This window comes from Citrobacter sp. wls714, from assembly GCF_005281025.1.
Lineage (GTDB): Bacteria > Pseudomonadota > Gammaproteobacteria > Enterobacterales > Enterobacteriaceae > Citrobacter > Citrobacter werkmanii.
This window is the reverse complement of the sequence record NZ_SZWZ01000065.1, coordinates 1-57,282: the sequence shown is the minus strand read 5'-3', so window position 1 is coordinate 57,282 and position 57,282 is coordinate 1. Positions and strand designations below refer to the sequence as shown.

General features: G+C 51.0%; 57 protein-coding genes and 1 pseudogene (1 of these 58 only partly in view). 27 read left to right on the top strand and 31 right to left on the bottom strand.

Annotated features, from left to right (window positions below; all coding sequences use genetic code 11):
* Together FDX11_RS14480 and FDX11_RS14475 are read right to left on the bottom strand one after the other, a co-directional pair.
* Positions 1 to 668: the 5' portion of a hypothetical protein gene (locus tag FDX11_RS14480; protein ID WP_137398118.1), read on the bottom strand. Its footprint begins 409 nt before the window's first position; the window shows 668 of its 1,077 coding nt (coding positions 1-668); it begins with the start codon at positions 666 to 668; the stop codon falls past the left edge of the window.
* Between the two features lie 228 nt (positions 669 to 896).
* Complete coding sequence (locus FDX11_RS14475) at positions 897 to 1,457, bottom strand: GNAT family N-acetyltransferase (protein WP_137370606.1); 561 nt, start codon at positions 1,455 to 1,457, stop codon at positions 897 to 899.
* Between the two features lie 109 nt (positions 1,458 to 1,566).
* Between FDX11_RS14475 and tam the strand changes: the two genes are divergently transcribed.
* A complete protein-coding gene (tam, locus tag FDX11_RS14470; protein WP_061381340.1) occupies positions 1,567 to 2,325 on the top strand; it encodes a trans-aconitate 2-methyltransferase in 759 nt (252 codons plus the stop codon).
* Positions 2,326 to 2,455: 130 nt separating this feature from the next.
* Complete coding sequence (locus tag FDX11_RS14465) at positions 2,456 to 2,836, top strand: GFA family protein (RefSeq protein WP_061381341.1); 381 nt, start codon at positions 2,456 to 2,458, stop codon at positions 2,834 to 2,836.
* On the opposite strand, the gene FDX11_RS14460 is transcribed toward FDX11_RS14465, so the two are convergent.
* The 6 genes from FDX11_RS14460 to sad form a co-directional block, all read right to left on the bottom strand.
* Positions 2,829 to 3,743, bottom strand: coding sequence for a bestrophin family protein (locus tag FDX11_RS14460; protein ID WP_079224232.1), 915 nt, complete (start codon positions 3,741 to 3,743; stop codon positions 2,829 to 2,831). The genes FDX11_RS14465 and FDX11_RS14460 overlap by 8 nt on opposite strands.
* A 210-nt stretch (positions 3,744 to 3,953) precedes the next feature.
* On the bottom strand, positions 3,954 to 5,405 hold the full coding sequence (locus FDX11_RS14455) for a tagaturonate reductase (protein ID WP_137398117.1): 1,452 nt from the start codon (positions 5,403 to 5,405) through the stop codon (positions 3,954 to 3,956).
* A gap of 106 nt (positions 5,406 to 5,511) precedes the next feature.
* Positions 5,512 to 6,039 (bottom strand): GNAT family N-acetyltransferase, encoded by a 528-nt coding sequence (locus FDX11_RS14450; protein WP_137398116.1) that lies wholly within the window; start codon positions 6,037 to 6,039, stop codon positions 5,512 to 5,514.
* Between the two features lie 80 nt (positions 6,040 to 6,119).
* Entirely contained in the window at positions 6,120 to 6,479 is a 360-nt protein-coding gene (locus tag FDX11_RS14445; RefSeq protein WP_038640562.1) for a DUF4186 domain-containing protein, read from the bottom strand.
* Positions 6,479 to 7,405, bottom strand: a complete 927-nt coding sequence (glsB, locus tag FDX11_RS14440; RefSeq protein ID WP_042308422.1) for a glutaminase B — start codon at positions 7,403 to 7,405, stop codon at positions 6,479 to 6,481. The genes FDX11_RS14445 and glsB overlap by 1 nt, the downstream gene beginning before the upstream one ends.
* Positions 7,406 to 7,556: 151 nt before the next feature.
* On the bottom strand, positions 7,557 to 8,945 hold the full coding sequence (gene sad, locus FDX11_RS14435) for a succinate-semialdehyde dehydrogenase (protein ID WP_137398115.1): 1,389 nt from the start codon (positions 8,943 to 8,945) through the stop codon (positions 7,557 to 7,559).
* A gap of 103 nt (positions 8,946 to 9,048) precedes the next feature.
* On the opposite strand from sad, the gene FDX11_RS14430 reads away from it, so the two are divergent.
* Positions 9,049 to 9,924, top strand: coding sequence for a LysR family transcriptional regulator (locus FDX11_RS14430; protein WP_137398114.1), 876 nt, complete (start codon positions 9,049 to 9,051; stop codon positions 9,922 to 9,924).
* On the opposite strand, the gene FDX11_RS14425 is transcribed toward FDX11_RS14430, so the two are convergent.
* Genes FDX11_RS14425 through FDX11_RS14415 form a run of 3 tightly spaced genes read right to left on the bottom strand, consistent with a single transcriptional unit; the run spans position 9,921 to position 12,907 of the window.
* Positions 9,921 to 10,682 carry a DeoR/GlpR family DNA-binding transcription regulator gene (locus FDX11_RS14425; RefSeq protein ID WP_042308428.1) on the bottom strand — a complete coding sequence of 254 codons (762 nt, stop codon included), beginning with the start codon at positions 10,680 to 10,682 and terminating at the stop codon, positions 9,921 to 9,923. The two genes, FDX11_RS14430 and FDX11_RS14425, sit on opposite strands and share 4 nt — an antisense overlap.
* Position 10,683: 1 nt before the next feature.
* The gene (locus tag FDX11_RS14420; RefSeq protein WP_137398113.1) at positions 10,684 to 11,670 is read right to left on the bottom strand and encodes a D-threonate 4-phosphate dehydrogenase; all 987 of its coding nucleotides are present in this window, start codon (positions 11,668 to 11,670) and stop codon (positions 10,684 to 10,686) included.
* Complete coding sequence (locus tag FDX11_RS14415; protein WP_137398112.1) at positions 11,663 to 12,907, bottom strand: four-carbon acid sugar kinase family protein; 1,245 nt, start codon at positions 12,905 to 12,907, stop codon at positions 11,663 to 11,665. Before FDX11_RS14415 ends, FDX11_RS14420 begins: the two co-directional genes overlap by 8 nt.
* 168 nt (positions 12,908 to 13,075) lie before the next feature.
* Here FDX11_RS14415 and FDX11_RS14410 point away from each other — a divergent pair, with 168 nt between their 5' ends.
* The 5 genes from FDX11_RS14410 to FDX11_RS14390 all read left to right on the top strand — a co-directional run bounded on the left by FDX11_RS14410 (position 13,076) and on the right by FDX11_RS14390 (position 18,883).
* Positions 13,076 to 14,233 carry an iron-containing alcohol dehydrogenase gene (locus FDX11_RS14410; RefSeq protein WP_042308435.1) on the top strand — a complete coding sequence of 386 codons (1,158 nt, stop codon included), beginning with the start codon at positions 13,076 to 13,078 and terminating at the stop codon, positions 14,231 to 14,233.
* 3 nt (positions 14,234 to 14,236) lie between these two features.
* On the top strand, positions 14,237 to 15,121 hold the full coding sequence (locus tag FDX11_RS14405; RefSeq protein ID WP_042308437.1) for a dihydrodipicolinate synthase family protein: 885 nt from the start codon (positions 14,237 to 14,239) through the stop codon (positions 15,119 to 15,121).
* Between the two features lie 47 nt (positions 15,122 to 15,168).
* Positions 15,169 to 16,119 (top strand): phosphoglycerate dehydrogenase, encoded by a 951-nt coding sequence (locus tag FDX11_RS14400; protein WP_042308438.1) that lies wholly within the window; start codon positions 15,169 to 15,171, stop codon positions 16,117 to 16,119.
* A gap of 65 nt (positions 16,120 to 16,184) precedes the next feature.
* Positions 16,185 to 17,504 (top strand): MFS transporter, encoded by a 1,320-nt coding sequence (locus FDX11_RS14395; protein ID WP_042308440.1) that lies wholly within the window; start codon positions 16,185 to 16,187, stop codon positions 17,502 to 17,504.
* Between the two features lie 182 nt (positions 17,505 to 17,686).
* Positions 17,687 to 18,883, top strand: coding sequence for a sugar transporter (locus FDX11_RS14390; RefSeq protein WP_042308442.1), 1,197 nt, complete (start codon positions 17,687 to 17,689; stop codon positions 18,881 to 18,883).
* Positions 18,884 to 18,922: 39 nt separating this feature from the next.
* Here the strand turns inward: FDX11_RS14390 and FDX11_RS14385 are convergent, their stop codons facing one another.
* A complete protein-coding gene (locus FDX11_RS14385; protein ID WP_061381352.1) occupies positions 18,923 to 19,588 on the bottom strand; it encodes a MarC family NAAT transporter in 666 nt (221 codons plus the stop codon).
* Positions 19,589 to 19,845: 257 nt separating this feature from the next.
* On the opposite strand from FDX11_RS14385, the gene marR reads away from it, so the two are divergent.
* Genes marR through marB form a run of 3 tightly spaced genes read left to right on the top strand, consistent with a single transcriptional unit; the run spans position 19,846 to position 20,932 of the window.
* Positions 19,846 to 20,280: a multiple antibiotic resistance transcriptional regulator MarR gene (marR, locus tag FDX11_RS14380; protein ID WP_042308445.1), complete on the top strand. Its 435-nt coding sequence runs from the start codon at positions 19,846 to 19,848 to the stop codon at positions 20,278 to 20,280.
* 19 nt (positions 20,281 to 20,299) lie between these two features.
* On the top strand, positions 20,300 to 20,683 hold the full coding sequence (gene marA, locus FDX11_RS14375) for an MDR efflux pump AcrAB transcriptional activator MarA (RefSeq protein ID WP_003032424.1): 384 nt from the start codon (positions 20,300 to 20,302) through the stop codon (positions 20,681 to 20,683).
* A 30-nt stretch (positions 20,684 to 20,713) separates the two neighbouring features.
* Positions 20,714 to 20,932 (top strand): multiple antibiotic resistance protein MarB, encoded by a 219-nt coding sequence (gene marB / locus FDX11_RS14370; RefSeq protein ID WP_042308447.1) that lies wholly within the window; start codon positions 20,714 to 20,716, stop codon positions 20,930 to 20,932.
* A gap of 33 nt (positions 20,933 to 20,965) precedes the next feature.
* Here the strand turns inward: marB and eamA are convergent, their stop codons facing one another.
* Entirely contained in the window at positions 20,966 to 21,865 is a 900-nt protein-coding gene (eamA, locus tag FDX11_RS14365) for an O-acetylserine/cysteine exporter (protein WP_042308449.1), read from the bottom strand.
* A 198-nt stretch (positions 21,866 to 22,063) separates the two neighbouring features.
* Between eamA and ydeE the strand changes: the two genes are divergently transcribed.
* Entirely contained in the window at positions 22,064 to 23,251 is a 1,188-nt protein-coding gene (gene ydeE / locus FDX11_RS14360) for an efflux MFS transporter YdeE (RefSeq protein WP_042308451.1), read from the top strand.
* A 40-nt stretch (positions 23,252 to 23,291) separates the two neighbouring features.
* Here ydeE and urtE read toward each other — a convergent pair whose 3' ends face one another.
* From urtE to urtA, 5 genes are read right to left on the bottom strand one after another with little or no spacing between them, the layout of a single operon-like run.
* A complete protein-coding gene (gene urtE / locus FDX11_RS14355; RefSeq protein ID WP_079224247.1) occupies positions 23,292 to 23,990 on the bottom strand; it encodes an urea ABC transporter ATP-binding subunit UrtE in 699 nt (232 codons plus the stop codon).
* Between the two features lie 9 nt (positions 23,991 to 23,999).
* Positions 24,000 to 24,797: an urea ABC transporter ATP-binding protein UrtD gene (gene urtD / locus FDX11_RS14350; RefSeq protein WP_137398111.1), complete on the bottom strand. Its 798-nt coding sequence runs from the start codon at positions 24,795 to 24,797 to the stop codon at positions 24,000 to 24,002.
* Positions 24,797 to 25,870, bottom strand: coding sequence for an urea ABC transporter permease subunit UrtC (gene urtC, locus FDX11_RS14345; protein WP_061381356.1), 1,074 nt, complete (start codon positions 25,868 to 25,870; stop codon positions 24,797 to 24,799). Before urtC ends, urtD begins: the two co-directional genes overlap by 1 nt.
* Complete coding sequence (gene urtB / locus FDX11_RS14340) at positions 25,870 to 27,444, bottom strand: urea ABC transporter permease subunit UrtB (protein WP_137398110.1); 1,575 nt, start codon at positions 27,442 to 27,444, stop codon at positions 25,870 to 25,872. Before urtB ends, urtC begins: the two co-directional genes overlap by 1 nt.
* Before the next feature lie 43 nt (positions 27,445 to 27,487).
* Positions 27,488 to 28,759, bottom strand: coding sequence for an urea ABC transporter substrate-binding protein (urtA, locus tag FDX11_RS14335; RefSeq protein WP_061381358.1), 1,272 nt, complete (start codon positions 28,757 to 28,759; stop codon positions 27,488 to 27,490).
* A 487-nt stretch (positions 28,760 to 29,246) separates the two neighbouring features.
* On the opposite strand from urtA, the gene mgtS reads away from it, so the two are divergent.
* The gene (gene mgtS / locus FDX11_RS14330; protein ID WP_003032406.1) at positions 29,247 to 29,342 is read left to right on the top strand and encodes a protein MgtS; all 96 of its coding nucleotides are present in this window, start codon (positions 29,247 to 29,249) and stop codon (positions 29,340 to 29,342) included.
* A gap of 283 nt (positions 29,343 to 29,625) precedes the next feature.
* Here the strand turns inward: mgtS and FDX11_RS14325 are convergent, their stop codons facing one another.
* Together FDX11_RS14325 and dcp are read right to left on the bottom strand one after the other, a co-directional pair.
* Complete coding sequence (locus FDX11_RS14325) at positions 29,626 to 30,552, bottom strand: diguanylate cyclase (protein ID WP_061381359.1); 927 nt, start codon at positions 30,550 to 30,552, stop codon at positions 29,626 to 29,628.
* A gap of 165 nt (positions 30,553 to 30,717) precedes the next feature.
* Positions 30,718 to 32,763 (bottom strand): peptidyl-dipeptidase Dcp, encoded by a 2,046-nt coding sequence (dcp, locus tag FDX11_RS14320; protein WP_137398109.1) that lies wholly within the window; start codon positions 32,761 to 32,763, stop codon positions 30,718 to 30,720.
* Positions 32,764 to 32,900: 137 nt separating this feature from the next.
* Here dcp and ydfG point away from each other — a divergent pair, with 137 nt between their 5' ends.
* From ydfG to ydfZ, 3 genes are all read left to right on the top strand, one after another.
* A complete protein-coding gene (gene ydfG / locus FDX11_RS14315) occupies positions 32,901 to 33,647 on the top strand; it encodes a bifunctional NADP-dependent 3-hydroxy acid dehydrogenase/3-hydroxypropionate dehydrogenase YdfG (protein ID WP_137398108.1) in 747 nt (248 codons plus the stop codon).
* 86 nt (positions 33,648 to 33,733) lie between these two features.
* On the top strand, positions 33,734 to 34,420 hold the full coding sequence (locus FDX11_RS14310; protein ID WP_042308471.1) for a GntR family transcriptional regulator: 687 nt from the start codon (positions 33,734 to 33,736) through the stop codon (positions 34,418 to 34,420).
* Positions 34,421 to 34,609: 189 nt separating this feature from the next.
* Positions 34,610 to 34,813 carry a putative selenium delivery protein YdfZ gene (gene ydfZ, locus FDX11_RS14305; protein WP_042308473.1) on the top strand — a complete coding sequence of 68 codons (204 nt, stop codon included), beginning with the start codon at positions 34,610 to 34,612 and terminating at the stop codon, positions 34,811 to 34,813.
* A gap of 75 nt (positions 34,814 to 34,888) precedes the next feature.
* Here the strand turns inward: ydfZ and FDX11_RS14300 are convergent, their stop codons facing one another.
* From FDX11_RS14300 to FDX11_RS14285, 4 genes and pseudogenes are all read right to left on the bottom strand, one after another.
* Entirely contained in the window at positions 34,889 to 36,355 is a 1,467-nt protein-coding gene (locus FDX11_RS14300) for a mannitol dehydrogenase family protein (RefSeq protein WP_137398107.1), read from the bottom strand.
* A gap of 161 nt (positions 36,356 to 36,516) precedes the next feature.
* Positions 36,517 to 37,852, bottom strand: a pseudogene (locus FDX11_RS14295) (MFS transporter).
* A gap of 60 nt (positions 37,853 to 37,912) precedes the next feature.
* Entirely contained in the window at positions 37,913 to 39,127 is a 1,215-nt protein-coding gene (rspA, locus tag FDX11_RS14290) for a starvation-sensing protein RspA (RefSeq protein ID WP_042308480.1), read from the bottom strand.
* 107 nt (positions 39,128 to 39,234) lie between these two features.
* Entirely contained in the window at positions 39,235 to 39,561 is a 327-nt protein-coding gene (locus FDX11_RS14285; RefSeq protein ID WP_038640517.1) for a YnfA family protein, read from the bottom strand.
* Positions 39,562 to 39,713: 152 nt separating this feature from the next.
* On the opposite strand from FDX11_RS14285, the gene FDX11_RS14280 reads away from it, so the two are divergent.
* Both FDX11_RS14280 and speG read left to right on the top strand, forming a co-directional pair.
* Positions 39,714 to 40,055: a DUF1283 family protein gene (locus FDX11_RS14280; protein ID WP_038640515.1), complete on the top strand. Its 342-nt coding sequence runs from the start codon at positions 39,714 to 39,716 to the stop codon at positions 40,053 to 40,055.
* Between the two features lie 36 nt (positions 40,056 to 40,091).
* Entirely contained in the window at positions 40,092 to 40,652 is a 561-nt protein-coding gene (speG, locus tag FDX11_RS14275; RefSeq protein ID WP_038640513.1) for a spermidine N1-acetyltransferase, read from the top strand.
* A 6-nt stretch (positions 40,653 to 40,658) separates the two neighbouring features.
* Here speG and FDX11_RS14270 read toward each other — a convergent pair whose 3' ends face one another.
* Complete coding sequence (locus FDX11_RS14270; protein WP_137398106.1) at positions 40,659 to 41,369, bottom strand: YnfC family lipoprotein; 711 nt, start codon at positions 41,367 to 41,369, stop codon at positions 40,659 to 40,661.
* A gap of 103 nt (positions 41,370 to 41,472) precedes the next feature.
* Here FDX11_RS14270 and FDX11_RS14265 point away from each other — a divergent pair, with 103 nt between their 5' ends.
* The 6 genes from FDX11_RS14265 (at position 41,473) to clcB (ending at position 47,900) form a co-directional block, all read left to right on the top strand.
* Positions 41,473 to 41,781, top strand: coding sequence for a DUF1161 domain-containing protein (locus FDX11_RS14265; protein WP_094301129.1), 309 nt, complete (start codon positions 41,473 to 41,475; stop codon positions 41,779 to 41,781).
* 136 nt (positions 41,782 to 41,917) lie between these two features.
* The gene (gene ynfF / locus FDX11_RS14260) at positions 41,918 to 44,350 is read left to right on the top strand and encodes a selenate/tellurate reductase subunit YnfF (protein WP_137398105.1); all 2,433 of its coding nucleotides are present in this window, start codon (positions 41,918 to 41,920) and stop codon (positions 44,348 to 44,350) included.
* A 10-nt stretch (positions 44,351 to 44,360) separates the two neighbouring features.
* A complete protein-coding gene (locus tag FDX11_RS14255) occupies positions 44,361 to 44,978 on the top strand; it encodes a DMSO/selenate family reductase complex B subunit (RefSeq protein WP_137398104.1) in 618 nt (205 codons plus the stop codon).
* Position 44,979: 1 nt separating this feature from the next.
* Positions 44,980 to 45,834, top strand: a complete 855-nt coding sequence (locus tag FDX11_RS14250; RefSeq protein WP_137398103.1) for a dimethyl sulfoxide reductase anchor subunit family protein — start codon at positions 44,980 to 44,982, stop codon at positions 45,832 to 45,834.
* 42 nt (positions 45,835 to 45,876) lie between these two features.
* Complete coding sequence (dmsD, locus tag FDX11_RS14245) at positions 45,877 to 46,491, top strand: Tat proofreading chaperone DmsD (protein ID WP_061381369.1); 615 nt, start codon at positions 45,877 to 45,879, stop codon at positions 46,489 to 46,491.
* A gap of 119 nt (positions 46,492 to 46,610) precedes the next feature.
* The gene (gene clcB / locus FDX11_RS14240) at positions 46,611 to 47,900 is read left to right on the top strand and encodes a voltage-gated ClC-type chloride channel ClcB (protein WP_137398102.1); all 1,290 of its coding nucleotides are present in this window, start codon (positions 46,611 to 46,613) and stop codon (positions 47,898 to 47,900) included.
* Here the strand turns inward: clcB and bioD are convergent.
* The 3 genes from bioD to FDX11_RS14225 form a co-directional block, all read right to left on the bottom strand.
* On the bottom strand, positions 47,856 to 48,551 hold the full coding sequence (gene bioD, locus FDX11_RS14235) for a dethiobiotin synthase (protein WP_137398101.1): 696 nt from the start codon (positions 48,549 to 48,551) through the stop codon (positions 47,856 to 47,858). The two genes, clcB and bioD, sit on opposite strands and share 45 nt — an antisense overlap.
* A 125-nt stretch (positions 48,552 to 48,676) precedes the next feature.
* Positions 48,677 to 49,897: a sugar metabolism global transcriptional regulator Mlc gene (gene mlc / locus FDX11_RS14230; RefSeq protein WP_042308501.1), complete on the bottom strand. Its 1,221-nt coding sequence runs from the start codon at positions 49,895 to 49,897 to the stop codon at positions 48,677 to 48,679.
* Between the two features lie 118 nt (positions 49,898 to 50,015).
* Complete coding sequence (locus FDX11_RS14225) at positions 50,016 to 50,924, bottom strand: LysR family transcriptional regulator (RefSeq protein WP_137398100.1); 909 nt, start codon at positions 50,922 to 50,924, stop codon at positions 50,016 to 50,018.
* A 107-nt stretch (positions 50,925 to 51,031) separates the two neighbouring features.
* On the opposite strand from FDX11_RS14225, the gene FDX11_RS14220 reads away from it, so the two are divergent.
* A complete protein-coding gene (locus tag FDX11_RS14220) occupies positions 51,032 to 52,282 on the top strand; it encodes an MFS transporter (protein ID WP_137398099.1) in 1,251 nt (416 codons plus the stop codon).
* A gap of 30 nt (positions 52,283 to 52,312) precedes the next feature.
* Here FDX11_RS14220 and FDX11_RS14215 read toward each other — a convergent pair whose 3' ends face one another.
* The 3 genes from FDX11_RS14215 to FDX11_RS14205 all read right to left on the bottom strand — a co-directional run bounded on the left by FDX11_RS14215 (position 52,313) and on the right by FDX11_RS14205 (position 55,271).
* The gene (locus tag FDX11_RS14215) at positions 52,313 to 52,987 is read right to left on the bottom strand and encodes a CPBP family intramembrane glutamic endopeptidase (protein ID WP_079224283.1); all 675 of its coding nucleotides are present in this window, start codon (positions 52,985 to 52,987) and stop codon (positions 52,313 to 52,315) included.
* Positions 52,988 to 53,079: 92 nt separating this feature from the next.
* On the bottom strand, positions 53,080 to 54,552 hold the full coding sequence (locus tag FDX11_RS14210) for a HAMP domain-containing sensor histidine kinase (protein ID WP_137398098.1): 1,473 nt from the start codon (positions 54,550 to 54,552) through the stop codon (positions 53,080 to 53,082).
* A complete protein-coding gene (locus FDX11_RS14205) occupies positions 54,549 to 55,271 on the bottom strand; it encodes a response regulator transcription factor (protein ID WP_137398097.1) in 723 nt (240 codons plus the stop codon). Before FDX11_RS14205 ends, FDX11_RS14210 begins: the two co-directional genes overlap by 4 nt.
* Positions 55,272 to 55,459: 188 nt before the next feature.
* Between FDX11_RS14205 and msrP the strand changes: the two genes are divergently transcribed.
* Both msrP and msrQ read left to right on the top strand, forming a co-directional pair.
* Positions 55,460 to 56,464 carry a protein-methionine-sulfoxide reductase catalytic subunit MsrP gene (gene msrP / locus FDX11_RS14200; RefSeq protein WP_137398096.1) on the top strand — a complete coding sequence of 335 codons (1,005 nt, stop codon included), beginning with the start codon at positions 55,460 to 55,462 and terminating at the stop codon, positions 56,462 to 56,464.
* Complete coding sequence (gene msrQ / locus FDX11_RS14195) at positions 56,465 to 57,091, top strand: protein-methionine-sulfoxide reductase heme-binding subunit MsrQ (RefSeq protein WP_137398095.1); 627 nt, start codon at positions 56,465 to 56,467, stop codon at positions 57,089 to 57,091.
* The last annotated feature ends 191 nt before the right edge of the window (positions 57,092 to 57,282 follow it).

Sequence of the window (57,282 nt, the reverse complement as noted above, 5' to 3'; positions counted from 1 at the left end):
TAGTATGTTCCATCACTAACTTCAACTATTGTGTTGAAATTACTATCTCTATATTTTTTTCTATCAATACTATTTGGTTCTGGGGATATAGAAATGACCGAATTGATTCTATTTTTATCTAAAGCATGAGGCCACTCAGCATGTATTATTTCAATGAGATCAGTATTAATCCATAAGTCATTTCCATGGTCAAAAACACCTAAGCAATAAATATCATCATCTCTGACTAATGCGACAAGCAGAGCGCCAGTTCTATCAATAAAATCATTTTTCGACGTGGTCTTTTGTTTCTTTTTTAATTCTATTTTTTCACCTAAATGAAAATGATGAAGGCCAAAATCTAATAACATTCCATCATTTTTATTTGTATTAAAAATTAATTTACTAAGATGTGAGTTTATATCCTCTCCATTTTCCATTTTTTGGATTAGCTTACGAAAACCTCTCTCATTACTTATTGGGAAACTTATTTTTGTGGATATATGAACATGTCTTTTTTTGGGTTTTATCAGTCTTTCGTGTATATTTATCAGGTTGAAATAAGGACATTCATCTTTTTTGCTCACAATTCCGAACTTGATTTTTAACGTTTTTTTGCTGATTTGATTTCTATCATTCCAAGGGGCAAACTTGACGTTAAAAATAGCAAAGGGAAAGTTATCACTCATAAGTGCTCCTGCGATAATTTAAAGAAAAAGGCTAAGCATGATATCACACTCATAGTTATAAAGTAATTTTGACCAATAATTAGATGGTCATTTCTAATGAGCCAGCGCCTAGACATTTCTACTGAGCTTTGACAAACGTCAGGTAGCGAGAATTGTAGCCAGATTGGTGCAGTAGTTTAGTTAGTTCGCATAACATATGATGAATTTGGGATATTACTTTACCAAGAGTCATCTGAGACATCGCTTACTTTCCGAAAAACGGTAATCAAATTGCCCCCTCCGATACAGGATGTGTTGTGCTAACCGGTGATCAGAGGGCAACGCGGGATGCACGAACTCTTCAGTTTTATTCATGCCCAACCGTATCATCAGACGCTCTGACGGTTTATTCAGCACCGACGTAAATGAAACCACCTCACTTAACGCCAGCTCCTCGAAAGCAAACGTCAGGCACGCCTCGGCGGCCTCCAATGCAAACCCTTGATGCCAGTAGGATTTAGCAAGACGCCAGCCTATTTCGGTACAGGGTGAAAAGTGAAATTTATCAGGTTGTGGATGTAAACCTACACACCCCACAAACTGGTGTGTTTCTTTAAGTTCAACGGCCCAGAATCCCCAGCCGCGCTCTGTAATGCCTTCCTGGAATCTGGCAGCCAGGTTGTCGCTTTCCGTTCGTTGCAGCGGAGCCGGAAAAAAACGCATCACGTCCGGATCGGCATTTAGCGCGGCAAACGGGGCTTTGTCTTTGGCTTCCCACGGGCGTAAAATCAGTCTTGATGTTTCCAGCATATTTCTGCCCTTCTCCTGTATTTTCATATAATCTTCTAAAAGAAATGGCTCATCGGCAAGGACTTATGTAACCCTTTCCGCCTTTTTCTCTCATACTGGAGATTCATTCATGGCCGACTGGAATCCTTCGCTTTATCTGCAATATGAAACTGAACGTTCAAGACCCGCTGCGGATTTACTCAGCAGAGTGGCGTTAGAGAATGTCCATTCAGTCGTCGATCTTGGCTGTGGTCCGGGAAATAGTACGGCATTACTGCATCAGCGCTGGCCCTCGGCTGTAATAACCGGGATTGATACCTCGCCCGCCATGCTTAATGAGGCGCGCAAGGCATTACCAACATGCCGCTTTATTGAAGCGGATATCTGTAAATTCCAGACAGAGCAGCCTCTCGAACTGCTATATGCAAATGCTTCGTTGCAGTGGGTTCCCGATCACTATGATTTGTTCCCGCATCTGGTATCGCTACTGGCTCACAATGGCGTGCTGGCTGTACAAATGCCGGATAACTGGCTGGAGCCAACGCATGTTTTGATGCGTGAAGTGGCTTATGAACAAGGTTACCCTGACCGGGGCCGCTCGCCGCTTCCTGGTGTACACGCCTATTATGACATTTTGGCTGAAGCGGGCTGTGAGGTGGATATCTGGCGCACAACGTATTATCACGTTATGGATTCACATCAGTCGATTATCGACTGGGTAAGTTCAACGGGCCTGCGGCCTTGGTTACAGGACTTGAGCGAAAATGAGCAACATCTTTACCTGGCACGTTATCATGAACTGCTTCAGGAACAATATCCTCTGCAGGAAAACGGTAAAATTTTGCTGGCCTTTCCGCGGTTATTTATCGTAGCCAGACGCAATGATTAAGCGTTTATTATAAGTGCATCACAGGAGATAACTATCTGCCATGCGCGCCCTCGCCTTTTTATCATGAGGATCTAGTGGCAAAGCCCGTCATCTGCTAGTGTCTGGCAACGTGTTTCTGACGGGAGTTGTCATGTCTAAAGTCTACATTGGTGGCTGTCTGTGTGGTTCGATTCGTTTCGTGGCCAGCAGTCCAAATAATTCCCATACCTGCTCCTGCGATATATGTCGGAAACATACGGGTGCACCGACCGTCGTCTGGATTGAGTTTAATGCAGAAAATGTAACGTGGACGGGTCAAGGCGGAAAACCGACAACCTGGCGCTCTTCTGAGGCGTCAAGTCGGGCATTTTGTCCACAGTGCGGCAGTTCTGTAGGCGCCATTGATGACGCCCCGGTTATTGCACTGTTAGCAGGCGCTTTTGACGATCCTGACGATGAAGACCTGGCGCCGGAATTTCATTCTTTTTCAGATATGCAACCTACATGGTGGCAAAAGAATGTAACTAAGTGAGTTGGTAATGCTTATCTGGAATGTGTTTTGCTGGCACGTTTGTTTCATCGTTCATCTGCAGCAAGTCGATTTCAATCGCATTGCAAATCGCATCCAGCGGCAGATCATTGTTTTCTGTGCCAAACGGGTCTTCCAGCTCTTCTGCCAGCGTATCGAGCGAAATAAAAGTATAGGAAATCAGCACTGAGATAAACGGCGTCATATAGTGCAGATCTACCACCAACGCGAAAGGTAACATAATACAAAACAGGTATACCGTTCGATGAAGTATCAGAGTGTAAGCAAATGGCACTGGGGTATTCGCGATCCGCTCGCACCCTGCAAGTACCGCCGACATATCATTTAACCTATTGTTTAAACTATGGAATAATATATCTGACAGCTGACCATTGCGCCGACGTACAGCCAACCATTCCCCCATCAGCAACAGAATGCGGTTTGCAGGCGACTGTGAGGCGAACACGGTCTGTAAATCTGCCTCACTCAGATATTTCGCTAACGGCTCAGCCTGGGGCTGACGGCGTAACGTCATGCGTAAACAGTGGGCAAAGGCGATTTGCAGACGAACAAATTGACCCAGTTCGACGTCATCCGGCAAGGTGGTTTTTACTTCACGTAGCAGCGATCGGGAAGCAATCATCAACTGCCCCCACAAGTGTCGAGCCTCAACATAACGTGAATAACAGGCGTTATTGCGAAAACCTAAAAAAATTGCAATCGCCACGCCGAGAATGCTGAATGGCGCCAGGGTAAATTTGATGCCCAGCATCGTATACCATGGCAGCATGATAATAACGGCGATGGAGAGCAGGAAGTTCAGCAGCAGACGTGAAAAAATTTTAGATAGTACCGACCCATGCCAGACGAATATCAGGCGTAGCCAGTGTTGTTGGGGGCGAACGATCATGGTTATCTTCGAAAAAATGTGAAACTCGTCACATTAAACGCGAACGTGATCAATGTTGCAAGCTCATCGTAACACTATTTAAACATCTTTCCCTCCTGCTGAACGGACGATGCGTTGAAGCGACAGACTGTCACCCTAAAAGTAGAAATCCATAGTATGTTGTAACTAAGCCATGCCTGTAAAAAACCCGGCCTGAGCCGGGTCAGCGTATTAGCACAGAGGTTTAACAGCTTCTCGCATGCCGTTTAGCAGAATGCTATCCAGATCGGCAGTCACCTGTTCCACCAATCCAGAAACTTCCGTCAGATCCTGTTCCCAGTGTTCTGTAACGGCCAGCACAGTTTTAACCAAATCTTCAGTGCTTATCTGGCAGTCATGATGCTGGGACCAAAGCTGTTGAAAACGCGTCATCCAGTGCGCATCATCCTGAACCGGGTAAGACTCTCCGTTACGCTCTCCACGGTAGAACGCAATCAACGCGGCAAGCGCAAATGTCAGACGCGCAGGCAGTTTACCGCTGGCCTGTTGCCCCGCCAGTAGTTGCGGCAATATGCGAGTGCGGAATTTAGTCATGCCGTTCAGGGCAATCGACAACAGCTGATGTTTGATATACGGGTTGCAGAATCGACCTGTCACCGCGCTGGCAAAAGACGCCAGCTCATCGCGTGGTAAATCCAGCACTGGAATAATTTCTTCATAGATCGCTTTTTCCACGAAGGCGCGAATCTCCGCGTCATTCATGGCCTCCCCCACGGTATCCAATCCAGCCTGCCAGGCAACGGGAACCAATGCGGTATGTGCGCCGTTGAGAATAGCCACTTTCCGTTCTTTATACGGTTTGATGTCATCAACAATCAGAACATTCAGCGGATATTTATCCAGACGCAGCTCAGCGGCTAATGATTTCGGACCCTGAATAACAAACAGATAGAAGTGTTCAGCGGTGTCCAGAAACGCATCGTGATAACCCAATTCCGCTTCAAGCTTCGCGACTTCGTCACGTGGATAGCCGGTAACAATACGATCCACCAGCGTGGAGCAAAAGGTATTGGCCTGATCCAGCCATTGGATAAATGCTTCCGGTAACGCCCACTCCTGAGCATAGCGCAGGACCAGTTCACGCAGCGCATCACCGTTATAATCAATCAGTTCGCAAGGAATGATTATCCAGCCTTTATCCGATGCGCCATTAAAATGGCTGAAGCGCTCAAACAGCAGTCGGGTAAGTTTGGCCGGATAACTCACCGCAGGCGTATCCTCAAACCTATCACCAGCGTGGTAGCTGATGCCAGCTTCGGTGGTATTAGAGAAAACAAAACGCATATCAGGGTTATGCGCCAGCTTCAGGAACTCATCGTACTCACTATAGACGCTGATCTCGCGATTAACCGAACGAATTAAACGGGCATCGCTCACGGCTTCGCCCTTCTCATTCAAACCACGAATGATGGTGGTATAGAGGCCGTCCTGTGTACTCAGTGATGGAGGAAAAGTACTTTCGATAGGTCGGACAATGACCACACCAGAGTTAAGATCGGTATGCTCATTCAGCAGATCGACTTGCCAGTCAACGAAGGCGCGCAGGAAGTTTCCTTCACCAAACTGAATAATGCGTTCAGGATACTGAGCACCGGGGAAATCGCGACGATTTAAAGTTTGCACAATGGGTTCCCTTTTTGATTAGTCATACAACCTGATTGAATTGGTCCAATAGGTTAGCAAACTTTAATACATTGAAACCCTGTTTTGATCAATCCCCAGCGACAAATTAGAGAGTTTTATAAAAAAGTGTTGTCCCGGTCAGCGTCCCGTCAGGCATTTTGGCATAGTCAGGTATTACTCCTGCTTTTTGCCACCCGCACTTGTGGTAGAACAACTCCGCGCCGCTGCCTGTCGCCGTATCAAGCACCAGCAACGTTTTGCCCTGTTGACGCGCACAACTTTCCAGCTCATTCATCAGTTCCCGGGCAACGCCGCTCCGCCGTGCAGAGGTATGAACCAGCAGCTTAGCGACATCGGCGCGATGAGGTTGGTTTTCCGGTTGATCGATAATGAGCTGGACGGTACCGACGAGCGTTCCCTGGGCATTCTGGGCGCCAAGAACAAGTCTTTCCCCACGGGCAACGCTTTGCGCGACGTTCATCCAGAAAGGCCGTGATTTCTCACGATCAAAAGGCAGCATAAAGCTGACGGAGGCGCCGTCATTGACGCACTGTTCAAGGACATCGCTGAGCTCGTCGATTCTCGACAGAATCTGTGCCGCACTCAGCACGAAGCAGGGTTTGCAGGAAGCCATTTTTTCTCCTTAGATAGACCCCCTTAGCATGCTTTTAACAATTGCATAACACAAGAGGCTGTATCATAGGATTATGTTATCTATGGCTTATTCATTTGGATCACTAACCAGTGATATATAACCGTGACAACGTAACGTTGCTGTTGTTCGTTAAGCGCCACACCCTGAGGAATATCGTGCCATTTTGCCAGACACCCCCGACAACAGGTCGCCGTCGCGTGTTGTGCGATGAATACCGGGTGACCACGCATTGGCGTCTGCTTCCCATCATTAGCGGGAAAAGCGGGAGCCAGTCGTTTGGCAATAAAATCGGCTGCATGTTGTTCAATAACCGGCGCGCCTTTATCCAGACAATACTGCCTTTCTTTCTGGCCGAGGCGAAACCGCGAGCGAAACGTCGATTTCGCCAGCCGGGCAAAAAGAGGGTCGAGCGTATTCATCAGTAAACCGAGCGCCCCATTTGTTGCGTTAGTTGCTCCAGCGCGGCGATACCCGCCAGCGAATTTCCCGCTGGATCCAGTTCCGGGCTCCAGACAGCAATCGCCATCTCGTGTGGAACGATGGCCACGATACCGCCACCCACCCCAGATTTTGCCGGCAGGCCAACCCGCCAGGCAAATTCACCCGCGTTCTGATACATACCGCTGGTCGCCATCAGCGCGTTGATTTGTCGGGCCTGCATCGGCGTAACCACGGGCTCCTCAAGATGGAAGGCATGGCCCTGATTCGCCAGAAATACGAAGGTTCGCGCCAGTTCCACACAGCTCATTTTCAATGCGCAGTAGTGAAAATAGTTTTGCAAAACAGTGGTCACGTCATGGTTAAAATTGCCGAACGATTTCATCAACCAGGCGATAGCGGCGTTACGTGCGGAATGTTCAAACTCAGATCGCGCCACCCTCGCATCGTAGGCGATATCCGGGACGCCGCTTAATGCCCGGACCACTTCCAGCATCCGTTGACGTGGGGCGCTCAGACGCCCTTGCAGCATGTCGCAAACCACCAGCGCCCCGGCGTTAATAAAGGGATTACGCGGGATACCCTGCTCCATTTCCAACTGCACCAGGGAATTAAAAGGATGACCGGATGGATCTTTGCCGACGCGTTGCCAAATCTCCTCTTCCTGATAGTGACGCATCGCCACAACCAGGCTTAACACCTTCGAAATCGACTGAATAGAAAAGCGTTCTTGCGCATCCCCCGCCTGATAGTGCTGCCCATCGACGGTGCATATGGCGATACCCAGTTTGGAACCGTCGACAGAGGCTAACGCAGGAATATAATCAGCGACTTTACCCTGACCAATCAGCGGACGAACCTGCTGCACAATGGTCTCTAAAATTGAATTGTCCATGGCCCTGGCCACAACATGCTCCTTGCTCGCAGGTATGAAAGGCCTGCGAGTATAACAGAGCTGAATACGCTGCGTTAGACCATTAGGTATCAGTGTACGAAGAGTCAATGACAGAAAATTTGCAGAAATAAGGCAGGTGCCCCCGACGGAGGCACCCTCACCTTCAGAGGCGGTTTTTCCAGACGGTCTGCACATTACAAAACTCATGCAGGCCAAAATGCGAAAGCTCGCGACCAAAGCCACTTTTCTTCACGCCGCCAAACGCTACACGGGCGTCGCTGGCGCTGTAGCCATTGATGAAGACGCCTCCACACTCCAAACGAGAGGCCATCTTCTGGGCCAGCGCGTCATCCGCAGTGAACACCGTGGCGGATAAACCAAAATCACTGTCATTCGCCAGTGCCAGAGCATGTTCCGCATTCCTGGCAACGGTGATCGCCGCAACCGGACCAAACAGCTCCTGACGGAAAGCCGTCATTTCTGGCGTTACGCCGCCCAGTACCGTCACGGCATAGTAATTGCCCTGACCTGCTATTTTTTCACCGCCGAGGAGTAACTTCGCCCCTTCGGCCAGGGACGCTTCAACCTGCTGATGAAGTTCATCACGCAGATCAAATCGCGCCATCGGTCCGAGGTCGTTTTCTTCGTTTAACGGATCGCCCATTTTGAGCGCGCTCGCGGCCGCCACAAAACGCGCAGTAAATTCTTCTGCAATTCCTTCTTCGATAATAAAGCGCTTCGCTGCCGCACAAACCTGCCCGGTATTCTGATAACGTCCGGCGACTGCCGCTTTAACTGCCAGATCGAGATCGGCATCATTGAGGACAATAAACGGATCGGAACCACCCAGTTCAAGTACGCATTTTTTCAGCGCCGCACCCGCCTGTGCACCAATCGCCGCACCGGCACGTACGCTACCCGTTACCGTTACCGCTGCGATACGCGGATCGTTGATCATCTGACTGACTCCGGCGTTATCGGCATTTACCCAACCATAAACACCGGCAGGAACGCCTGCATCAGCAAAAACCTGCGCGATAATCGCAGCACAGCCGGTTACGTTAGGCGCATGCTTTAACAAATAGCCATTACCAGCCAGCAAAATCGGAATGGCGCCACGCAGTACCTGCCACAGCGGGAAATTCCACGGCATGATCGCCAGAATAGTTCCAACAGGACGATACTCAATCACCGCCTGGTTATTTTCTACCAGCGTCGGTTCCGGGTTAAGCATCTCAGGTCCATGTTCAGCGTACCAGTCGCACAACGCGGCTGACTTGGCGACTTCACCACGAGCCTGTTTAATGGGTTTGCCCATTTCACGTGAAATACACTGCGCCATCTCTTCCGCGCGATTACGCAGGGCCAGGCCGATTTGACGCAGCGTATGCGCACGGTGCGCGACGGTAGTCTGTTTCCATTCACTGTAGGCACTTGCGGCAAGACTCAGTGCCTGCGCAATCTCTTCGGTGCTGGCCCACGGCATCGCCGTCAGTCTTTCACCGCTGGTAGGATCAACCGAAATAGCATGTGTTGCTGCTGTGATAGTCATGGGTGCCTCTCTTTTATCGCAGGGTATGGTCATATCATGAGCATATTTACTCTTCCTGAAAAATGAATAATATTAACCACACCATTCACGATTAGAGAATATTATGGATCTTACGCAACTGGAAATGTTCAATGCCGTCGCGGAGACCGGCAGCATTACACAGGCCGCAGCGAAGGTGCATCGCGTGCCGTCCAATCTCACTACCCGTATTCGCCAACTTGAGGCCGATCTTGGCGTCGATCTGTTTATTCGTGAAAACCAGCGTCTGCGGCTTTCGCCCTCCGGGCACAACTTTTTGCGCTACAGTCAACGGATCCTGGCGCTGGTAGAGGAAGCGAGAATGGTGGTCGCCGGAGATGAACCACAGGGCTTGTTTTCGCTCGGATCGCTGGAAAGCACCGCCGCGGTACGGATCCCTGCTACGTTGGCTGAATATAACCAATGTTATCCAAAAATTCAGTTTGCCCTGGCGACCGGTCCATCAGGCACCATGCTGGACGGCGTGCTGGACGGCACGTTGAACGCCGCTTTTGTCGATGGTCCCGTTGCCCACCCCGGACTTGAGGGTATTCCGGTCTATCGTGAAGAGATGATGATTGTCACCCCGCACGGTCACCCTCCCATCCAGCGGGCCAGCGACGTCAACGGCTGCAGTATTTACGCGTTTCGCGCCAACTGTTCCTACCGCCGACATTTTGAAAGCTGGTTTCATGCCGATCGCGCCATGCCGGGTACCATTCATGAAATGGAGTCATACCATGGGATGCTGGCCTGCGTTATTGCCGGTGCGGGTATCGCGCTAATTCCACGTTCGATGCTGGAAAGTATGCCCGGACACCATCAGGTCAACGCCTGGCCGTTGAGCGAAAACTGGCGCTGGCTGAATACGTGGCTGGTCTGGCGAAGAGGTGCGATGACAAGGCAGCTGGAAGCCTTTATCGAAGTGCTGGATCCTCAGTTGTCGCAGGATACGGATTAACTGGCAATAGTCAGTTGGCAGGGTAACTGTTCCAGTTGTACACGCACGTCCTCATTGAGCCGGGCATCGGTCACAATATCCGTCAGCGCATTCAGATGGGTAACGTTAAACAAAGACCACGCGCCATATTTTGAGCTGTCTGCCAGCAGTACCCGACGACTGGCGTTGGCAATCAGGTCACGTTTTACTCCGGCCTTTTCTTCCGTCGGCGCGGTGATGCCGCGCGCCAGATCCCAACCGTTACAGCTCAAAAACGCGATATCCGGCCAGACGTTTTGCAACAGTTTACGCCCGTGCTCACCGATACAGGACTGGCTGGAGTCATCAATCCGCCCTCCAATGATCGTCACTTCAATTTGTTTAAATTCGGAGAAAAAAAGCGCGATGTGCAGATCGCTGGTGATGACCCGCAGCGGCAGATGAGTGAGCTGACGAGCCAGTTCAATCATTGTCGTCCCCGCATCCAGAACAATCGCATCCCCGGCCTTCACCAGGCCTGCCGCCGCGCTGGCGATCGCTTGTTTCTCTTGCAGGTTGCGCTGCATTTTCTCATGCGTGGTAGGCTGCGATGGGATAAACCGGTTAAGCGTCACCCCGCCATGGGTACGGCTGATCACGCCTTCCTGATCGAGCTTAATCAGGTCGCGACGGATGGTCGCCGGCGAGGCGTCCGTCACGGCAACAAGCTGTTCTACCGTCGCCAGATTATGCCCTTTCAGATAATCCATAATCTGTTCTAACCGATTATATCCCTTCATTTTAATCCCGCGTGATTTGCATAGCCAACTGGATGGATACCGCCATGCTCTCAGACTTGGCTTTACCTGTCCAGGCAATATCAAACGCCGTGCCGTGGTCCGCAGAGGTGCGAATAAACGGTAACCCGGCGGTGATATTCACCCCATCATAGAATCCAAGCAATTTTAGCGGAATATGGCCCTGGTCGTGATACATCGCCACCACCATGTCGTACATCCCCTCATGGCACTGCATAAATACCGTATCCGGTGGGCACGGCCCTGTGACATTCAGCCCCTGTGCCTGCATGGCCTGGATCGCAGGTCCAACTATTTTGATTTCTTCATCGCCAAAAAGGCCATGTTCTCCGGCATGTGGATTCACCCCTGCCACCGCAATGCGCGGGCTTTCATACCCGACACGGCGCAGAAAATCATGTGCTACCTGAATAACGGTTTTCACCCGCGCCTCGCTGAGCGTATCGAGAAATTTCCGTAGCGCAATATGGGTAGTGACATGAATGACTTTGAGCTGATCGGTATACAGCACCATCGCGTAATCTTTACTGTTAGTCAGTTGCGCCAGCAGTTCGGTATGGCCAGGATAAGGGTGACCCGCCAGATGCAACGCTTCTTTATTTAGCGGCGCGGTGGCTATCGCTTTCACTTCGCCATTCAGCGCCAGCGCGGTGGCACGCTTAATACAGCGATAGGCCAGATCGCCTGCCTGTGCCTGCACCACGCCGGGTTCAAGGGCGTCCGGGTCGGCAAGGGGTTCATCGATCACATTGATAATCCCCGCCGAAAATTGCGCCTGCGCCACATAATCAATGACCCGCAGTTCCGCTGCTGGCGTAATGTTTAATGCCTGAATCCGCCGCAAGGTCTGCGCGCAGCCGACCACCACAACCGGTGCGCCTGAGAGCGGATCCTCTGTCAGTGATTTAATAATAATCTCCGGTCCGATACCTGCCGGGTCGCCCATGGTTACCGCAATAACGTTATTCACTCATTTTCTCCTCAATAGCATGCAAAACCTGACGCAGGGTCGTCTCGTCACCAAAACCACCTGCTTTTGTCATAACCGGGCGTTGCCAGCGGCCGCCGGCAAAATGACCGTACGGTACGCACTGAGCCACACGGTCGGTAATACGAAATCCCGTTGCCTCCAGCGCTTCAGCAACCGCCATAGCAACATCGCCGCCGGAGAGATACAGCGCGGCGGGTGAAGCATCATCTAAAACCTGTCGGGTAAGTTGCCCAAGGAATTGGCAGATTTTTTCGCCCAACTGAGCGCGACTCACCTGCCAGCACGCGCACAGATGTGGAATATGGTGCCGCGCTTCTTTATCAGGACAGGTGTGAACAATGCAGTGTTTACCGGATGCCAGAACGCCAATAATGCGGGCGACGTGCGCGTCCATAGTCCCCTTGAACATATCCTCGATGTCGATGAATACCGTCTCCACCTGCTGATCCCGGCTCACGGCCGCAATCTGACGTTGAGCAATTTCACTCATTGAGCCCACAATCGCCAGTAAACGCTGGGCAGAGACCGTCTGGACTCGGCGAGCCAGTGCGTCACAAATTCCGGCCGAGCCCACCAACAGCGGCGAATCATTTCGCTTCATCACTTCACCGACAATGGCATCAAGATCCGCATTACTCTGCGCATCAACCACCCAAATCTGCGACATATCAACACTTGGTTCTTGCAGGCGTTGTAAACCGTCACTCAATGACATCGTCCGACATTTGATGGAGGTTTGTGCCTGAAGTACCGCACAGATATCAGCGCTGGCGACCGGCGTTTTCGGGTCGCTGGCAAATTCGGTTTCAGTGACCGGAACGCCGTGGACGAGACAGAGCCCCTGTTCAGTCGTCCGGCCAGCCTGGGGATACGCTGGCGCAACAATGGCCAGATTTTTACCCGTCACCTGCATGAGCGCATCCACTTCGGCCCCAGGATTACCGCGTAAAGTGGAATCCATTTTCTTTAGCCACAGTGCCCGCGAATCGGCATGACAGGCGAGCGCTAAAGCATTCACGCGGGCCGCTGCCTGCGGCGCATCCAGCGCACGGCTATCACTATTCACGATCAGTACGTCGGTCTCTTCGGCACAGGGCAACGTAAAGGCGACATTGACCGTCATTCCCGTCAGCGCCAGGCTGACCCCCGCATCGTTTCCGCCGGTAAAGTCGTCGGCGATAACCAGGATTTGCGGGTTTGCTACATGTTTACTCATCCATGCTCCGGGTCGGTGTGTGTTGCTTATGATTATATTCAATCACATTTGATTAAATGTGAGCAAGCTCAAGTTATTCGGTTCCGCGATAAATTATAAATTTAGCCCATGATGAAATCGTTCCTGAATCACAGTGAGCGAATTCAATCACTCAAACAGGAGAATGTTGTGGCAACAATTAATAGCACCGTAATCAGCGGCTCACATGCCATCCCCGCGCTGGAGCCATTACTGAGTGGGAAACGCCAGCTGCTACTGGTGACTGATGGCAATATTGTCCGACTGGATGCGGTGGCGCAGATCCGCACCCTGCTGGCTAATGATGGCCGCCAGGTGACGCTGATTGACAACGTACCGGCCGAACCGGGACATCATGACGTCAGCGCACTCATCAAACGGGTCGCTGACCTCAATGTGGAGATGGTGATCGGTATTGGGGGCGGTAGCGTACTGGACGTGGCCAAGCTGCTCTCTGTCCTGTGTCATCCAGACTCTCCCTCGCTGGAGGCCATGCTGGCTGGCGAGAAACCGCAACAACGTGTGGCCTGCGTACTTATCCCTGCCACCGCCGGGACAGGTTCAGAAGCCACCCCAAACGCAATACTGGCAATCCCGGAACAAAACACCAAGACAGGCATCATCTCCCCGGTGCTGTTGCCGGATTATGTCGCCCTGCTACCGGAACTCACTACCAGTATGCCTGCGCACATTGCCTCATCAACCGGCATTGACGCGCTATGCCATCTGATTGAGTGCTTTACAGCGACTATTGCCAATCCGGTCAGTGACAACGCTGCGCTCATCGGTTTACAGAAATTACTGAAGAATATCGAAACGTCGGTCAATGAACCGAACAATTTGCTGGCGAAACTGGAAATGCTATGGGCGTCGTATTATGGCGGCGTGGCGATTAATCATGCCGGGACTCACCTAGTCCACGCACTCTCATACCCGCTGGGGGGGCGGTATCATCTACCTCACGGCGTTGCCAATGCGATTTTGTTGGCGCCCTGCATGCGGGTGGTTCGCCCTTATGCCGTCGACAAGTTCGCCCAGGTCTGGGATCTGGTACCGGATGCCGATCTTACCCTGAATGCTGAAGAAAAATCACATGCGCTGGTGGCCTGGTTTTCTGCCCTCGTGAAACGTCTCAACCTTCCCGATAACCTGGCAACGCTCGGCGTCCCGTACGCAGACATTCCCGCGCTGGCCGATGCCGCGCTAAACGTGAAACGCCTGATGAATAACGCTCCCTGCCAGGTGAGCCATGATGATGTTCAGGCCATTTACCAAACTCTGTTTCCCGATCTGATCACAAAGGAGTGAACAATGAGCAGCAAAATTCGTGGCGTACTGACCGCCATAGTGACCCCATTTGACCACGAAGGCGGTCTGAATCTCAGTGAGCTTAAAAACCAGGTCAACCGCCAGCTTCGTGCCGGAAACGGTATTTTCTGCGGCGGCACCAACGGCGAGTTTTTTGTGCTTAACGAGGAGGAAAAAATCGCCGTTACCCGGACCTGCGTGGAAGAAGTTGCCGGTCACGCGCATGTTGTGGCGCATATTGGCGAAATATCAACCCGCGATACTATCCGTCTGGGTAAGCAGGTAGAAAAACTGGGTGTCGATGCCGTATCGGTCATTACTCCGTATTTTGTCCCGCTGAAACAACATGAGTTGATTGCCCACTATACAGCGATCGCCGACGCGTTAACAGTTCCCGTTTTTCTTTACAACATTCCGGCGCGTACGGGCAATACCATTGAGCCCGCAACGGCAAGAACGCTCGCGGCGCACCCCAACATCATTGGAATCAAAGACAGCGCGGGCAGCTATGAGAGCCTGAGCGGATTCCTGGATGCCGTCAAAGATATCGACGGATTCGATGTACTGAATGGCCCCGACTCGCTGATTCACCAGGGTTTTGTCGACGGCTGTTCCGCTTGTATCTCCGGGCTGGCAAACGTCGCGCCTGATGAAATCAACGCTATCTGGTCACGGTTTAACGCGGGCGATGTCGCCGGATCGCACCAGGCTCAGGAGAGCGTTACGGGTCTGCGCACCGATCTTTACAAGGTGGCCTTCTCGCCTGCCGCAGTTAAAAAAGCATTACAAATCATGGGACATGATGTCGGCGCCAGCCGTTACGCTGTCACGTTTGATGAGCAGCAGGAAATCCAGATCCAGCAAATTATCAATAACTATCTGCGATAAACCCTTATACGGCGGCGGTAACGCCGCTTAACCAACAGGATTGTGTTATGAACGTCATCTGTACATCACCTTCATTTGCCAAATACGATCAACAACCGATCGCGCAGCTAAAAGAAGTCGGCCTGGAATTAATAATGTTGCCAGCGGATGCAGGGTTGGAAGCGCTTGAACCCCATCTCAAAGAAACGGTGGCGATGATTGTCGCCTTTACCGATGTCAATGCGAAATTGCTGGCTGCGGCCCCAAATCTGAAGATCGTCTGCAAACACGGCGTAGGCGTTGATAATATCGATCTCAATGCGACGCGCGAAAAAGGCATTTATGTCACCAATGTGCCTGATGCCAATAAACATGCCGTTGCCGATTTTGCCTTTTCCTTGATCCTCAACTGCGCGCGCCAGCTCCCACAGGCTATTGAACAAACCCGGGCCGGTCACTGGCCACGCATCTTCGCCTCCGATGTGTATGGCAAAACCATAGGTATTATTGGATTAGGTAACATAGGTAAACAGGTTGCGCTACGCGCCCGGGGATTCAATATGCGCGTATTGGCGTATGACGCCTGGCAGGACGCGCAGTTTGCCAAAGAGAATCGGGTTGAGTACGTCTCGCTCGACGAATTAACGGAACAAAGCGATTTCATAACCCTGCATACGCCTCTTACCCCTGAAACCAAAGATCTCTTTGATTTCGCGCGTATTAATAAAATGAAGCCCAGCAGTTATCTCATCAACGTGTCGCGGGGCGGCGTAGTGAATGAGGAGGATCTGCTGCAGGCGTTGACCGAAGGGGTGATTAAAGGAGCTGCCGCCGATGTCTTTTTACATGAGCCATGCGATTCGCATCCCTTGTTTTCCCTCGATAACTTCATTCCCACCGCACACATTGCAGGATACACCGAGGGCGCCATCAGCAATATTGGCGAGCAATGTGTTCATAATATTATTGAGTCTGTCATACATCAGCATAAACCGAAAAATATCATGAATGAATTATAACATTGTGGAGAATACTGTAGCCTTCCCACAATAATAAAAATGAACATCTACCATGGGCCTGATATATGAATAATTTTGCAGAGAAATCCCGAATCCGCTGGTGGATTGCGGGATTAATGTGGCTTGCTATTGCAATTAATTATATTGACCGAACGGTATTATCTGCGGCTGCCCCGCATCTCATCGACGAACTAAAACTCGACCCTGAAATGATGGGTTTTATAATGGCAGCTTTCTTCTGGTCATACTCGCTCTTACAAATACCCGCAGGCTGGTTTGCCGACCGCTTCGGGCAGAAAAAAGGATTGGGTTTTGCCGTTGCATGGTGGTCAATCGCCACGTCTATGATGGGATTAGCCACCGGATTTAAATCACTCCTCGCCTTGCGGCTTGCCCTCGGTGTCGGTGAAGCCGCGGCATACCCAAGCAACGCAGGCATCGCGGCTCGCTGGTTCCCTGACAGTGAGAGAGCGACCGTTTCCGGACTCTTTGACAGCGCCTCTAAATTCGGCGGCGCGGTGGCAATGCCGCTGATCGTCTGGATGATTTACCAGTTTGACTGGCGAATGACGTTTCTCATCATTGGTAGCGTCGGGATTATCTGGGTTATTGCCTGGTATTTTATTTATACGGAAAATCCAGAAGACCACAAAAAAATCAGCACCAGCGAAGTTAAGCATATTCGTGAAGGTCAAAAACAAAAGCACGGTGATAAATCTGTGCTGCCTATGCGCTGGTATAAATTGCTGCGTTATCGCAATATCTGGGCGATGTGTATTGGTTTCTTTACCATCAACTATACTTCCTATTTCTTTATTACCTGGTTGCCTACTTATCTGGTAAAAGACAAAGGTATGGATTTCATTAAAATGGGAATGGTTGCCGCATTGCCGTTACTCTGCGGAATGGTGATCGAGGTCATCGCCGGCTGGGCATCTGACCGTATGGTGCATAAGCGAATTTTGTCACTGACGGCTACGCGTAAACTCTTTCTGACCATTGGTTTGTTGATGGCGTTATGCATTGGTTTTGCCCCCTTTACCGACTCGGTGTATATGACCGTCTTTTTACTGTGCGTCGCAAAATCTGGTACCACGGTCGCCGCATCACAGGTATGGGCGCTCCCAGGAGACGTTGCGCCTAAAAACAGCGTCTCGATCGTGGCTGGATTGCAGAATACCGTTTCCAACATGGGCGGCGCTGTAGGGCCGATAATTACAGGGGCGATCGTTGCCGCCACGGGTTCATTTACCTGGGCGCTGGTTTTTTCAGCCGCATTAGTCGTGGTAGGGATTCTGAACTATCTGTTTTTGATGGGTAAAGTTGAACCAATTATCGACAGTGAACATGAAGCACTGTGTATGAAAGAAGCACAACAGCACTAATCCAGCGCGCTTGCGGTTTTCCCGGTCAGTCATCGTACTGGCCGGGGTTACGCACTCCTCTCATAGGCAACCGTCTTCCCCAGCCAAACAACGTGATCTCAATCACAAAATGATTGTATTTTCGCCAGAAAACGTTTTAAGATCGATGCCTCTCCTTTTCGCAGTTAACCCGATTTATCGATATGACAACAGACACTGTTTCCCGCAAGGTGGCGTGGCTACGTGTAGTTACGCTTGCCATTGCCGGTTTTATTTTCAATACCACAGAGTTTGTCCCTGTCGGTTTGCTGTCCGACATCGCGCAAAGTTTTAATATGCAGACCGCGCAGGTCGGGATCATGCTGACAATCTACGCCTGGGTTGTTGCCTTAATGTCGCTTCCCTTCATGCTGCTTACCAGCCAGATGGAACGACGCAAGCTCCTGATCTGTCTGTTTGTGGTGTTTATTGCCAGCCATGTGCTCTCTTTCCTGGCATGGAATTTCACCGTGCTGGTGATTAGCCGTATTGGTATCGCCTTTGCACACGCTATTTTCTGGTCCATTACCGCATCGCTGGCAATTCGCCTGGCCCCGGCAGGAAAACGTGCGCAGGCGCTTAGCCTGATTGCTACCGGCACCGCACTGGCAATGGTGCTGGGTCTGCCTATCGGGCGTATCGTCGGTCAGTATTTTGGCTGGCGCACCACATTCTTTGCTATCGGCATGGGGGCGTTAGTCACCCTGCTTTGCCTGATTAAGTTACTGCCTAAATTGCCCAGCGAACACTCCGGTTCACTTAAAAGTTTGCCGGTGTTATTCCACCGTCCGGCGTTGATGAGCCTGTATGTGCTGACGGTGATTGTGGTCACCGCCCACTACACGGCTTATAGCTACATTGAACCGTTTGTACAGACCGTCGCCGGACTGAGCGCCAACTTTGCTACCGTGCTGCTACTGATTCTGGGCGGCGCGGGTATTATTGGTAGTGTGATATTTGGCAAACTGGGTAATCTACATGCTTCCATACTCATCAGTAGCGCCATTGCCCTGCTGACGGTATGCCTGGTGCTCCTATTGCCAGCCGCTGACAGCGAAATGCACCTCGCCATCCTCAGTATTTTCTGGGGCATTGCTATTATGTTGATCGGTCTTGGCATGCAGGTAAAAGTGCTGGCGCTGGCCCCGGATGCCACCGATGTCGCAATGGCACTGTTCTCCGGTATCTTTAATATCGGCATTGGCGCTGGCGCGCTGGTGGGTAATCAGGTGAGTTTACACTGGTCGATGTCAACGATTGGTTATACAGGCGCAGTACCTGCCGTTGTTGCGTTGGTATGGTCGGTGATAATCTTTCGCAAATGGCCGATATCGCTCGAAGAGCAGCCACAGCATTCATAAAAAACGGGCCTGGTATAAGACAATACCGGGCCCGTTTATTTAAGCGTAAGTTTTAATAATTTCCAGCACGCCGTTAATAATAAACTGCACGCCCATACACACCAGCAGGAAGCCCATCAGGCGCGAAATAGCTTCTATACCGCCTTTGCCTACCAAACGCATAATCCCACCGGAACTGCGTAAACAACCCCACAGGATAACGCCGACAACCGCAAAAATTATCGGCGGCGCAACCATAATTACCCAATCAGGAAATTCGGAGCCATGACGGACGGTTGACGCCGAGCTGATGATCATGGCTATCGTACCCGGACCGGCGGTACTTGGCATTGCCAGCGGTACAAATGCAATATTGGCAGTCGGTTCGTCTTCCAGCTCCTCTGACTTACTTTTCGCCTCTGGAGACTCATGCGCCTTCTGTTGTGGAAACAACATCCGAAAACCGATAAACGCAACGATTAACCCACCCGCAATACGTAATCCGGGGATCGAAATCCCGAAGGTATTCATCACCAGCTGCCCGGCATAGTACGCCACCATCATGATGGCAAACACATACACAGACGCCATCAGGGACTGACGGTTACGCTCTGCGCTGTTCATATTACCGGCAAGGCCAAGAAACAACGCCACGGTGGTTAACGGGTTTGCCAACGGTAACAGGACTACCAGCCCCAGCCCTATTGCTTTAAACAAGTCCATCATAATGTCATCTTTCCTGTGCGTTAATCGTCAACGGCAAGTATAAGGTGAAAGCCGAGTGATAAGCCATTTTCACGGTGTAAGGATTCATTTTTCGCCCGCGCCTATAACCCATAATTATCAGACCGTTAAAATTATATACGTCAGTTGATGAGCCTGCTGATTTAGCAAAACGTGGCATTTGCCGACCCATTCATTTGACTTATATTTGCCTAAGCAATAATATCAGCCGTGACTAACTACTTGCCAGGGCAACCATTGTGAAAAGCACCAGTGATCTGTTTAACGAAATCATCCCACTGGGTCGTTTGATCTATATGGTTAATCAGAAAAAAGATCGTTTGCTAAACGACTACCTGTCACCGCTGGATATCACAGCATCACAGTTCAAAGTGCTCTGCTCCATCCGTTGTGCGGTGTGCATTACCCCTGTCGAATTGAAAAAAGTGCTGTCTGTCGATCTTGGCGCCCTGACGCGGATGCTGGACAGACTGGCCTGTAAAGGCTGGATAGAAAGGCTTCCGAATCCACATGATAAGCGTGGCGTGCTGGTGAAACTCACCGAGCATGGCGCAGCAATTTGCGAGCAGTGTCACCAATTAGTCGGGCAAGACCTGCACCAGGAACTAACAAAAAACTTAACGGCGGATGAAGTAGCCACGCTTGAGCATTTGCTTAAGAGAATCCTGCCGTAAACAGAAAAGAGGTATGACGATGTCCAGACGCAATACTGACACAATCACTATTCATAGCATTTTGGACTGGATCGAAAATAACCTTGAATCACCGCTCTCGCTGGAAAAAGTGTCTGAGCGTTCAGGTTACTCCAAATGGCACCTGCAACGGATGTTTAAAAAAGAAACCGGTCATTCACTGGGTCAATACATCCGCAGCCGTAAAATGACTGAAATAGCGCAAAAATTAAAAGAAAGTAACGAGCCGATTCTTTATCTGGCGGAGCGTTACGGCTTTGAATCTCAGCAAACGCTGACCAGAACGTTCAAAAACTATTTTGATGTTCCGCCGCATAAATACCGTATGACCAATATGCACGGCGAATCACGCTATTTGCTTCCGCTCAATCAGTGTAATTGCTAATCGCCAGTTAACGACGTAACCGAGGAAATGATGAAAATTCTGTCTTATGCGATGCTGGCCCTGCTGTTGGTTGTTTCGGGCCAGAGCATGGCGGAACAGACTGCGCAACCCGCCACCCAGAACAGTCGTGACGCAATGATTATGCCCCCTGCGCACGATCAGTCCCCGTTCGATTTTAATCATATGGGTGCCGGCAGCGATAAGTCCGACGAATTGGGGGTGCCTTATTACAATACGCGCAACCTGTAATTCGTTTTTGCCCCGCCACGGCGGGGCTTTTTATTACCCTCTCACCTGCGCTATCTTGCGCAAACGAAAGCCAAATACATTAATATACAGCCCAGCCATAATCAGCAGCGCACCCAGCAGTTGCAAACCCGTCAGCGTTTCATCCAGCAACACAGCTGCACTTGCCAGACCGACAACGGGCACTAACAGCGACAGCGGCGCTACCCGCCAGGTTTCATAACGCCCAAGTAATGAACCCCAGATTCCGTAACCCACAATGGTCGCCACAAACGCCAGATAAACCAGTGACAAAATGGTGATCATATCTATCGCCACCAGGCTCTGCACAATTTGTGTCGGACCATCCAGCAGTGCGGATGCCAAAAAGAACGGGATAATGGGAATTAAAGCGCTCCACACGACCAGGGACATCACAGCCGGACGCGACGTGTGCTGCATTATTTTTTTGTTAAAGATATTGCCGCAGGCCCAGCTTAGCGCCGCCGCCAGCGTCAGCATAAAACCGAGCATGCCGACATGCTGCCCGTTCAGACTAGCTTCAATCAACACCAGTACGCCAAACACGGCCAGCGCAATCCCTACCAGCTGTTTCCCCTGCAAACGCTCGCCAAAAGCGAATGCCCCCAGAATGATGGTGAAAAACGCCTGAGCTTGTAATACCAGCGAAGCTAACCCGGCAGGCATACCGAATTTGATGGCGCTAAAGAGAAACGCGAACTGCCCAAAACTGATGGTCAGGCCATAACCGAGTAACAGCGAAAGCGGGATTTTCGGGCGGGCAATAAAGAATATCGCCGGAAATGCCACCAGTAAAAATCGCAATCCTGCCAGCATCAATGGCGGCATATTGTGCAGGCCAACTTTAATGACGACAAAGTTCAGGCCCCAAACGACAACGACCAGCAACGCTAACAACCCGTCTTTACGTGACATACCACCGCCCTTGCAAATATTAAATTTTTGTAAACAAGTTAAGGTAACGGAAATCATTGTACCGGAACAGATCATTAATTCAGGTAGGCTATTGAGGGCATTTTCCGACAACTTATTGAGTGTACATCACACTTTTACCATGCTATTTGTTTCTGATATCTAAAAAAAACATAACAACATGCATTGTCGGGCAGGAAAATGAATATCTCTCTGAGACGGTCCACTCTCGCGTTACTTGCATCATCCTTGTTATTAACCATTGGGCGCGGCGCTACGCTGCCATTCATGACGATTTACCTCAGTCGGCAGTATAACCTGAGCGTCGATCTGATCGGTTATGCGATGACGGTCGCCCTGACTATTGGCGTCGTTTTCAGCCTTGGCTTTGGTATTCTGGCCGACAAGTTCGATAAAAAACGCTACATGCTGCTGGCTATCTGCGGCTTTGCCTCTGGTTTTATTGCGATCCCACTGGTGCATAACGTCGTGGTGGTGGTGCTGCTCTTCGCCCTGATCAACTGCGCCTACTCCGTCTTCGCAACGGTGCTGAAGGCCTGGTTTGCCGATAATCTCTCTGCCACCAACAAAACGAAAATTTTCTCGCTTAACTATACCGTGCTGAACATCGGCTGGACCGTTGGCCCCCCGCTGGGCACCCTGCTGGTGATGCAAAGTATTAACTTACCGTTCTGGCTGGCGGCCGCCTGCTCGGCTTTACCACTGGTGTTTATCCAGACGTGGGTAAAACGTTCAACGGTAGTATCAGAAGGTTCAAACGCCGCGGTTTGGTCACCCTCGGTGCTCCTGCGCGACAGAGCACTATGTTGGTTTACGTTGTCGGCATTTCTGGCGTCATTTGTTGGAGGCGCATTTGCCTCCTGTATTTCACAATACGTGATGGTGGTCGCCAACGGTGATTTTGCCGAAAAAGTGGTAGCGGTCGTTCTGCCCGTCAATGCCGCCATTGTGGTATCGCTGCAATATGCCCTCGGACGCAGGATCACTGCCGCTAACATTCGACCGTTGATGACAGTAGGCACAATCTTCTTTGTGCTCGGCCTGGTTGGTTTCATGTTTTCCGGCAATAGCTTATGGTTCTGGGGTATTTCTGCGGCCCTTTTCACGATCGGTGAAGTCATTTACGCCCCGGGCGAATACATGCTGATCGATAACATCGCCCCGGCCGGCATGAAAGCCAGCTATTTTTCCGCCCAGTCGCTGGGCTGGCTTGGTGCCGCGGTAAACCCATTGGTCAGCGGCGTCATTTTGACCACATTACCGCCGTGGTCGCTGTTTGTGGCGCTGATAGTGGCGATTGTCCTTGCCTGGGCGTTAATGATAAAGGGTATGCGCGCTAAACCCTGGGATCAGACGGCGGTCTGCTGATTGTCATCGCGACAGAGCCAGAGTGGTTCTGTCGCGTATCTCAAATGGCCACCAGCCCTCGTACTCCCTCGGATTCCATATTCTCACCGGAACCGCTTTGAATAATACTGCCGCGCGACATAAGCAGGTATTTGTCAGCCAGCTGCTGCGCAAAATCATAGAACTGTTCCACCAGCAAAATGGCCATATCACCCCGATGCGCCAGGTGAGAAATAACCTGACCAATCTCTTTAATTACTGACGGCTGGATCCCCTCGGTCGGCTCATCAAGGATCAACAACTGCGGGCGACTGGCCAGCGCCCGTCCAATAGCCAGTTGCTGCTGCTGTCCACCGGACAAATCTCCGCCCCGTCGATACTTCATCTCCTGTAGCACTGGAAATAGCGCGTAAATATCATCCGGCACGCGCCGGGCGTCCTGTGCTGAAAAGCGGGAAAGGCCCAGCAGCAAGTTCTCTTCCACTGTCAGACGCGGAAAAATATCGCGGCCCTGCGGTACGTACGCCACACCGGCTCTGACCCGTTGATGTGGCTTCCAGTGCGTGACATTTTTTTCCTGCCAGAGCACGCTTCCACTGCGGGCAGGAATAAGTCCCATCAGGCATTTTAGTAGCGTTGTTTTTCCCATGCCGTTACGCCCCAGCAGACACGTCACCTCGCCGATACGCGCCTCAAAGCTCACGCCACGCAGAATATGGCTGCCGCCATAATATTGATTCAGTTCATTTACCTGTAGCATCAGCCCTCCTTACCGTCCAAGATAAACTTCAATAACCTGCTCATTAGCCTGCACATCGCGCAGGCTCCCTTCGGCCAGTACTCGCCCCTGATGCAGCACCGTGACATGGTCAGCAATCGTCTCAACAAATCCCATATCATGCTCAACAACCATCAGCGAGTGCTTTCCGGCAAGCTGGCGAAACAGCTCCGCGGTGTATTCCGTCTCCGCATCGGTCATCCCTGCAGCCGGCTCATCAAGCAGTAGTAAATGCGGCTCCTGGACCAGCAGCATGCCGATCTCAAGAAACTGCTTTTGCCCGTGCGAAAGCAGCCCGGCACGGCGTTCGCGATCGTTGCCCAGGCGTAACAACACCAGCATTTCATCGATGCGATCCCGCTGTTCACCCGAAAGACGCGCCCGTAAAGACCCCCAAACGGATTTATCGTTTTTCAGTGCCAGCTCCAGATTCTCCAACACTGTTAATGCTTCAAATACCGTGGGCTTCTGAAATTTTCGTCCAATTCCCTGACGCGCAATGGCGATAGAATCAAACGTCATTAAATCAATAGACTGATCGTAAATCGCACGGCCGCTTTGCGGTCTGGTTTTGCCGGTAATGACATCCATCAACGTCGTTTTTCCGGCACCATTAGGACCAATAATGCAGCGCAGTTCCCCTACGCCAATATCAAGTGTGAGATCCGTTAGCGCCTGAAACCCATCGAAGTTCACGTTGATTTTTTCCAGCTGCAATACCGGGTCGGTTTGATTGCGAAATCTGTCCCCTGGCAACTGGCGGGTAAAAAGACCTTCATCTGGCTGCATTATTTGTCTCCTTTGCGAAACAGACCAATCACGCCACGGGGTAAAAACAGCGTAACGCCAATAAAAATCAGGCCAAGAAACAGTTGCCAGTATTCAGGCATGATTACCGTAAACAGACTTTTAGCGCCGTTCACCAACACAGCGCCAAAAACCGGGCCAATCAGGGTTCCGCGACCACCGAGGGCGACCCAAATCGCCGCTTCAATCGAGTTGGTCGGTGACATTTCGCTGGGGTTAATGATGCCCACCTGCGGAACATACAGCGCACCAGCCAGCCCGCACAGCACAGCGGAAAGCGTCCATACCAGCAGCTTGAAGCCTTTCGGATCATAGCCACAGAACATCAGCCGATTCTCGGCATCGCGCACGGCAGTCAGGATACGACCAAACTTACTGCGCGCCAGCGCCAGTCCCAGCCATAACGCCAGCACCAGTAGCATCACCGTCGCCAGAAACAGCGCGATACGGGTTGAGGTCGCGGTCACGGGGAATCCCAGAATAGTGGTAAATCCGGTGAAACCGTTATTTCCACCAAACCCGGTTTCGTTACGGAAAAACAGCAACATGCCAGCGAAAGTCAGGGCCTGAGTCATGATGGAGAAATAGACGCCCTTGATTTTTGAGCGAAAGGCAAACCAGCCAAACACCAGCGCCAGCAGGCCGGGTACCAGCACAACCAGCAGCATTGCCCAGATAAAGTGTTGCGTTCCCCACCAAAACCAGGGCAGTTCGGTCCACGACAGAAACGACATAAAAGCCGGTAGTCCTTCGCCGGAGGCCTGACGCATCAGGTACATCCCCATCGCATATCCCCCCAGCGCAAAGAAAATGCCATGGCCCAGTGAGAGCATTCCGGCATAGCCCCACACCAGATCCAGTGCGACCGCCACAATGGCATAGCACAGGATTTTCCCAGCCAGCGTTAGTGTCCAGACGGAGATTGCCAGCGGATGATCCACCGGGAGCAGCGCCAGAAATGGCAGAATAATGAGCGCCAGCAGCAAAAACAGCCCCAGGATGCGCGTCACGCGCGGCGCTTTTCGTGCCAGCGTTAATGTCATTGGCATAGTCATTAGTCAATAACCCTCCCTTTCAATGCGAAAAGTCCCTGAGGTCGTTTCTGGATAAACAGAATGATCAGCACCAGGATCATAATTTTGCCGAGCACAGCCCCCACCTGAGGCTCAAGAATTTTATTGAAGATCCCGAGACCAAACGCCGCCGCCACACTCCCGGCGAGTTGTCCAACGCCGCCAAGCACCACCACCAGAAACGAATCAATAATGTAACTTTGCCCCAGTTCTGGCCCCACGTTACCCAACTGCGACAGCGCCACGCCACCCAGCCCGGCAATCCCTGAACCCAGCCCAAAGGCCAGCATATCGACTCGCCCGGTGGGCACGCCGCAGCAGGCCGCCATATTGCGGTTTTGCGTCACCGCGCGCACGCGCAGCCCAAGACGTGTCTTATTCAGCAATAACCAGGTGAAGAACAGCACCAGCATGGCAAAGCCAAGCACCACAATTCGGTTCCACGGCAAAATCAGATTGGCATAGACCTGAATCCCCCCGGAAAGCCATGTCGGATTGGCGACCTCGAGATTTTGTGCACCAAAGGTCATTCGCACCAACTGGATCAGCATCAGGCTGATCCCCCATGTAGCCAGTAATGTTTCAAGCGGACGGCCATATAAATGGCGGATCACACCGCGCTCCAGCAGCATTCCTACTGCCGCGGTAAGTAAAAAGGCGACCGGAAGCGCAATGACCGGGTACCAGGCTAACCATTGCGGAAGAAACTGCCCCATCAGCTGTTGCACCATCCAGGTACAGTAAGCGCCGAGCATCAACATCTCGCCATGCGCCATATTGATGACACCCAGCAGCCCGTAAGTAATCGCCAGCCCTAACGCCGCCAGCAGCAAAATAGAGCCCAGAGACAACCCCATAAAGGCTTGACCAAGAAGATCGCCAATCTTCATGCGATGCGCGATAGAATTTAGACTTTCGTTGGCGGCAGCGCGAACGCGGGCATCAGGCTCATGTTCTGCGCGGGTGAAGGGTTGTAATTTCGCCTGGGTTTCAGGGTCATTTGACGCCCCCAACTGTTCAATTGCCTGCCGCCTGACCTCGGGCGAGGTACTGGTCAGTCGCAGGTTAGCCAGAGCAATAACCAGGGCGGATTTCACATTAGCATCCGGTTCCTGCGCCAGTCGTTGCTGCAAAAATGACAGCATGCCAGGCTGAGCCTCACGCTGTAATATGCTGGCTGCGGCGCTCCTTTCAGTGACACTGTCACTTAAAAGTTGATGAACGGCCAACGTTCCGGCAACCAGATTGCGCAGCCGGTTAGTCAGCCGGACTTTTTTTAGCTCACCGTCAGGACCTGTTGCCCTCCCCAACGGTTGTGCTTGCGCCCCATCCATGACAAACGCATTTTTCGCGCTATCGGTCAGCAGATTTTCATCTCGCAGCGCCTTAAGCACGGGTAAACGCTTAAGGTCAGGATTTATCGCCCACTGTTCAAGTAAGACAGCCTGCTGCGTCCGGTTGGCAGCGGTAAAAGTATCGGCATCTGATGCCTGCGCTATCCACGGCAAAAACCACGTCAGCAACATCACACCACGAATAAAGCGCATGGCTTTCATGAGCATTCTCCCAAGCGTTGCCCTCCCGCAGGAGGGCATAAGATCAGTTGCTGGCGGTTTTCACGGGTTGTTCAGATTTTTTATCATTGCCGGCGATATACGGGCTCCACGGCTGGGCACGGACCGGCTCATCGGTTTGCCACACCACATTAAACTGACCGTTGCCTTCAATCTCGCCAATCATGACGGGTTTATGCAGGTGGTGGTTGGTGGCATCCATCGTGAGGGTAAAGCCAGATGGCGCGGCGAATGATTGCCCTGCCATTGCAGCACGGACTTTATCCACATCGGTAGTTCCGGCTTTTTCTACTGCCTGTGCCCACATATGCAGGCCGACATAAGTGGCTTCCATTGGGTCGTTTGTCACAACCGAATCCGCATTCGGTAATTTGTGCGCTTTGGCATACGCCCGGTAATCCGCGACAAACTTCTTGTTAGCCGCATTATCGACAGACTCAAAGTAGTTCCAGGCGGCAAGGTTGCCTACCAACGGTTTCGTATCAATACCGCGTAATTCTTCCTCACCTACGGAGAAGGCCACTACCGGAACATCGGTGGCTTTCAGACCCTGGTTCGCTAACTCTTTATAGAATGGAACGTTAGAATCACCGTTGATGGTTGAGACCACCGCCGTTTTTCCCCCTGCGGCGAATTTTTTAATACTGGCGACAATGGTCTGATAATCACTGTGTCCGAACGGGGTGTACACCTCTTCGATGTCTTTATCGGCAACGCCTTTCGAATGCAAAAAGGCACGGAGAATTTTGTTAGTCGTGCGCGGATAAACATAATCAGTCCCCAGCAGGAAGAAGCGTTTCGCACCACCGCCATCCTCACTCATCAGATACTCAACCGCCGGGATCGCCTGCTGATTAGGCGCCGCGCCGGTATAGAAGACGTTAGGCGACATTTCCTCGCCTTCATACTGCACCGGATAAAACAGCAAACCATTTAACTCCTCGAATACCGGTAACACCGATTTACGCGAAACCGATGTCCAGCACCCGAACACCGCCGCCACTTTGTCCTGACTCAGCAACTGTCGGGCTTTTTCAGCAAATAACGGCCAGCTCGAGGCCGGATCAACCACAACCGGCTCCAGCTTTTTGCCCAACACGCCGCCCTGCGCATTAATTTCGTCAATAGTCATCAACGCCACATCTTTCAACGGCGTTTCGGAAATCGCCATCGTTCCGGATAACGAATGCATGATGCCCACTTTAATAGTGTCAGCCGCCTGGACGCTAAAACTCATGCCCATTGCCATAACGGAGGCCGATAACGCAAAAGCTTTTAAAAATGTACGACGCTGCATAGTTTCACTCCTGAAATTAGATTCGCTGAAAGCTCCGGTGCAGCCGGGCAGACAAAACGGTGCAAATTAAGGGGATTCAGAAGTGATAAGGCAAAAACGATGCCAGATATTAAAACATCATATAAAATCAAGGCATTATAATCGTATAACTCAGTAACTGGATGAAAACATTTCATCAAGAAGGGGGATCGCCAGGAAAATTGAACCACCATGAGACAGCGTTGCATTATAAACGTGCAACAATTTGCGTCGGGTTCGCATAGCAATGACTGTGGAAATCAGCATAAAATCGTGGTTAATTTGCGCAAGGATAAGCGCGCCTTGTCACTATTATTTATTTCCCCCGACGAAATCGCGTCAATTTTTTACATTTCAGACGAAATAATCACACAGTTCAGCCTTTGTTTAAGTTGCAATTGCTACTATAGTCATAAGCGAGGTGAACTTAAGGTAAGAGAGGAAACTCACAGATAAAGGAGCATTTACTATGCTGGGTAATATGAATATTTTTATGGCTGTTCTGGGAATTATTTTATTTTCCGGTTTCCTTGCCGCGTATTTTAGCCACAGATGGGATGATTGATGAACGGCGATAGTCCTGAACCGAACCGGCCCCTTGTCGCGTCACTGCACAAGGGGCCATTTTTTTACCTGCATCGCCTTTTCGGCACCTTTTCCCTGGCCACAGATAAAAAAAACCGCCGGATAAACCAGCGGTAAATGCTTGCATGGATAGATTTGTGTTTTGCTTTATACGCTATCTGGCAATTCCCTGCGAAGATAACGGATAGTCTGCAAACCTAGCATCGGCAACCCCAATGAAAGCTAAACGAAACGCAACTAACATAAAACGGCTTAGATGAATTTCACGCGCTGAGGTGGAACGAAGGCCCATCACTGGCGCTAACCAGCGTGATCTGCTCGCGTTCATCCATAAACATACAGCGATTCCTGCCGCTCTGTTTTCCCTGGTACATCGCTCTGTCTGCCCGTCCAAGAGCGGTATCTAATTTTTCATCCCGCTGAGCTCTGGTGATACCGGCCGTTACGGTGATAGCGATCTCTCCATCTGCGTAGGGGATTTTTTGCTGGCCTACAAGCTGACACAATCGCAACCCTGCCTGGCGGGCCTGCTCGTCAGTTTTGGTTCGGATGATGATAATAAATTCTTCGCCACCGTAGCGGTACGCAACTTCATCATATCGCGTCCATGCCAGGAAATTTGCTGCCAGAGCGCGTAATACCACGTCCCCCACAAGATGACCATACGTATCATTAACATGTTTAAAACGGTCGATATCCAGTAGCAATATATAAAGATTAAGCGGCCCGGCATCGATTAATTGTTGGTCAAAAGACTCATCGAGCATTCTTCTGCCTGGTAAGCCTGTTAATATGTCGATATTACTGCGGATACTCAGCAAATATATTTTATAGTCCATCACAGCAGACGTAAATGCCAGTAACGCATCCTCAAATTTGGTGAAATGCCATGGATAACTACGTGTCTCCAGTATTGCCGATAGCAAATCCTTCCCTGATAAGTGCATTTTTTCGTGAACATTATTTATCTTATTCACATAGCTACAATCATCTTCATTGCGCAGCGATTGATTATTAAGCCACTGTCCAAATTGACAAACGAAATGCGCGTTGTCACCCATGATATCCGGTTGCGTAGCATTCGAGGTTACTGCGCAACGGAACATATTCACCAGCCATTTATAGTGGGCATCAATGGACTTGTTTAACTCGATCAAAATTGCATCTATTTCCGTAGTATTTCTCATCATCACGATCTTCCTCCCTGTTCGAACGTTTCTGATGCAATCATCTTAACGACAAAAAAGAAAACTTATGTAAATTTTTTATTTTGAGAATAAACCTTATCAGTTTCAGTAATGAACATAAGATAAGACCGGGCATCACGCCCGGCTCTGCGCAAGATCTAAAAATGCTTACGCGCTCAAACCACGATGTGCCAGCATCGGCTCCATGCGGGGATCGCGCCCGCTCCACTGGCGATAAAGCTCAGCTAAATCAGTGCTATTCCCGCGGGACAAAATCGCTTCGCGGAATTTCTGTCCGTTTTCGCGGGTTAATCCGCCCTGCTCTACAAACCACTGATAACCGTCATCGGCCAGCATTTGCGTCCATAAATAGGCGTAATAACCCGCGGCATAGCCACCGCCAAAAATATGGGCAAAATAACTGCTGCGATAACGAGGCGGCACGGCCTGAAGATCCAGATCTTCTGCCGCCAGCGCCTGCTGCTCGAATTGATCAACCGAAGAAGATGACGCGCTCATCTCCAGACTGTGCCAACGCATGTCCAACAATGCGGCACTGAGCAGTTCGGTCATATCGTAGCCTTTATTAAACAGGCTGGCCCGCTGCATTTTATCCCGCAACGCCTGCGGCATTGGCTCTCCGGTTTCGACATGACGGGCAAATCGGGCAAAAACCTGCGGATGGCTCGCCCAGTGTTCGTTAATCTGCGAAGGAAACTCGACAAAATCACGCGGTGTGTTAGTCCCTGAAAGCGTGGCATAACGCTGAGTGGCAAACAGACCGTGTAACGTGTGGCCAAATTCATGGAACAACGTAATGACATCATCCCACAGCAGTAACGCGGGCTTACCCGTTGCGGGTTTTTGATAATTACAGACGTTGTAAATAACCGGTCGGGTTTCGTTCAGCTCCGATTGCTCAACAAAATTGCCCATCCATGCCCCGCCGCTTTTTGATTCGCGGGCGAAGAAATCACCGTAAAACAACGCCAGTCCTGCGCCATCGTGGTCGAAAATTTCCCATACCCGCACGTCCGGGTGATAAACCGGAATGTCGAATCGCTCAACGAATTTGATACCAAAGAGCTGATTGGCCGTCCAGAAAACGCCCTCGTTCAACACCGTATCCAGAGCAAAGTAAGGTTTAAGCTGTGCCTCATCAAGGGCGTATTTCTCACGGCGGGCCTGCTCAGCATAAAATGCCCAGTCCCAGGCCCTGACACTAAACCCTCCCTGCTCTTGATCGATGACTTTCTGGATTTCTGCCTGCTCATCCAGCGCACGCTGGCGCGCGGCCGGAACGATCGCCCGCATAAACGAAAGTGCCGCCTCAGGCGTTTTAGCCATCTGGTCGGCGATTTTCCAGGCCGCATAATTGGCAAAACCAAGTAATTTCGCCTGTTGCATGCGGATGTCGACCAGACGCTGAATAATAACCCGGGTATCGTTATCGTCATCATGTTCAGCCCGCGTCCACGCCTGGGTAAACAGTTCTTCACGGATCTGGCGATCGCGTAACACGGCAAGCGCCGGTTGTTGAGTGGTATTCACTAACGGAATAACCCAACGTGATTCGAGCCCCTTTTCTTTTGCAGCCTCAGCGGCAACGGCAAGTTCTTCTGCGCTAAGCCCGTCAAGCCGCCGGACATCATCCACCACCAAAGCACCGGACTTGTTCGCCGCCAGCAGACGCTGATTAAACTGACTGGTCAGCGTGGCTGACTCGGTATTGAGCGCTTTCAGGCGTGCTTTGTCGGCCTTATTCAGACGGGCGCCTGCCAGCACAAAACGCTGGTAAATGACCTCCACCAGGCGCAATGATTCGCTATCCAAACCTAATGTATGACGTCGTTGCCAGACAGCCTCGACGCGGGCGAAAAGCGCACCATCAAGGTAGATATCATTGGCAAGCCCCGCCAGTTCTGCTGAGAACGCTTCGTCAAGGCGCTGTAGTTCATCGTTGGTGTGCGCCGCCGTCATCGCGAAGAAAACGCTGGTTACGCGCGTGAGCAATGCGCCACTTTGTTCAAGCGCCTGGAGAGTATTGGCGAAATCAGGATCCTGAGGATTGTGTACAATCGCCTCGATCTCTGCGCGTTTTTGCCGTACGCCCTCATCAAACGCAGGACGATAATGCTGCACGTCAATCTGATCAAACTGCGGCGCCTGATACGGCAATGTGCTGTGGTGTAAAAAAGGATTCGTTAACGACATCTTTCACTCCTGAAAACGATTTGTTTACCAGAGTAGACTTCCCGGGAATCGACCGCAATCCTGTTAACCAGGAATAGCTCTGAACAGAAATGACGTGCTATGGTAGTACTACATAAAAAGCGTTGAGGAACAGTGAGATGATCGTTTTAGTAACCGGAGCAACCGCAGGTTTTGGTGAGTGCATTACGCGTCGTTTTATTGAGAATGGCCATAAAGTTATTGCCACCGGACGCCGCCAGGAGCGCCTGCAGGAACTCAAAGATGAGCTGGGTGACCGCCTCTTTATCGCGCAACTGGACGTACGTAATCGCGCATCGATTGAAGAGATGCTGGCGTCCTTACCTGCTGAATGGCGCGATATTGATGTTCTGGTCAACAACGCGGGTCTGGCGCTGGGCCTCGAGCCTGCCCACAAGGCCAGCATTGAAGACTGGGAAAACATGATCGATACCAACAACAAAGGCCTGGTTTATATGACCCGTGCCGTGCTGCCTGGTATGGTTGAGCGTAATCGCGGACATATTATCAATATTGGCTCTACCGCCGGTAGCTGGCCATACGCCGGCGGTAACGTTTATGGCGCGACCAAAGCGTTTGTCCGTCAGTTTAGTCTCAACTTGCGTACTGACTTACACGGGACAGCGATTCGTGTTACCGACATTGAACCAGGTCTGGTTGGCGGTACGGAATTCTCTAACGTGCGTTTCAAAGGCGATGATGCCAAGGCTGAAAAAGCTTACGAAAATACCACTGCGTTGACCCCGCAAGATGTTACAGAAGCGGTATGGTGGGTGGCTTCGTTACCTGCTCATGTCAACATTAACACCCTTGAAATGATGCCGGTTACGCAGTCTTTTGCCGGGCTGAGTGTCCATCGGAGCTAATTTCCCTGCCCGGCCTTGCGCCGGGTATAGATAGCCTGAAATAAGTGATAAAATATCCGGGTTAACTCTCTAAAAAGTAAGAATGAATGACCGTAGAAACGCAGCTCAACCCTACACAGCCTGTAAATCAGCAGATTTACCGTATTCTTCGTCGTGATATCGTGCATTGTCTGATTGCGCCTGGTACGCCGCTGTCGGAGAAAGAGGTTTCCGTACGCTTCAATGTTTCACGCCAGCCGGTACGAGAGGCATTCATCAAACTGGCAGAGAACGGTCTGATTCAGATCCGTCCGCAGCGTGGCAGCTACGTGAACAAAATTTCGTTGTCGCAGGTGCAAAACGGTTGTTTTGTTCGCCAGGCAATTGAATGTGCTGTGGTCCGCCGCGCTGCCGCCCTGATCACCGATAAACAGTGCTATCAGCTCGAACAGAATCTGCATCAGCAGCGCATTGCGATTGACCGAAAACAAATTGATGATTTCTTCCAGCTTGACGATGAGTTTCATCAGAAACTGGCTTTAATCGCCGAGTGCCAGCTCGCCTGGGACACCGTCGAGAATATTAAAGCCACCATTGACCGCGTTCGCTATATGAGCCTGGATCATATTTCCCCTCCTGAAATGCTGCTTCGCCAGCATCACGATATCTTTGCCGCACTTGAAAAACATGATGGTGACGGCGTCGAGCGCGCAATGATGCTGCACCTTCAGGAGATCGGTGAGTCTGTGCAGCTTATTCGCCAGGAAAATAGCGACTGGTTCAGCGAAGATTAATATTACGCTCACCTCTCTGCGGGGTGAGTTGTTCTGCGTTTACCCTCTCCTGCACATCTCTCTAAAAAAAGCTGTGATTTTGATCGAAAACAAAAAAAATCCTTAGCGAGAAGCGTATTTATATTGCGCCCGTTACGTGGGACCAGAGGCCCACGGGCTTTGACGGTGAGTTGGAAAGGAGAAAACACCATGAAAACATACGATCGTAACCGCAACGCAATCACCACTGGCAGCCGCGTCATGATTAGTGGCACCGGACTCACAGGCCGCATTACAGCGATAGACACCGATGGCCTGACCGCTGAGCAAATTCGCCGTGGCAAAACAGTGGCAATCGAAGGGTGTGAAGGTAAATATACCCCTATCGAGTTGATTCGTTTGGGCATGAACTAATTGGTGTGAATGCCAGAAAACTCTGCGCCATCTGGCTCGCTGAAAGCCAGATGGCGACATAAATGATGCCCTTCGTTACTTCAGTTTTGCTGCATACTTCGCAACCGTTGCCTTTGCCCCTTCAGCCAGTAAAGCAAGATAGGCTTCTGTGACCTGGTTTTTGAATAGTTCTACCTGCGGTAATTCGCGACCAAAAATGGCATCAATCGCCAGTAACGCCTGAACGCGTGCTTCCCCCTCGTGACTACTGCGAACCGCAGTCTGGATCACCGGCAACAGCGGATCGCTGATTTCAATCACCTGACCGTGTTCATCCACACCGCCGACATAGCGCATCCAGGCGGCTACGCCCAGTGCCAGCAGCGCAAAATGGCTGCCATGCGCAATGTGCCAACGAATTGAATCGAGCATACGCTGCGGCAGTTTTTGGCTACCATCCATCGCAATCTGCCAGGTACGATGACGCAGTGCCGGGTTGCTGTAGCGCTCAATGAGCAGATCGGCATAGTGCTGAAGATCCACACCTTTCACTTTCAGCGTCGGCGCCTGTTCCTGCAACATCAACGCTCGCGCGGCAAGACGATAATTTTCATCCTCCATGCAGTCGTTGATATGCTGATAACCCGCCAGATAACCAAGATAGGCAAGGAAAGAGTGACTGCCGTTGAGCATACGCAGTTTCATCTCTTCAAACGGAATCACATCCGATACCAGCTCCGCCCCGGCCTTTTCCCATGCCGGACGACCGGCGACAAAGTTATCTTCAATTACCCACTGACGGAACGGTTCACAGGCTACGCCTGCCGGGTCGCGTACCCCGGTGATGTGTTCAATTTTGTCCAGCGTCTCCGGGGTAACCGCAGGAACAATGCGGTCAACCATTGTAGACGGGAACGTCACATGCTGTTCGATCCACGTGGCCAGTTCAGCATCTACCGCCCGGGCATACGCAGTGACGACATTGCGCATCACGTGGCCGTTTTCAGGCATGTTGTCGCAGGACATCACGGTAAATGCGGCTAACCCTGCAGCTTTGCGGCGCGCCAGAGCTTCAACTACCACGCCTGGCGCAGTTTTTGGTTGTTTTGGATTTTGCAAATCGGCGGCAATCATTGGGTTGTCTAACATCAGTTGCCCCGTCGCCGGAGAGTGGCAATATCCTTTTTCGGTGATGGTGAGAGAAACGATCGCCACCTGCGGTTCGCACATCGCAGCCAGTACGCTTTCCAGGCCATCTACCTGCGCATGCAGCGCGTTTTTCACCACACCAACGACTCTGGCAGTCCACGCATCCGCAGACATTTCCGCAACGGTATACAGATAATCTTGCTGTTTCAGATCGGCAATCTGCTGCTCACCGCCAATCAGATTTACTTCGCAATAACCCCAGTCACTGCCGTGTTCTGCAGCCAGGATGTCAGCATAAACACCCTGATGTGCGCGATGAAACGCGCCAAATCCCAGATGAACAATACGTGGGACCAGTGTGGTACGATCGTAGTCAGGAAGCGCAGCCTTTGCCGCTAAGAGCTTGTTTTGCATGGTATTGCCTACTTATCTATGAAATCAGGACTGTCTCAGAGTAACGCCTGTAGGGTTATATGTTTTGATTTGCATTAAGCTTTTCATAATTGGTATGACATCATTTATTGAGTTATATACCAAGTGCGGTGAATGTGGCGGCATACTGCCGCCAAAAGATATTAATGTTTCTGCCACTGCTGGTATTCACGGTTAAGTCTTTGCGGAGCCGTTTCCGGCATCATCAACAAACCAATTATTGAGATAACTCCAAGTACAATCACATAAGTGGCAAGTCCATAGTAATGCCCACCTGTTACTTGCAGTAATTTTTACTGCTACTAAACCAAGAATCCCACTACCTATTAGCGACCCAAGTTGCCAAATTAATGCTATCCCGCTACAGCGAATATGAGTTGGGAAAAGCTCCGGGAAATAAGAAGCCTGAGGTGCATAACACATACTATGCCCAATACTCAGCACCAGGATCATTACTATTTGTGTAAGCCAAAAACTATCCTGATTAATCGCAAGGAAGAAAGGAATAATCATAACGACCTGCAGCAATGCGCCGATAATATAGACTGGTTTACGTCCAATCTTATCGCATAGCGATCCCATCAATGGTATTGCAATGATTTCTATTATCACCGCAACGATCATTGTCTCCATCAAAATATTTGCATCAAGATTGTTCGCCTTACCGTAAGCCAAAACAATCACAGTGAACATTGCAAATGTGCAAGCTTCAATCAGTTTTGCACACACCCCCTTGACAACAATACCAGGAAAATCACGGATAACTTCAACTAATGGACGTGATTCTTCTGCTTTTGTCTCCCTAATCTGAGCAAAGACCGGTGACTCATCAATTTTTAAGCGGATAAACAGCCCAACAATAACCAGTAACAGACTCAATAGGAATGGAATACGCCACCCATAATCCATCATGGCCTCTGGAGAAAGTGTGGCATTTAACAATGCAAACAGAGCTAACGGCAGAAGGAAACCAACCGGGGCACCGATTTGAACCCAACTGGAAAAAAATCCACGATGTTTGGGTTCAGAATATTCAGCAGTCATCAGTACTGCACCGGCTTGTTCTCCTCCAACTCCAAAGCCCTGCAACACACGAATAAAAATAAGTAAAGCTGGAGCCCATACCCCTATTTTTTCATATGTAGGTAATAACCCGATACAGAAAGTCCCTAAACCAACGATTAATATGGTAATAACCAGTGCTTTTTTACGTCCCACCTTATCACCAATATGACCAAATACAATTCCTCCTAATGGTCTTGCCAGGAAACCAACAGCATAGGTTGCAAAAGCAGCGAGAGTACTTATTAACGGATCATCACTAGGGAAAAATAGATGACCAAAAAAGAGTACAGCTGCTGTCCCGTATGCAAAAAAATCATAATACTCAGCAGCAGTACCAATTGCGGATGCTGAAGCCACTCGGCGAATAATGGGCTTATTATCTACGTTGTTTTTAATATCGACTGAACTAACCATAAGTTTAACCTTCTGTAGGGTATTGGGTTAATCAACATCTTTCGTACGTAAAATTTATATTTACCAGTTCCACAGCGTGCCATCTTCCAGGCGAGCGACAGGCAGATATGCCGGGTCATACGGATATTTCGCAGCCAGTTTTTCATCAAACTCAATACCAAGGCCTGGCTTATCGCCCGGGTGCATGTAGCCGTTATCAAAAGTCCAGTTATGCGGGAACACTTCCAGCATTTGCTCGGAATACCCCATATATTCCTGAACGCCGAAGTTCGGCACCCACAGATCAAAATGCAGTGCTGCGGCCATGCATACGGGTGACAGATCGGAAGGTCCATGCGACCCCGTGCGTACCTGATACAGCGAGGCGAAATCGGCAATACGGCGCATACCGGTAATGCCGCCCGCATGGGTAATGGTGGTGCGGATATAGTCGATCAGCTGTTCTTCGATCAGCTGTTTGCAATCCCAGATGCTATTGAAAACTTCCCCTACTGCAATCGGCGTGACCGTATGCTGGCGGATCAGGCGGAAACACTCCTGGTTTTCGGCTGGGGTTGGGTCTTCCATCCAAAACAGACGATATTGCTCAATGCTTTTGCCAAACCGGGCAGCTTCAATCGGCGTCAGGCGATGGTGCATGTCATGTAGCAGATGTTCGTTAAAACCAAATTTATCGCGAACAGCGGCAAACAGTTTTGGCGTGAAATCGAGGTATTTCTCTGTAGACCACAACTGCTCTTCCGGCCACTGCCCTTTGGTCGCGGGTTCGTAGGCCAAACCTTTGCCTTTTGACATACCGTAAGTGGTTTTCATGCCCGGTACGCCGCACTGTACGCGAATCGCTTTAAAGCCCATCTCTTTATGTCGCGCGTAATCTTCCAGCACATCATCTACGGTATGGCCTGTGGTGTGGCAGTAAACCATGACGCCTTCGCGAGACGCACCGCCGAGCAACTGATACAACGGCATGTTCGCCGCTTTCGCTTTGATGTCCCACAATGCCATATCTACTGCGGAAATCGCCGACATGGTGACCGGACCGCGACGCCAGTACGCGCCTTTGTAGAAAAACTGCCAGATGTCTTCGATTCGATGCGCGTCGCGACCAATAAGTTGCGGACAGACATGATCTTTCAGATAGGACGCCACCGATAACTCGCGGCCATTTAAGGTGGCATCGCCCAGCCCGGTGATCCCATCATCTGTCGTTATTTTTAACGTTACAAAATTACGCCCCGGGCAGGTGACAAAAACTTCAGCCCCGACAATCTTCATTTTTTCTTCCTTACATCTGTTCTTGAGATGCAGGAAATTTACTCAACTGAACTACTACCATACAAGTATAAAGATCGAAAAAGCGCTCGTTGATCACAAAAAAGGCGCTATGCGCGCCCCCATCCAGCCACGATAATCAGCATCCCGCACAAAGCCACCAGCGCGCCAGACCAGTCATACAGGCTGAGTTTTACGCCATCGACAAAGCGCAGCCATAGCAGCGCAGTGACAACATAAACGCCGCCATAGGCCGCGTAAACTCGCCCACTCGCGGCGGGATGCAGCGTCAGTAACCAGACAAATAAGGCCAACGATACACCGGCGGGTACCAACAACCACGCCGTAGCGCCTCGTTTAAGCCAGAGCCAGGGTAAAAAGCAGCCGATGATTTCGCATAAGGCGGTGACGAAAAAAAGAAAGGTGGTCTTAAGCATTGACGTTATTCAGTTACCTTCGGTTTAACCATGATACGACAGAATATCGCCAACGTATCCATATCCGCTCAGTGGGTATGCCCTGAAGCAGGAATAGTGTAGAATTTAGCCCTGTTTTATCGTTTTTCCCTTTCTCATAAAAGGAATTCGCCATGAATATTACACTGACCAAACGTCTGTGTCTGACGGCTATGCTGACGCTTGCGGCGGCTGTGTACACCTCTTCTGCATTTGCTGAAACCAGTAAACTGGTCATTGAATCCGGGGACAGTGCGCAAAGCCGTCAACAGGCCGCAATGGAAAAGGAACAATGGAACGATACCCGCCAGTTACGTCAGAAAGTGAACAAGCGTACTGAGAAAGAGTGGGACAAAGCCGACGCGGCCTTTGATAGCCGTGATAAGTGCGAGCAGAGCGCCAATATTAACGCCTACTGGGAACCTAACACCCTGCGCTGCCTCGACCGTCGTACTGGCCGTACCGTTGCACCATAATGACTGTGCCCCTAAAGGATATTGCAAGGATACAATATGACTAGCGCCCTCAGTGTTAAGCTGCGCCCGCTGGAGCGTGAAGATTTACGTTTTGTCCACCAGCTTGATAACAACGCCAGCGTTATGCGTTACTGGTTCGAAGAACCTTACGAAGCGTTTGTTGAGCTGTCTGATCTGTACGATAAGCATATTCACGACCAAAGCGAACGTCGCTTTGTGGTGGAATGCGAAGGTGAAAAAGCCGGGCTGGTGGAGCTGGTAGAGATTAACCACGTCCACCGCCGGGCTGAATTCCAGATTATTATTTCGCCTGAATATCAGGGTAAAGGTCTGGCGTCGCGGGCGGCAAAGCTGGCGATGGATTATGGTTTTACCGTCCTCAACTTATATAAGCTGTATCTGATCGTCGATAAAGAGAACGAAAAAGCCATCCACATCTACCGTAAACTCGGCTTTATGGTGGAAGGTGAACTGATTCATGAATTCTTTATCAACGGTCAGTACCGCAACACCATCCGTATGTGTATTTTCCAGCAGCAGTATCTGGCAGAACACAAAACGTCTGGTCCTAACCTGCTACAACCTACCGCTCAATAAAGGCGATTAGTAGTAATCGATGGTATTTTCAATCGAGTAATGATGTTCAACTGCTGGCTTCACGCTTTCGTCAACGATAACCAGCTGGCAGTTGACCGGGTTGGCGTAGTTATCGTACTTACAGGTTTGCCTGACATTACCTAATGGATGATTGTTCAGCATACTCACCGCCGTGTAATCCAGCTTCTTCAGCGGATCAACCGACGGTTTGGCATCAACCTTTAAGGTATTGTCTTTACTGACGGAAGTTTTACCCAGCGGGTAGCCTTCCGCGTCATAGCGGTACTGGACTTTCATCTCTTTTCCCGTGGCGGAAACGACAAAGCCGTTATCGTCGGTATCCCACACTACACCTGCAGCAGGCAGTTCCGCTAGCTGGCATTTACCTTGTAAGCGGATCTTTTTTTCCAACGTTTCGGCATCGCGATAATAGTTGGCATCCAGAACCAGCGCCATGCCGGTATTATTTTCGATATCGTGCAGTTCAAGGGTATCGAAACACCCTTCCTGCGAGAGCGTACCGACAACGCGCTTGGAAACTTCACCTTTATCATTAAGAAGCGTCTGACTGAAATCTTTCACTGGCCCACGCAGCGGATCGAAATCAAATTCATTGGAAAAACTGGCCATTTCCGGCGTAAAAGAAACCAGCCCTTTGGCGTTATCACACCCGACCAGTACGGCGCACAGGAAAACTAACAGGGTCTGTTTCTTCACATTTTTCACCCGGATAAGAAGATGATTCTCAATCATATTAGCAAATACAATTATTTACACCAGAAATGCTACTCTTAGTTCATGTCGTTCACAAAAGGAGCTGATGATGAAATATATAACAGGAATTGCCGCAATCTTACTGGTAGCTGCCTCCCCACAAGTTCTGGCGGTGCCAGCGTCCTGCGAACGCGTTAAGAGCGATATCGAACAGCGCATCATAAATAATGGCGTAGCGGAATCCAGCTTTACGCTGAATATCGTCCCCAACGATCAGGCCGATCAACCTGATTCCCTGGTAGTGGGACATTGTGCAAACGATACGCATAAAATTCTCTATACCCGGACCAACAGTGGCAACGCCCCCGCCAATAGCACGCCAGCTCAGGACGGCCATGCTGCCGAACCGCAATAAATAGTGCCCTCCGCTCGCGGAGGGTCGCTTCCCTTTGACATGCATTAATAAGATTTACCTACAAATAGGTAGACTCACTTCATGGTTAGCAAGCTATTGATTTCGTTGCAAAACAAAATACATAGCGATAATGACAATGGAGTGGGTTATGTCTGGAGTTAAACAAGATGGGGGTATTAGTCGCAGGACGTTAGTCAAATCCTCGGCTATCGGTTCGCTGGCGCTTGCCGCAGGCGGGCTATCGTTACCTTTTGGCATACGAGCAGCAGCGGTACAGGACTCAATACAATCAGTTGAAGATAAGGCGGTGTGGAGTTCTTGTACCGTAAACTGTGGCAGCCGCTGTCTTTTGCGTTTGCACGTAAGAGATGATGCCGTCTACTGGGTCGAGTCTGATACGACTGGTGATGATACCTATGGTAACCACCAGGTCCGCGCCTGCTTGCGCGGTCGTTCGATTCGTCGCCGCATGAATCATCCTGACCGCCTTAAATATCCTATGAAACGCGTTGGCAAACGCGGCGAAGGGAAATTTGAGCGGATCAGTTGGGATGAGGCACTGGATACGATTAGCGGTAATTTAAAACGAATTCTGCATGATTACGGTAACGAAGCGGTTCATGTGCTGTACGGTACAGGCGTTGATGGTGGGAATATCACTAACTCAAACGTCCCCTACCGTTTGATGAACTCCTGCGGCGGCTATCTGAGCCGTTACGGTAGTTACAGTACCGCGCAAATCAGCGCCGCGATGGGCTACATGTTTGGGGCTAACGATGGTAACAGCCCGGACGACATCGCTAATACAAAACTGGTCGTCATGTTTGGCAATAACCCTGCCGAAACCCGCATGAGCGGTGGCGGCGTAACATGGTATGTTGAGCAAGCCCGTGAACGTTCTAACGCTCGGATGATCGTTATCGATCCGCGCTATAACGATACTGCCGCTGGCCGTGAAGATGAATGGCTTCCTATCCGCCCGGGTACTGACGCCGCATTAGCGGCGGCAATTGCCTGGGTGTTGATCACAGAAGATTTGATTGATAAACCGTTTCTGGATAAATACTGCGTCGGCTACGACGAAACCACCCTTCCCGCCAGCGCCCCACGGAATGCGCACTATAAGGCCTATATTTTAGGCGAAGGCCCGGACCGGATTGCCAAAACGCCTGAATGGGCCTCACACATTACCAGCATTCCAGCTGAAAAGATTATCCAGTTGGCACGTGAGATTGGATCGGCGAAACCCGCGTATATCTGCCAGGGTTGGGGGCCGCAACGTCACTCTAACGGTGAACAAACCGCCCGCGCGATTACCATGCTCTCAGTTTTAACAGGCAACGTGGGGATTAACGGCGGTAACTCAGGCATGCGCGAGGGAACCTGGGATCTGGGCGTGGAATGGTTCTCCATGTTAGAGAATCCGGTTAAGACGCAGATCTCTGTCTTTACCTGGACAGATGCTATCGACCATGGCGCGGAAATGACGGCGACCAAAGACGGCGTTCGCGGTAAAGATAAGCTGGATGTGCCGATCAAGTTTATCTGGTGTTATGCCAGTAATACTCTTATCAACCAGCATGGCAATATCGCGCATACCCACGAAGTCTTACAGGATGACAGCAAGTGCGAGATGATCGTCGGTATTGAACACTTTATGACAGCCTCCGCAAAATACTGCGACATCCTACTGCCTGATCTGATGCCTACCGAGCAGGAAGATCTCATCTCGCATGAGTCCGCCGGGAATATGGGTTATGTCATCCTTGGACAGCCTGCTACTTCGCCGAAATTTGAACGTAAGCCCATTTACTGGACGCTAAGCGAAGTTGCCAAACGTCTTGGCCCCGATGTGTATCAAACGTTCACCGAAGGTCGTACACAGCATGAATGGGTGAAATACCTGCATGCGAAAACCAAAGAGCGTAACCCGGAAATGCCGGATTACGATGAGATGAAAACGACAGGTATTTTCAAGAAAAAATGCCCTGAAGAACACTATGTCGCTTTCCGTTCTTTCCGCGAAGATCCCGTCGCAAACCCTTTGAAAACACCATCAGGTAAAATTGAGATTTACTCCGAACGCCTGGCCACCATCGCGGAAACCTGGGACCTTAAAGACGACGAAATTGTTCATCCGCTTCCTGCTTATGCGCCTGGCTTTGACGGTTGGGACGATCCTAAACGCAAAACGTATCCACTGCAGCTCACCGGATTCCACTATAAAGCGAGAACCCACTCCAGCTACGGAAATATTGACGTATTACAACAGGCATGCCCGCAGGAAATCTGGATAAACCCCATCGATGCCAATACTCGCGGCATCCGTAATGGCGACACGGTTAGGGTGTTTAACAATAATGGTCAGATGCTGATCGCGGCGAAAGTGACACCACGCATTTTGCCAGGCGTCACAGCCATCGGACAAGGGGCATGGCTCAATGCCGATATGTTCGGCGATCAGATCGATCGCGGCGGTTCAATTAACATTCTCACGTCGCATCGACCATCTCCGCTCGCGAAAGGGAACCCGTCCCATAGTAATCTCGTTCAGGTTGAAAAGGCTTAAGGTGTAACCCATGACAACTCAGTATGGATTTTTTATTGATTCCAGTCGTTGCACCGGCTGCAAAACCTGCGAACTGGCCTGCAAAGACTACAAAGATCTCACTCCCGACGTGAGCTTTCGACGGATATATGAATACGCTGGCGGTGACTGGCAGGAGGATAACGGCGTCTGGCATCAGAACGTTTTTGCCTACTATCTGTCCATCTCCTGTAACCACTGCGAGGATCCAGCCTGCACCAAGGTTTGTCCTAGTGGGGCTATGCATAAGCGCGAAGATGGTTTTGTCGTGGTGGATGAAGACGTATGCATCGGCTGTCGCTACTGCCACATGGCCTGCCCATACGGTGTGCCGCAATACAATGCCGCCAAAGGTCATATGACCAAGTGCGATGGCTGTCATGATCGCGTCGCCGACGGCAAAAAGCCTATCTGCGTTGAGTCATGTCCGCTACGCGCGCTGGACTTTGGTCCGATTGATGAGTTGCGCAAAAAACATGGTGAGCTGGCGGCGGTTGCCCCGTTACCGGGCGCACACTTCACCAAACCGAGTATTGTGATCAAACCCAATGCCAATTGCCGCCCGACCGGGGATACCACGGGTTTTCTGGCTAATCCGAAGGAGGTGTAAAATGGGAAATGGATGGCATGAATGGCCGCTGGTCCTGTTTACGGTGCTGGGCCAATGTGTGGCCGGGGCGCTGATCGTGAGTGGGTATGGCTGGTTAACCACCAAAGACGATGTGGCAAAACGACGTATCGTGCGCAGTATGTTTTTCCTGTGGCTGGTGATGGGCATCGCCTTTCTCGCCTCAGTAATGCATTTAGGTTCACCGCTACGCGCGTTTAATTCTCTGAACAGAATCGGCGCATCGGCGCTCAGTAACGAAATCGCCAGCGGTTCGCTGTTTTTCGCGGTTGGTGGTCTGTGGTGGCTGGTGGCGTTTCTCGGTAAAATGCCGGCTACGTTAGGTAAAATCTGGTTGCTGCTCAGCATGTTGCTTGGTCTGGTTTTTGTTCTGGCGATGACTAACGTCTATCAGATAGACACCGTTCCGACCTGGTATAATGGCTATACTACGCTGGCGTTTTTCATGACGATGTTGCTGAGTGGCCCGATGTTTGCCGCCCTGCTGCTACGCGCTGCGAGCGTGTCGTTTAACGCCGCCAGATTCGCCGGAATCAGCATTCTTGCCCTGCTGGTGACCGTGGCCGTTATCGTTTTGCAGGGCGTATCGCTCAGCGAAATTCACAGTTCGGTACAACACGCCAACGCTCTGGTTCCCGACTACGCAAGCTTACAGGTCTGGCGCATCGTGATGCTGGCTGCGGGGCTGGGTTGCTGGATATGCCCGCTAATTCGTCGCAAAGAACCGGCTGTCGGCGGATTGGCGCTGGGTTTAATTTTCGTGCTTGCCGGTGAAGTTATTGGCCGCGGTTTGTTTTATGGCTTACATATGACAGTCGGAATGGCTGTTGCAGGTTAACACTGGGGTGCGGGGCAACCCGCACTTTTCAGGATTGTTTGCATGACCCATTTTTCACAACGTGACAACTTCTCTACCGCGGCGCGCGTATTGGGTGCGCTGTTCTACTATGCGCCAGACAGTGCGGAAGCTTCTGCGCTGGTCAGTGCGCTTAAAACCGATGGCTGGCAGGCGCAGTGGCCGCTTGAACCCACGTCCCTTTCTGCGCTGGCTGAACAACTGCAGGCCGAGGCTGATGAGCCGCTCCCGCAAGCCTGGCAGCGACTGTTTGTCGGCCCTTACGCGCTACCTTCTCCGCCCTGGGGTTCTGTCTGGCTGGATCGTGAAAATGTCTTGTTTGGCGATTCCACACTGGCATTACGTCAGTGGATGCGGGACAACGGGATCCAGTTTGCCATGCAGCAAAATGAACCGGAAGATCACTTCGGCGCGCTGCTGTTACTGACGGCCTGGCTTGCTGAAAACGGACGCCACACCGAGTGCGAACAGTTATTAGCTTGGCATCTGCTACCGTGGTCAACTCGCTTCCTTGACGTGTTTATCGAACATGCGAACCACCCGTTCTACCAGGCTTTGGGTGAACTGGCGCGACTGACGCTGGCACAGTGGCGATCGCAATTACTGATCCCAGTAGCCGATAAACCTATATTTCGTTAATTTCGCCGCAGGCAAGACGTTTCTTGCCTGCGTTCCATCCCGTTGCGCACGCTGAGCTTTTGCTTCTGTTGCCAAATAGCCGCAAAATAAAGCGTCTGAATTTCCTTGTCTGGCCACTCATGCATCATTTACATGCTTACCCTGACCTGCGTGCGATGTTTCGCCGCCTGCTGATCGCCGCGCTGATTGGTATCCTTGCCGCGTTAGCCGTCGCGGGTTTTCGCCATGCCATGTTCCTTCTTGAATGGTTGTTCCTGGACAACGACACGGGCAGTCTGGTCAATGCGGCGACAAACCTTTCTCCTATAAGACGCATGCTGACGCCCACGCTGGGCGGCCTGGCAGCTGGCTTACTGCTCTGGGGTTGGCAAAAATTCAACCGTTTACGACCACAGGCTCCTACAGATTACATGGAAGCCCTGCAAACGGATGGACAATTCGACGTCAGTGCCAGCCTGGTAAAGTCACTGGCATCGTTACTGGTTGTCGCCAGCGGCAGTGCTATCGGGCGTGAAGGCGCCATGATTTTGCTGGCGGCGCTGGCAGCGTCCAGCTTTGCCCAACGCTTTACACCCCGCACTGAATGGAAATTATGGATTGCTTGTGGCGCGGCTGCAGGTATGGCCGGCGCGTATCATGCCCCACTGGCGGGCAGTTTATTTATTGCTGAAGTCTTGTTTGGCACGATGATCCTCGCCTCGCTGGGGCCGGTGGTGGTCTCCGCCGTCGTCGCTTTGCTCACCACTAATGTGCTGAGCGACAGCAATGCGTTGCTCTATGCCGTGCACTTCACACGGGAACTGCATGTGCTGGAATACGTCATGATCGTCAGTACTGGTCTGGTTGCCGGCGTCTGCGGTCCGCTGTTCATGTGGTTGATGACCGCCAGCCATAATGGCTTTTTACGCTTAAAACTCTCGCCACCGTGGCAACTGGCGCTTGGCGGGCTGATCGTTGGCCTGTTGTCGCTGCTCACTCCTGCCGTTTGGGGAAATGGCTACAGCGTGGTGCAGTCATACCTACTCTCGCCACCGTTATTGACCGTGGTGAGTGGGATCTTTATCTGCAAGTTACTGGCTGTGCTTGCCAGCAGTGGCTCCGGTGCGCCGGGTGGGGTGTTTACGCCAACGCTGTTTGTCGGTATGTCTGTCGGCATGCTGCTGGGACGGGCGTGGGGATTATGGCTTCCGGGTCCGGATGAAATTGCCATTCTGCTGGGATTAACGGGGATGGCCACGCTACTGGCAGCAACCACGCATGCGCCAATTATGTCTACATTGATGGTTTGTGAAATGACCGGGGAGTATCGCTTGCTCCCCGGATTACTGATCGCCTGCGTGGTGGCGTCAGTGCTGTCGAGAACGTTACGCCACGACTCTATCTACCGACAGCACGCTGCCAAGCATTGACAGACGGATATACTGTGACAGCTCGCGCTGCTCTGCGCGAAGCAGATACGGCAGTTCGCCGATTAGCGGCGCAGGTAATTTTTTGCTCAGCACGTCAATGATTTCCGCATAATGCGCCAGCCCTGGGTTGATTCGGTTTGCGACCCAGCCAAGCAGCGGCAATCCGTCGCTGGCAATCGCCTGTGCGGTAAGGATGGCATGATTAATACAACCTTCCTGAATACCGACTACCATCAGCACCGGCATTTGTTCCTGTACCACCCATTCAGATAGCGGACGCAGATCATTCATCAGACTCCGCCAGCCGCCGGTGCCTTCCACGACAACGTGATCAACTTTTTCACTCAGGCTTGCGAGACCGTTGGAAAGCAAGGTGTAATTGACCGGACCACTATGCGCTACGCTACTTTCGTCCTCGCTCAGCGCAATCGGGTTGACCGCCTCATAAGGCAGTTCGATGGATGACACACTTTGCAGCACCAGCGCATCTTTGTTGCGCAAGCCTTCGGGTGTCTCTTTGCTTCCTTTGGCTACCGGTTTGTAGCCCGCGACACTTTTACCCCCTGACGCCAACGCTTGTAGTAATGCGCGGGAAACCACGGTCTTCCCAACAGAAGTGTCTGTACCTGTAATAAAGAAACGCTTCAGCATCACTAACTCCACCGTTATGCTTTGAAAATATAAGTCAGGAAAATAAAACAGTGGAGAAAGTCTAAGGTATGACGACCGGAATCAGCTTGAGATAGCGCAATTTTTCGTACAACAGTTAAAAAATGTTAACCCTGTAATAGACGTATCAACAAAGAACCGTTATACATCGCGTCCTTAACGAGCGCGGCCCCTGCCATCGTCCCCTGATTAGTAAACTGCGTACTTTCGACGACAATATGCCGACTGTAGGCCGGGAGCGCCTGCTGACGAATGCTGTCAGCAATGGTGGGAAACAAAATATCCGCCGCTTTACTGAGCGGAGAACCAATCAATATCTTTTGCGGGTTGAACAAATTCACCATAATAGCAAGGATGCGTCCGACGTGGGTCCCGACACCGCTAATGATATCCTTCGCCAATAAATCACCCTGCATGGCTGCCAAACACAGCGCATCCACTGTTAACGGTTGTCCATGCAGTGAAGAGCTCATTGACTGCTTCAGCCGCACCTGCGCCAGTTCCAGTACGCTGTCGACGCTGGCGATGGTTTCCAGACAGCCATGATTACCGCAATAGCAACGTTTACCGTAGGGATCGACCTGCGTATGACCAATTTCCACCAGGCTACTGCTACCGGCATGCAGTAAATGACCGTCGGTTATCACCCCTGCGCCAACGTTATGATCAATGACGACCTGAATGACATCGCGTGCGCCACGCGACGCGCCAAAAAGCGCCTCCGCCATGGTCCAGGCGCTGATATCATGCTGAATATAGACCGGCACACCGGTATGGTTTTCGAGCGCTTCGCCCAGCGGCATCTCTTTGACGTCATCGTAAAACGGCATGCTATGAACGATGCCGTTTTCGGTATCGATTATGCCAGGTAGCGTGATGGCGATGGAGGTCAGGCGTTCCAGCTTTTGCTGGTGGCGGATGAAAAACTGATCGACCTGGGTAATGACACGTTGCAGCAGAGGTGTTTCACTGACCAGCGCCATTTCCAGGCAATCCTCAACCACCAACTTGCTGCTCAGATCGCGCAGCGCCAGAAAAATCTCGCCGCGACTGATGCGAATGGATAGATAATGCCAGGCTTCGGTTTCGACAACCAGCCCCACGGCCGGACGCCCACGACTCCCTGCTTCCTTGATTTCCAGCTCTTGTACCAGGTGGGCTTCAAGCATTTCGCGGACAATTTTGGTAATACTGGCAGGCGCCAATTGTGCCAGGCGAGAGAGATCAATACGCGATACCGGTCCCAGCTGATCAATCAGGCGATAGACCGCGCCCGCATTGGTCTGCTTAATTTGATCGATATGCCCAGGCTGACTATCAGCAACCACCACTTACTCCCTTTATTTTCGCGCTCCGAAATAATCTGCGGGCTATGGTGAAGCACTTCAATGGCTTCCGTCAACTTTTTACTTAGCCTTGTGATTTACTGCACATTTTCACCCATATTTAAACTAAATTAATCGCCTGGACCGCCGCCAGCAGTTGTTCACGAAAACGTTGCGCGGCATGACTTTGCTCATGATGCTTAGGCCAGACTAACCACATTTCGGAGACGGCATCTTCTTCCGCTATCGGGATCCAGCACATTTCATACAGTTGCACCCGTTTAAAGGAAGCGGGCAGGATCGAAACGCCCAATCCCGCGGCCACTAATCCAATGATGGTCATCGCCTCGCCAACCTCCTGAGTTATCGTCGGTTTGAGGCTATAGCGACGCATCAGGCCCAAAATGTCGTCATACAACCCTGTTCCCACATGCGGGTCAAAAAAGACAAATGGCTCATTAGCCAGCTCAGCCAGCGTCACTACGGGCTTTTGCGCCAACGGATGCGCTCGTGGGATCATCGCCATCAGCGGTTCATGCAGAATAACCTCTCGCGCCAGCGTTTCCGGGAGTTGCGTGTTACGCATAAGCCCCAGATCAAGAGTGCCTTCGTTAAGTGGAGCAATTTGCTCGCGCGTATTCATCTCGCGGGTTTGCATATGCACCACAGGATAGCGCTGGCGAAACAGGGAGAGCGTGTCTGATACCGCTTTGATAAACGGCGCTGATGACGTAAAGCCGAGACGCAACTCCCCCGCTTCTCCGAGATGCAAACGCTCTGCCCGGGCGGCGGCTTCATTAACCAGGCCAAGGATCTGCCGACTGTCCGCCAGAAACTGTTTTCCGGCGGCTGTGAGGGCAACGCTGCGGTTAGTTCGCGCCAATAACCGGGCGCCAATCTGCTGTTCCAGGATTTGGATCTGCTGGCTTAACGGTGGTTGCGAAATATTCAGCCGCGCTGCCGCCCGGCCAAAATGCAACTCTTCCGCAACCGCCACAAAGTAGCGTAAGTGACGAAGTTCGATATTCATATTTTTAAAATATTATTTGAGATTATTAATATATTAGACAGAATATTGGGATTTTCATACTCTTAAGGCTGGTCCTGTAGTAGCAAAATATTAAGCAAGGATTCCAGGTGAGTCGTACAACAACGGTCGATACCGCGCCGGCAAGCGATATTGACGAGAGCGTTACCCCGCCGGATGGTTTTATCAAACGCGGTACATCCCCTTTTATGCGCGTTACGTTGGCGCTGTTTTCTGCCGGGCTGGCGACATTTGCCCTGCTCTATTGCGTGCAGCCCATACTGCCGGTGCTCTCGCACGAGTTTGGGGTTTCGCCTGCCAGCAGCAGTATTTCACTTTCCATCTCAACGGCAATGCTGGCCATCGGTTTACTGTTTACTGGCCCACTTTCCGATGCGATAGGTCGTAAGCCGGTGATGGTTACGGCACTGCTACTCGCCTCCTGCTGTACACTGCTTTCAACGATGATGACCAGTTGGCACGGGATTTTAATCATGCGCGCGCTGATCGGTCTTTCGCTGAGCGGCGTGGCGGCGGTGGGGATGACCTATCTGAGTGAGGAAATTCATCCCAGTTTTGTGGCCTTCTCAATGGGCTTGTATATCAGTGGGAACTCAATTGGCGGTATGAGTGGTCGCTTGATCAGCGGCGTGTTCACCGACTTTTTCAACTGGCGTATCGCGCTGGCGGCGATCGGCTGTTTTGCCCTCGCCTCCGCACTAATGTTCTGGAAAATTTTGCCAGAGTCCCGTCATTTCAGGCCCACGTCGCTACGACCTAAATCATTGTTCATCAATTTCCGTTTGCACTGGCGCGACAGAGGGTTGCCGCTACTGTTTGCGGAAGGTTTTTTGCTGATGGGGTCGTTTGTCACACTGTTTAATTACATCGGCTATCGTCTGATGCTCTCTCCGTGGGAACTCAGTCAGGCGGTTGTCGGCCTGTTATCCGTGGCATATCTGACCGGGACCTGGAGCTCGCCGAAAGCAGGTTCCATGACCACCCGCTATGGTCGCGGCCCGGTGATGATCGTTTCAACCGGCGTAATGCTTTTTGGGCTATTGATGACCCTGTTTACCTCACTATGGCTGATCTTCGCCGGGATGCTGCTCTTTTCTGCGGGGTTCTTTGCCGCGCACTCAGTGGCAAGCAGTTGGATTGGACCACGAGCAAAACGCGCTAAAGGCCAGGCCTCTTCCCTGTATCTGTTCAGCTATTATCTGGGATCCAGTATTGCCGGTACGCTGGGCGGTGTGTTCTGGCATAGCTACGGCTGGAACGGCGTGGGTGGATTTATCGCCCTGATGCTGGTGCTGGCGTTGCTGGTAGGCGCGCGTTTGCACCATCGTCTGCACGTTTAATCAACGATGCCCGGCTTCGGGCATCATCACTTATGAAGACGCTGCCATTTGCAGGACAATAACCGTCCCGTTCATCACGATATGCAGCGTCATCGGCATCAGCAGTCCATTGCTTTTCAGTCTGGCAAGGATTAAAACCTGCGACACAAGAAACAGCATCAGCAGCGTGCGCAGATCCACATACTGGGTATGCATCACGGCAAAAATGATCGATACCACGACTGACGACAGCCAGGTTTTATTATTGAACCAATACTGGAATGCGTTGAATAAACAGCCCCTGAAAACAATTTCTTCATAAACTGGCGCAAAAAATATCAGGGTCAGAGTGGATAACCACAGCGCGTAGTTGTTTAAGGATATCTGGCTGGTTACCCACGCTTCGGTTTGTCTGAGACCTATCAACCACGGCAAGATAAGCTGAATAAAAAGCAGGGCCGCAAATAAAATGCCAAACCACCGGGCATTGAAGATCCCTTTGCCCAGCCCTTCTCTTTTTCTGAAGAAGAAATAATACAGCGGAACCAATACGACAAATTCCAACACAAACAACAGCGGGAAGAGAAATCCTTTGGCGAGCAGCTCCTGGCTCGCGGGATAAAACAACGGGGTGAACGTGAGACCAAACATCAGCAAAAACATAGAAAAACAGCCAGCAACGGCTTTGGTCCGGGCGATATATTGGTTGTCGACATCCTGTGACATACAATCTCCTTGCACTTGTCGAGTATAAGATGATGAATTATCGATATATGATAAAAATTCTCATTATCACTGACAACCTACCAACATTTACCCTATGGAGAATCCGTCAGCGGCAACCAAAAACGGAAGCACGCGCCTGCCGTTGAATTAACCAGATTGATATCGCCTCCATGCAGTTCAAGCATTCTTCGCACAATCAACAATCCCAGACCGCCACGCTGCTCACGGGGAGCTAACGCGGTTGGGCGCTGAAATAATACTTCGCGTACTCCCATTTCCACGCCAGGACCGCTGTCCTGCACTTCTGCTAACAGTCGGTCTTCATCACGCCAGATTTTTAGCCATACATCCCCCCCGTCAGGCGTATGGCGGATAGCATTATCCAGCAAATTCGTCATCACGCTTTCCATCATCGATAAATCGGCATTTACCAGTGGTAACGGCCCCATCACGTCAAGGTGTAACTGTAAATGGCGTGTGGCAACAGGGAGATCAAACTTCTGCGCCACATCCTGGATCAACTCGCCAAAAGCAAAACGTTCGCGCTGAGGTTTTATGCCTCCGTGCTCCAGCCTCGCCAGCTCAAACAGTTGTTGTGACAGATGGCGAACCTTATGCCCCTGGCGCAACGCGATACTAAGATAATGCCTGTTTTCCTCTGGCGTTATCGTGTCGGCCTTCAGCGACAACATTTCCAGATACCCCAGCAGCGAGGTGAGCGGCGTGCGTAAATCATGAGATATATTGGCAATAAACTCTCTGCGCTGGCGATCGCTGTCAGCTAACAAATCCCACTGCTGCGCAATTTGCTGTGCCAGTTCAATAAACGCATTATTCAACAACGCAATTTCATTCCCCGGTGACGGTACGGGCTTTTTCTGCGCCAACTGTTTAATGACGCTAATGCTGTCCTGCTCCATTTTGACCACCTGCCCGGTCAACCTTTTCACCGGATGCGTCACCCATCGCCACACCAGGAAACCCGCAATTCCACCGGCTAATAAAACCAGAATTAACGTTCCTGTCACGGTGTTCCAGAGCGTTTTCTGCCAGGCGGTATTTGCCAGCATATGCAGATTTTCACCCTGGAGAATGATGTACAGATAACCATGCAGTTGACCGTTAAGCATCACGGGCGCTGCGCTAAAGACCTTCTGCTGACTACTGCGCGGATCATCGCCATACACTGGCAAAACATCCGAATTTAGAAAACCCTGAATCGGCTGCACGGTAATTTTCTGGCGCTGAATATGCCCGGGCGGTGCGGCATCGGCGAGTATGTCACCTGCAGGTGAAACCAGATACAGTTCAACGCTTGGATTGAGCGTCATCAGGTGATTAAACAGTCCTTTTAACGTCTGTCGATTGATCTGCCCGCGGGTATCAATCAGAGCCTCACTTTTGACAATCTTGCTCGCCAGTTCCAGCGACAGCCTTTGCACCATGGCATCGCCATATTTTTGACTATTACGCAGCTGGACAACGCTGACGGCTACCGCGCAAATCAACATAATCGCGGTAAATACCAGGGTCAGCCGCTGGCTTAAAGACAGTCGATAAATCATGACTGATGCTCCGCGTTATTCGCCGCAAGCTTATAGCCTCGTCCCCAAACGGTAAGAATAATTTCCGGCTCAGCAGCATCTTTTTCAATCTTGGTCCGCAGACGATTAATATGACTGTTCACCGTATGCTCATACCCTTCGTGCTGGTAGCCCCACACATGATCCAACAGCGCCTGACGCGAAAAAACTTCGCCAGGATGACGAGCGAAAAAATAGAGCAGATCGAACTCACGGGGCGTCAAATCAATTGATTTGCCATGCTGGCGGACTTCACGGGCTAAGGGATCAATCTCCAAACCATGGATGTTAATGATCCCCGCTTCCACACGCAGATTCTGGCTCATCGCCTCCTGACGGCGAAACAACGCCTTCACGCGGGCCATCAGTTCCAGTATGGAGAAAGGTTTGGCTAAATAATCATCGGCTCCCATCTCCAGCCCCAGAACGCGGTGAGTTTCACTGGTACGGGCGCTAATAATGATGACGGGTAAATAGAAACTCATTTGACGAATGCGACGACATATTTCCAGACCATCGACACCCGGCAGCATTAAATCGAGAATAACCGCATCCCAGACATGTTTTTCCAGTTGTTCAAGCGCGCGCGTTCCATCCGTCTCATGGATAATTTCGTATCCCTCATCCTTCAGGCTAAGCTGCAAAAGTGAGGCAATATCGCTGTCATCTTCCACCAAAAATATCTTTTTTGCGCCGGCCATCAGTGTCCTCTCCCTCTCATCGTTGTGAAAGCTTACCTCAGGCAAGGGGCGGAAGTTATCACAAAATTTTTAACTTTTCGTGAGGATCCTGGGATACGCCTGGATACAGGATGTCGTTACAGAAAGTCACGCATCAACAGGGAAACGTCGCTTTGTTTTCCTTAACATGAAAATAAAAAGGAACAGTTATGCAGAAAAAACGTCCACTTCGGGAAGCTGATGTTACCGCCGAATCAGTTTTTTTTATGCAAAGACGACAGATCCTCAAAGCGCTTGGGATAGGCGCTGCAGCCGCTTCACTCTCCTCCCCGACACAGGCGAATCTACTGAATTGGTTTAAGGGCAACGATCGAGCGCCTGCACCGGCGGGGAAACCGCTCGAGTTCATAAAACCGGATGCCTGGCAAAGCTCACTGCCCCTGACGCCGGAAGACAAGGTGACGGGCTATAACAATTTCTATGAATTTGGTCTGGATAAGGCCGATCCTGCCGCCAACGCCGGTAGCCTGAAAACCGATCCCTGGACATTAACCATCAGCGGTGAGGTGAACAAACCCTTAACGTTGGATCATGATGCGCTGACCACGCGTTTTCCATTAGAAGAGCGTATTTACCGGATGCGTTGCGTTGAAGCGTGGTCGATGGTTGTGCCGTGGATTGGCTTTCCCTTACATAAATTATTGGCGCAGGTTGAACCCACCAGCGACGCCAAATACGTTGCCTTTGAAACACGCTACGCCCCCGATGAAATGCCCGGTCAGAAAGATCGCTTCATTGGTGGTGGGTTGAAATACCCCTATGTTGAAGGTTTGCGTTTGGATGAGGCCATGCACCCTCTTACCCTTCTGACCGTGGGCGTGTATGGCAAAGCGTTGCCGCCGCAAAACGGGGCGCCGATACGCCTGACGGTCCCCTGGAAATATGGCTTCAAGGGTATTAAATCGATCGTCAGTATCAAGCTGACACGTGAGCGCCCGCCGACGACCTGGAATATGTCAGCGCCGAACGAATACGGTTTTTATGCCAATGTTAATCCACATGTCGATCATCCCCGTTGGTCTCAGGCGACGGAACGTTTTATCGGTTCCGGTGGGATTCTCGATGTGCAACGCCAGCCGACGTTGCTTTTTAACGGTTACGCCAGGGAGGTGGCATCGTTATATCGGGGTATGGATCTACGGGAGAACTTTTAAGTGAGATTAACGGCAAAGCAGATAACCGGCCTGAAAGTGCTACTGCATCTCGCCGGTTTTTTACCCCTGCTATGGCTCTTCTGGGCAGTGCAACAGGGTGCGTTGGGCGCCGATCCCGGGAAAGACATTCAGCATTTTACCGGCATTACTGCGCTAAAATTCTTGCTTGCTACCCTGCTGGTATCGCCGCTCGCACGCTATGCAAAGCAGCCTTTGCTGTTTCGTACCCGACGGTTGTTAGGATTATGGTGTTTTGCCTGGGCCACACTGCATCTGACCAGCTATGCGCTATTGGAGCTGGGTATACAAAATTTGGGATTGTTGGGGCGAGAGCTGGTTTCACGACCATGGCTCACGCTGGGCATGACGGGTTGGGTTATCTTACTCCTGCTGACGCTGACCTCCACGCAGGCCGCACAGCGTAAAATGGGCAAACGCTGGCAAACGTTGCACAACTACGTCTACCTGACTGCCATTTTACTCCCGGTTCATTACCTATGGTCGGTCAAAGTGTTGTCACCATCCCCTATTATCTACGCCTCCTGTTTTATTGTGCTGCTGGTATTTCGCTATAAAAAGTTGTTACGCCACAGCAGGTACAAAGGTGTGTTTATGAAAAGTGAATGAATCACGGTAAACTTCTTACCCACACCTAAACAGAACGAGAACAAAAATGAGTAACAATGATAATTACCATCAACTCACCCGCACGTTCCAGCGCCACTCTCGCTTCTCTCACCTTTCGGCTATCGCCAGTTGGGACATGTATATCACACATATATTGCATATATTGAATCGCCACGGGTTTAACAGACACC

Bases quoted from the DNA above. Each gene is read 5' to 3' on its own strand.
- FDX11_RS14475 (WP_137370606.1), bottom strand. From the start codon at position 1,457: ATGCTGGAAACATCAAGACTGATTTTACGCCCGTGGGAAGCCAAAGAC.
- tam (WP_061381340.1), top strand. From the start codon at position 1,567: ATGGCCGACTGGAATCCTTCGCTTTATCTGCAATATGAAACTGAACGT.
- FDX11_RS14465 (WP_061381341.1), top strand. From the start codon at position 2,456: ATGTCTAAAGTCTACATTGGTGGCTGTCTGTGTGGTTCGATTCGTTTC.
- FDX11_RS14460 (WP_079224232.1), bottom strand. From the start codon at position 3,743: ATGATCGTTCGCCCCCAACAACACTGGCTACGCCTGATATTCGTCTGG.
- FDX11_RS14450 (WP_137398116.1), bottom strand. From the start codon at position 6,039: ATGGCTTCCTGCAAACCCTGCTTCGTGCTGAGTGCGGCACAGATTCTG.
- FDX11_RS14445 (WP_038640562.1), bottom strand. From the start codon at position 6,479: ATGAATACGCTCGACCCTCTTTTTGCCCGGCTGGCGAAATCGACGTTT.
- sad (WP_137398115.1), bottom strand. From the start codon at position 8,945: ATGACTATCACAGCAGCAACACATGCTATTTCGGTTGATCCTACCAGC.
- FDX11_RS14430 (WP_137398114.1), top strand. From the start codon at position 9,049: ATGGATCTTACGCAACTGGAAATGTTCAATGCCGTCGCGGAGACCGGC.
- FDX11_RS14425 (WP_042308428.1), bottom strand. From the start codon at position 10,682: ATGAAGGGATATAATCGGTTAGAACAGATTATGGATTATCTGAAAGGG.
- FDX11_RS14415 (WP_137398112.1), bottom strand. From the start codon at position 12,907: ATGAGTAAACATGTAGCAAACCCGCAAATCCTGGTTATCGCCGACGAC.
- FDX11_RS14405 (WP_042308437.1), top strand. From the start codon at position 14,237: ATGAGCAGCAAAATTCGTGGCGTACTGACCGCCATAGTGACCCCATTT.
- FDX11_RS14400 (WP_042308438.1), top strand. From the start codon at position 15,169: ATGAACGTCATCTGTACATCACCTTCATTTGCCAAATACGATCAACAA.
- FDX11_RS14395 (WP_042308440.1), top strand. From the start codon at position 16,185: ATGAATAATTTTGCAGAGAAATCCCGAATCCGCTGGTGGATTGCGGGA.
- FDX11_RS14390 (WP_042308442.1), top strand. From the start codon at position 17,687: ATGACAACAGACACTGTTTCCCGCAAGGTGGCGTGGCTACGTGTAGTT.
- FDX11_RS14385 (WP_061381352.1), bottom strand. From the start codon at position 19,588: ATGATGGACTTGTTTAAAGCAATAGGGCTGGGGCTGGTAGTCCTGTTA.
- marA (WP_003032424.1), top strand. From the start codon at position 20,300: ATGTCCAGACGCAATACTGACACAATCACTATTCATAGCATTTTGGAC.
- marB (WP_042308447.1), top strand. From the start codon at position 20,714: ATGAAAATTCTGTCTTATGCGATGCTGGCCCTGCTGTTGGTTGTTTCG.
- eamA (WP_042308449.1), bottom strand. From the start codon at position 21,865: ATGTCACGTAAAGACGGGTTGTTAGCGTTGCTGGTCGTTGTCGTTTGG.
- ydeE (WP_042308451.1), top strand. From the start codon at position 22,064: ATGAATATCTCTCTGAGACGGTCCACTCTCGCGTTACTTGCATCATCC.
- urtE (WP_079224247.1), bottom strand. From the start codon at position 23,990: ATGCTACAGGTAAATGAACTGAATCAATATTATGGCGGCAGCCATATT.
- urtD (WP_137398111.1), bottom strand. From the start codon at position 24,797: ATGCAGCCAGATGAAGGTCTTTTTACCCGCCAGTTGCCAGGGGACAGA.
- urtC (WP_061381356.1), bottom strand. From the start codon at position 25,870: ATGACTATGCCAATGACATTAACGCTGGCACGAAAAGCGCCGCGCGTG.
- urtB (WP_137398110.1), bottom strand. From the start codon at position 27,444: ATGAAAGCCATGCGCTTTATTCGTGGTGTGATGTTGCTGACGTGGTTT.
- urtA (WP_061381358.1), bottom strand. From the start codon at position 28,759: ATGCAGCGTCGTACATTTTTAAAAGCTTTTGCGTTATCGGCCTCCGTT.
- mgtS (WP_003032406.1), top strand. From the start codon at position 29,247: ATGCTGGGTAATATGAATATTTTTATGGCTGTTCTGGGAATTATTTTA.
- FDX11_RS14325 (WP_061381359.1), bottom strand. From the start codon at position 30,552: ATGATGAGAAATACTACGGAAATAGATGCAATTTTGATCGAGTTAAAC.
- dcp (WP_137398109.1), bottom strand. From the start codon at position 32,763: ATGTCGTTAACGAATCCTTTTTTACACCACAGCACATTGCCGTATCAG.
- ydfG (WP_137398108.1), top strand. From the start codon at position 32,901: ATGATCGTTTTAGTAACCGGAGCAACCGCAGGTTTTGGTGAGTGCATT.
- FDX11_RS14310 (WP_042308471.1), top strand. From the start codon at position 33,734: ATGACCGTAGAAACGCAGCTCAACCCTACACAGCCTGTAAATCAGCAG.
- ydfZ (WP_042308473.1), top strand. From the start codon at position 34,610: ATGAAAACATACGATCGTAACCGCAACGCAATCACCACTGGCAGCCGC.
- FDX11_RS14300 (WP_137398107.1), bottom strand. From the start codon at position 36,355: ATGCAAAACAAGCTCTTAGCGGCAAAGGCTGCGCTTCCTGACTACGAT.
- rspA (WP_042308480.1), bottom strand. From the start codon at position 39,127: ATGAAGATTGTCGGGGCTGAAGTTTTTGTCACCTGCCCGGGGCGTAAT.
- FDX11_RS14285 (WP_038640517.1), bottom strand. From the start codon at position 39,561: ATGCTTAAGACCACCTTTCTTTTTTTCGTCACCGCCTTATGCGAAATC.
- FDX11_RS14280 (WP_038640515.1), top strand. From the start codon at position 39,714: ATGAATATTACACTGACCAAACGTCTGTGTCTGACGGCTATGCTGACG.
- speG (WP_038640513.1), top strand. From the start codon at position 40,092: ATGACTAGCGCCCTCAGTGTTAAGCTGCGCCCGCTGGAGCGTGAAGAT.
- FDX11_RS14265 (WP_094301129.1), top strand. From the start codon at position 41,473: ATGATGAAATATATAACAGGAATTGCCGCAATCTTACTGGTAGCTGCC.
- ynfF (WP_137398105.1), top strand. From the start codon at position 41,918: ATGGAGTGGGTTATGTCTGGAGTTAAACAAGATGGGGGTATTAGTCGC.
- FDX11_RS14255 (WP_137398104.1), top strand. From the start codon at position 44,361: ATGACAACTCAGTATGGATTTTTTATTGATTCCAGTCGTTGCACCGGC.
- FDX11_RS14250 (WP_137398103.1), top strand. From the start codon at position 44,980: ATGGGAAATGGATGGCATGAATGGCCGCTGGTCCTGTTTACGGTGCTG.
- dmsD (WP_061381369.1), top strand. From the start codon at position 45,877: ATGACCCATTTTTCACAACGTGACAACTTCTCTACCGCGGCGCGCGTA.
- clcB (WP_137398102.1), top strand. From the start codon at position 46,611: ATGCATCATTTACATGCTTACCCTGACCTGCGTGCGATGTTTCGCCGC.
- bioD (WP_137398101.1), bottom strand. From the start codon at position 48,551: ATGCTGAAGCGTTTCTTTATTACAGGTACAGACACTTCTGTTGGGAAG.
- FDX11_RS14225 (WP_137398100.1), bottom strand. From the start codon at position 50,924: ATGAATATCGAACTTCGTCACTTACGCTACTTTGTGGCGGTTGCGGAA.
- FDX11_RS14215 (WP_079224283.1), bottom strand. From the start codon at position 52,987: ATGTCACAGGATGTCGACAACCAATATATCGCCCGGACCAAAGCCGTT.
- FDX11_RS14210 (WP_137398098.1), bottom strand. From the start codon at position 54,552: ATGATTTATCGACTGTCTTTAAGCCAGCGGCTGACCCTGGTATTTACC.
- FDX11_RS14205 (WP_137398097.1), bottom strand. From the start codon at position 55,271: ATGGCCGGCGCAAAAAAGATATTTTTGGTGGAAGATGACAGCGATATT.
- msrP (WP_137398096.1), top strand. From the start codon at position 55,460: ATGCAGAAAAAACGTCCACTTCGGGAAGCTGATGTTACCGCCGAATCA.